The sequence below is a fragment of the Paenibacillus curdlanolyticus YK9 genome, from assembly GCF_000179615.1.
Taxonomy (GTDB): Bacteria; Bacillota; Bacilli; order Paenibacillales; family Paenibacillaceae; genus Paenibacillus_T; species Paenibacillus_T curdlanolyticus.
Window position 1 is genome coordinate 173,015 of record NZ_AEDD01000008.1, and the last position, 55,470, is coordinate 228,484.

Annotated in this window: 64 protein-coding genes (1 of these 64 running past the window's edge); 55 read left to right on the forward strand and 9 right to left on the reverse strand. The window is 51.3% G+C overall.

Going from position 1 to position 55,470, the window contains the following annotated elements:
• Together PAECUDRAFT_RS15555 and PAECUDRAFT_RS15560 are read left to right on the forward strand one after the other, a co-directional pair.
• On the forward strand, nt 1-583 hold the 3' portion of the coding sequence (locus PAECUDRAFT_RS15555) for a FecCD family ABC transporter permease (RefSeq protein ID WP_006039065.1). 455 nt of this gene lie to the left of the window's left edge; only the last 583 of its 1,038 coding nucleotides appear in the window; its start codon lies beyond the left edge, outside the window; its stop codon occupies nt 581-583.
• Between the two features lie 56 nt (nt 584-639).
• On the forward strand, nt 640-2,358 hold the full coding sequence (locus tag PAECUDRAFT_RS15560; RefSeq protein WP_006039066.1) for an ABC transporter ATP-binding protein: 1,719 nt from the start codon (nt 640-642) through the stop codon (nt 2,356-2,358).
• 644 nt (nt 2,359-3,002) lie between these two features.
• Here PAECUDRAFT_RS15560 and yhbH read toward each other — a convergent pair.
• Complete coding sequence (yhbH, locus tag PAECUDRAFT_RS15565) at nt 3,003-4,166, reverse strand: sporulation protein YhbH (RefSeq protein ID WP_006039067.1); 1,164 nt, start codon at nt 4,164-4,166, stop codon at nt 3,003-3,005.
• A 200-nt stretch (nt 4,167-4,366) separates the two neighbouring features.
• On the opposite strand from yhbH, the gene PAECUDRAFT_RS15570 reads away from it, so the two are divergent.
• Together PAECUDRAFT_RS15570 and PAECUDRAFT_RS15575 are read left to right on the forward strand one after the other, a co-directional pair.
• Complete coding sequence (locus PAECUDRAFT_RS15570; protein WP_006039068.1) at nt 4,367-4,762, forward strand: DUF423 domain-containing protein; 396 nt, start codon at nt 4,367-4,369, stop codon at nt 4,760-4,762.
• A gap of 156 nt (nt 4,763-4,918) precedes the next feature.
• On the forward strand, nt 4,919-6,811 hold the full coding sequence (locus tag PAECUDRAFT_RS15575) for a putative bifunctional diguanylate cyclase/phosphodiesterase (protein WP_006039069.1): 1,893 nt from the start codon (nt 4,919-4,921) through the stop codon (nt 6,809-6,811).
• 108 nt (nt 6,812-6,919) lie between these two features.
• Here PAECUDRAFT_RS15575 and PAECUDRAFT_RS15580 read toward each other — a convergent pair whose 3' ends face one another.
• A complete protein-coding gene (locus PAECUDRAFT_RS15580) occupies nt 6,920-7,471 on the reverse strand; it encodes a hypothetical protein (protein ID WP_006039070.1) in 552 nt (183 codons plus the stop codon).
• Between the two features lie 183 nt (nt 7,472-7,654).
• On the opposite strand from PAECUDRAFT_RS15580, the gene PAECUDRAFT_RS15585 reads away from it, so the two are divergent.
• On the forward strand, nt 7,655-7,960 hold the full coding sequence (locus PAECUDRAFT_RS15585; RefSeq protein WP_006039071.1) for a YunC family protein: 306 nt from the start codon (nt 7,655-7,657) through the stop codon (nt 7,958-7,960).
• A gap of 137 nt (nt 7,961-8,097) precedes the next feature.
• Here the strand turns inward: PAECUDRAFT_RS15585 and mtnA are convergent, their stop codons facing one another.
• The gene (gene mtnA / locus PAECUDRAFT_RS15590; protein WP_006039072.1) at nt 8,098-9,159 is read right to left on the reverse strand and encodes an S-methyl-5-thioribose-1-phosphate isomerase; all 1,062 of its coding nucleotides are present in this window, start codon (nt 9,157-9,159) and stop codon (nt 8,098-8,100) included.
• A 2-nt stretch (nt 9,160-9,161) separates the two neighbouring features.
• Nucleotides 9,162-10,373: an S-methyl-5-thioribose kinase gene (gene mtnK / locus PAECUDRAFT_RS15595; RefSeq protein WP_006039073.1), complete on the reverse strand. Its 1,212-nt coding sequence runs from the start codon at nt 10,371-10,373 to the stop codon at nt 9,162-9,164.
• Between the two features lie 220 nt (nt 10,374-10,593).
• Here mtnK and PAECUDRAFT_RS15600 point away from each other — a divergent pair, with 220 nt between their 5' ends.
• From PAECUDRAFT_RS15600 to sufB, 6 genes are all read left to right on the forward strand, one after another.
• Complete coding sequence (locus PAECUDRAFT_RS15600) at nt 10,594-11,178, forward strand: DUF1802 family protein (protein ID WP_006039074.1); 585 nt, start codon at nt 10,594-10,596, stop codon at nt 11,176-11,178.
• A 261-nt stretch (nt 11,179-11,439) separates the two neighbouring features.
• Nucleotides 11,440-12,219: a Fe-S cluster assembly ATPase SufC gene (sufC, locus tag PAECUDRAFT_RS15605; protein ID WP_006039075.1), complete on the forward strand. Its 780-nt coding sequence runs from the start codon at nt 11,440-11,442 to the stop codon at nt 12,217-12,219.
• 22 nt (nt 12,220-12,241) lie between these two features.
• The gene (sufD, locus tag PAECUDRAFT_RS15610; protein ID WP_006039076.1) at nt 12,242-13,549 is read left to right on the forward strand and encodes a Fe-S cluster assembly protein SufD; all 1,308 of its coding nucleotides are present in this window, start codon (nt 12,242-12,244) and stop codon (nt 13,547-13,549) included.
• Nucleotides 13,546-14,772, forward strand: a complete 1,227-nt coding sequence (locus tag PAECUDRAFT_RS15615) for a cysteine desulfurase (RefSeq protein ID WP_006039077.1) — start codon at nt 13,546-13,548, stop codon at nt 14,770-14,772. The genes sufD and PAECUDRAFT_RS15615 overlap by 4 nt, the downstream gene beginning before the upstream one ends.
• Nucleotides 14,759-15,187, forward strand: a complete 429-nt coding sequence (sufU, locus tag PAECUDRAFT_RS15620; RefSeq protein ID WP_006039078.1) for a Fe-S cluster assembly sulfur transfer protein SufU — start codon at nt 14,759-14,761, stop codon at nt 15,185-15,187. The genes PAECUDRAFT_RS15615 and sufU overlap by 14 nt, the downstream gene beginning before the upstream one ends.
• Before the next feature lie 70 nt (nt 15,188-15,257).
• Nucleotides 15,258-16,655: a Fe-S cluster assembly protein SufB gene (gene sufB / locus PAECUDRAFT_RS15625; RefSeq protein WP_006039079.1), complete on the forward strand. Its 1,398-nt coding sequence runs from the start codon at nt 15,258-15,260 to the stop codon at nt 16,653-16,655.
• Nucleotides 16,656-16,720: 65 nt separating this feature from the next.
• On the opposite strand, the gene PAECUDRAFT_RS15630 is transcribed toward sufB, so the two are convergent.
• The 3 genes from PAECUDRAFT_RS15630 to PAECUDRAFT_RS15640 all read right to left on the reverse strand — a co-directional run bounded on the left by PAECUDRAFT_RS15630 (nt 16,721) and on the right by PAECUDRAFT_RS15640 (nt 18,710).
• Nucleotides 16,721-17,761: a site-specific integrase gene (locus PAECUDRAFT_RS15630; RefSeq protein ID WP_006039080.1), complete on the reverse strand. Its 1,041-nt coding sequence runs from the start codon at nt 17,759-17,761 to the stop codon at nt 16,721-16,723.
• Between the two features lie 75 nt (nt 17,762-17,836).
• Nucleotides 17,837-18,298, reverse strand: coding sequence for an ImmA/IrrE family metallo-endopeptidase (locus tag PAECUDRAFT_RS15635; RefSeq protein ID WP_006039081.1), 462 nt, complete (start codon nt 18,296-18,298; stop codon nt 17,837-17,839).
• Between the two features lie 10 nt (nt 18,299-18,308).
• Nucleotides 18,309-18,710 (reverse strand): helix-turn-helix domain-containing protein, encoded by a 402-nt coding sequence (locus PAECUDRAFT_RS15640; protein WP_006039082.1) that lies wholly within the window; start codon nt 18,708-18,710, stop codon nt 18,309-18,311.
• Nucleotides 18,711-18,906: 196 nt separating this feature from the next.
• Between PAECUDRAFT_RS15640 and PAECUDRAFT_RS15645 the strand changes: the two genes are divergently transcribed.
• The 10 genes from PAECUDRAFT_RS15645 (at nt 18,907) to PAECUDRAFT_RS15695 (ending at nt 27,813) form a co-directional block, all read left to right on the forward strand.
• Nucleotides 18,907-19,110, forward strand: coding sequence for a hypothetical protein (locus PAECUDRAFT_RS15645; RefSeq protein ID WP_006039083.1), 204 nt, complete (start codon nt 18,907-18,909; stop codon nt 19,108-19,110).
• A 491-nt stretch (nt 19,111-19,601) separates the two neighbouring features.
• Complete coding sequence (locus tag PAECUDRAFT_RS15655; protein WP_006039086.1) at nt 19,602-19,898, forward strand: hypothetical protein; 297 nt, start codon at nt 19,602-19,604, stop codon at nt 19,896-19,898.
• A 22-nt stretch (nt 19,899-19,920) separates the two neighbouring features.
• Nucleotides 19,921-20,433, forward strand: coding sequence for a hypothetical protein (locus PAECUDRAFT_RS24795; RefSeq protein ID WP_006039087.1), 513 nt, complete (start codon nt 19,921-19,923; stop codon nt 20,431-20,433).
• A complete protein-coding gene (locus PAECUDRAFT_RS15665) occupies nt 20,430-21,617 on the forward strand; it encodes a DUF2800 domain-containing protein (protein WP_006039088.1) in 1,188 nt (395 codons plus the stop codon). Before PAECUDRAFT_RS24795 ends, PAECUDRAFT_RS15665 begins: the two co-directional genes overlap by 4 nt.
• An 89-nt stretch (nt 21,618-21,706) precedes the next feature.
• Nucleotides 21,707-22,480, forward strand: coding sequence for a DUF2815 family protein (locus PAECUDRAFT_RS15670; protein ID WP_040712921.1), 774 nt, complete (start codon nt 21,707-21,709; stop codon nt 22,478-22,480).
• Nucleotides 22,481-22,543: 63 nt separating this feature from the next.
• Nucleotides 22,544-24,505, forward strand: coding sequence for a DNA polymerase (locus PAECUDRAFT_RS15675; RefSeq protein WP_006039090.1), 1,962 nt, complete (start codon nt 22,544-22,546; stop codon nt 24,503-24,505).
• A 4-nt stretch (nt 24,506-24,509) separates the two neighbouring features.
• Nucleotides 24,510-25,040, forward strand: coding sequence for a hypothetical protein (locus PAECUDRAFT_RS15680; protein ID WP_006039091.1), 531 nt, complete (start codon nt 24,510-24,512; stop codon nt 25,038-25,040).
• A 1-nt stretch (nt 25,041) separates the two neighbouring features.
• Complete coding sequence (locus tag PAECUDRAFT_RS15685) at nt 25,042-25,410, forward strand: hypothetical protein (protein ID WP_006039092.1); 369 nt, start codon at nt 25,042-25,044, stop codon at nt 25,408-25,410.
• Nucleotides 25,411-25,423: 13 nt separating this feature from the next.
• Nucleotides 25,424-26,950, forward strand: a complete 1,527-nt coding sequence (locus PAECUDRAFT_RS15690) for a PcfJ domain-containing protein (protein WP_006039093.1) — start codon at nt 25,424-25,426, stop codon at nt 26,948-26,950.
• Nucleotides 26,947-27,813, forward strand: coding sequence for a DUF3102 domain-containing protein (locus tag PAECUDRAFT_RS15695; protein WP_006039094.1), 867 nt, complete (start codon nt 26,947-26,949; stop codon nt 27,811-27,813). Before PAECUDRAFT_RS15690 ends, PAECUDRAFT_RS15695 begins: the two co-directional genes overlap by 4 nt.
• A 46-nt stretch (nt 27,814-27,859) precedes the next feature.
• On the opposite strand, the gene PAECUDRAFT_RS15700 is transcribed toward PAECUDRAFT_RS15695, so the two are convergent.
• Entirely contained in the window at nt 27,860-28,216 is a 357-nt protein-coding gene (locus PAECUDRAFT_RS15700; protein WP_144266559.1) for a hypothetical protein, read from the reverse strand.
• Nucleotides 28,217-28,365: 149 nt separating this feature from the next.
• Here PAECUDRAFT_RS15700 and PAECUDRAFT_RS15705 point away from each other — a divergent pair, with 149 nt between their 5' ends.
• From PAECUDRAFT_RS15705 to PAECUDRAFT_RS15870, 34 genes are all read left to right on the forward strand, one after another.
• The gene (locus PAECUDRAFT_RS15705; protein WP_006039096.1) at nt 28,366-28,755 is read left to right on the forward strand and encodes a nucleoside triphosphate pyrophosphohydrolase family protein; all 390 of its coding nucleotides are present in this window, start codon (nt 28,366-28,368) and stop codon (nt 28,753-28,755) included.
• Nucleotides 28,752-29,030 carry a DUF7352 domain-containing protein gene (locus PAECUDRAFT_RS15710; protein ID WP_006039097.1) on the forward strand — a complete coding sequence of 93 codons (279 nt, stop codon included), beginning with the start codon at nt 28,752-28,754 and terminating at the stop codon, nt 29,028-29,030. Before PAECUDRAFT_RS15705 ends, PAECUDRAFT_RS15710 begins: the two co-directional genes overlap by 4 nt.
• Nucleotides 29,031-29,051: 21 nt before the next feature.
• Complete coding sequence (locus PAECUDRAFT_RS15715; RefSeq protein WP_006039098.1) at nt 29,052-31,475, forward strand: virulence-associated E family protein; 2,424 nt, start codon at nt 29,052-29,054, stop codon at nt 31,473-31,475.
• Nucleotides 31,476-31,719: 244 nt separating this feature from the next.
• Entirely contained in the window at nt 31,720-32,028 is a 309-nt protein-coding gene (locus tag PAECUDRAFT_RS15720; protein ID WP_006039099.1) for a PDDEXK family nuclease, read from the forward strand.
• Complete coding sequence (locus PAECUDRAFT_RS15725) at nt 32,013-33,416, forward strand: DEAD/DEAH box helicase (protein WP_006039100.1); 1,404 nt, start codon at nt 32,013-32,015, stop codon at nt 33,414-33,416. Before PAECUDRAFT_RS15720 ends, PAECUDRAFT_RS15725 begins: the two co-directional genes overlap by 16 nt.
• A gap of 12 nt (nt 33,417-33,428) precedes the next feature.
• The gene (locus PAECUDRAFT_RS15730) at nt 33,429-34,031 is read left to right on the forward strand and encodes an RNA polymerase sigma factor (protein ID WP_006039101.1); all 603 of its coding nucleotides are present in this window, start codon (nt 33,429-33,431) and stop codon (nt 34,029-34,031) included.
• Between the two features lie 434 nt (nt 34,032-34,465).
• On the forward strand, nt 34,466-34,867 hold the full coding sequence (locus tag PAECUDRAFT_RS15740; protein ID WP_006039103.1) for a hypothetical protein: 402 nt from the start codon (nt 34,466-34,468) through the stop codon (nt 34,865-34,867).
• 14 nt (nt 34,868-34,881) lie between these two features.
• Complete coding sequence (locus PAECUDRAFT_RS15745; protein WP_144266560.1) at nt 34,882-35,217, forward strand: hypothetical protein; 336 nt, start codon at nt 34,882-34,884, stop codon at nt 35,215-35,217.
• A gap of 54 nt (nt 35,218-35,271) precedes the next feature.
• The gene (locus tag PAECUDRAFT_RS15750) at nt 35,272-35,451 is read left to right on the forward strand and encodes a hypothetical protein (RefSeq protein ID WP_006039104.1); all 180 of its coding nucleotides are present in this window, start codon (nt 35,272-35,274) and stop codon (nt 35,449-35,451) included.
• A 59-nt stretch (nt 35,452-35,510) separates the two neighbouring features.
• A complete protein-coding gene (gene terS / locus PAECUDRAFT_RS15755; protein ID WP_006039105.1) occupies nt 35,511-36,230 on the forward strand; it encodes a phage terminase small subunit in 720 nt (239 codons plus the stop codon).
• A complete protein-coding gene (locus tag PAECUDRAFT_RS15760; RefSeq protein WP_006039106.1) occupies nt 36,223-37,542 on the forward strand; it encodes a terminase large subunit domain-containing protein in 1,320 nt (439 codons plus the stop codon). Before terS ends, PAECUDRAFT_RS15760 begins: the two co-directional genes overlap by 8 nt.
• A gap of 2 nt (nt 37,543-37,544) precedes the next feature.
• Nucleotides 37,545-39,044, forward strand: coding sequence for a hypothetical protein (locus PAECUDRAFT_RS15765; RefSeq protein WP_006039107.1), 1,500 nt, complete (start codon nt 37,545-37,547; stop codon nt 39,042-39,044).
• Entirely contained in the window at nt 39,041-40,708 is a 1,668-nt protein-coding gene (locus PAECUDRAFT_RS15770; RefSeq protein ID WP_006039108.1) for a minor capsid 2 protein, read from the forward strand. Before PAECUDRAFT_RS15765 ends, PAECUDRAFT_RS15770 begins: the two co-directional genes overlap by 4 nt.
• Before the next feature lie 10 nt (nt 40,709-40,718).
• Entirely contained in the window at nt 40,719-40,952 is a 234-nt protein-coding gene (locus PAECUDRAFT_RS15775) for a hypothetical protein (protein WP_006039109.1), read from the forward strand.
• Between the two features lie 141 nt (nt 40,953-41,093).
• Nucleotides 41,094-41,684, forward strand: coding sequence for a phage scaffolding protein (locus tag PAECUDRAFT_RS15780; protein ID WP_006039110.1), 591 nt, complete (start codon nt 41,094-41,096; stop codon nt 41,682-41,684).
• 16 nt (nt 41,685-41,700) lie between these two features.
• Nucleotides 41,701-42,576: a hypothetical protein gene (locus PAECUDRAFT_RS15785; RefSeq protein WP_006039111.1), complete on the forward strand. Its 876-nt coding sequence runs from the start codon at nt 41,701-41,703 to the stop codon at nt 42,574-42,576.
• 29 nt (nt 42,577-42,605) lie between these two features.
• Nucleotides 42,606-42,899, forward strand: a complete 294-nt coding sequence (locus PAECUDRAFT_RS15790; RefSeq protein WP_006039112.1) for a hypothetical protein — start codon at nt 42,606-42,608, stop codon at nt 42,897-42,899.
• Between the two features lie 4 nt (nt 42,900-42,903).
• Complete coding sequence (locus tag PAECUDRAFT_RS15795; RefSeq protein ID WP_006039113.1) at nt 42,904-43,269, forward strand: head-tail connector protein; 366 nt, start codon at nt 42,904-42,906, stop codon at nt 43,267-43,269.
• Complete coding sequence (locus PAECUDRAFT_RS15800) at nt 43,269-43,589, forward strand: hypothetical protein (RefSeq protein WP_006039114.1); 321 nt, start codon at nt 43,269-43,271, stop codon at nt 43,587-43,589. Before PAECUDRAFT_RS15795 ends, PAECUDRAFT_RS15800 begins: the two co-directional genes overlap by 1 nt.
• Nucleotides 43,590-43,988 (forward strand): hypothetical protein, encoded by a 399-nt coding sequence (locus tag PAECUDRAFT_RS15805; RefSeq protein WP_006039115.1) that lies wholly within the window; start codon nt 43,590-43,592, stop codon nt 43,986-43,988. It abuts the gene before it with no gap.
• Nucleotides 43,985-44,371: a phage tail terminator protein gene (locus PAECUDRAFT_RS15810; RefSeq protein WP_006039116.1), complete on the forward strand. Its 387-nt coding sequence runs from the start codon at nt 43,985-43,987 to the stop codon at nt 44,369-44,371. The genes PAECUDRAFT_RS15805 and PAECUDRAFT_RS15810 overlap by 4 nt, the downstream gene beginning before the upstream one ends.
• Nucleotides 44,372-44,380: 9 nt before the next feature.
• On the forward strand, nt 44,381-44,827 hold the full coding sequence (locus PAECUDRAFT_RS15815) for a phage tail tube protein (protein WP_006039117.1): 447 nt from the start codon (nt 44,381-44,383) through the stop codon (nt 44,825-44,827).
• A gap of 32 nt (nt 44,828-44,859) precedes the next feature.
• Nucleotides 44,860-45,177 (forward strand): hypothetical protein, encoded by a 318-nt coding sequence (locus PAECUDRAFT_RS15820; RefSeq protein WP_006039118.1) that lies wholly within the window; start codon nt 44,860-44,862, stop codon nt 45,175-45,177.
• The gene (locus PAECUDRAFT_RS15825; RefSeq protein ID WP_006039119.1) at nt 45,128-45,523 is read left to right on the forward strand and encodes a Gp15 family bacteriophage protein; all 396 of its coding nucleotides are present in this window, start codon (nt 45,128-45,130) and stop codon (nt 45,521-45,523) included. Before PAECUDRAFT_RS15820 ends, PAECUDRAFT_RS15825 begins: the two co-directional genes overlap by 50 nt.
• Nucleotides 45,510-48,071 carry a hypothetical protein gene (locus PAECUDRAFT_RS15830; RefSeq protein WP_006039120.1) on the forward strand — a complete coding sequence of 854 codons (2,562 nt, stop codon included), beginning with the start codon at nt 45,510-45,512 and terminating at the stop codon, nt 48,069-48,071. Before PAECUDRAFT_RS15825 ends, PAECUDRAFT_RS15830 begins: the two co-directional genes overlap by 14 nt.
• A 12-nt stretch (nt 48,072-48,083) precedes the next feature.
• Nucleotides 48,084-48,443 carry a DUF6711 family protein gene (locus PAECUDRAFT_RS15835; protein ID WP_006039121.1) on the forward strand — a complete coding sequence of 120 codons (360 nt, stop codon included), beginning with the start codon at nt 48,084-48,086 and terminating at the stop codon, nt 48,441-48,443.
• 3 nt (nt 48,444-48,446) lie between these two features.
• Nucleotides 48,447-50,435, forward strand: a complete 1,989-nt coding sequence (locus PAECUDRAFT_RS15840) for a polymer-forming cytoskeletal protein (RefSeq protein ID WP_006039122.1) — start codon at nt 48,447-48,449, stop codon at nt 50,433-50,435.
• Between the two features lie 57 nt (nt 50,436-50,492).
• Nucleotides 50,493-51,023 carry a hypothetical protein gene (locus PAECUDRAFT_RS24800; RefSeq protein WP_006039123.1) on the forward strand — a complete coding sequence of 177 codons (531 nt, stop codon included), beginning with the start codon at nt 50,493-50,495 and terminating at the stop codon, nt 51,021-51,023.
• Between the two features lie 59 nt (nt 51,024-51,082).
• Nucleotides 51,083-51,271 carry a hypothetical protein gene (locus PAECUDRAFT_RS15850; RefSeq protein ID WP_006039124.1) on the forward strand — a complete coding sequence of 63 codons (189 nt, stop codon included), beginning with the start codon at nt 51,083-51,085 and terminating at the stop codon, nt 51,269-51,271.
• Nucleotides 51,264-52,937: a hypothetical protein gene (locus tag PAECUDRAFT_RS15855; protein ID WP_006039125.1), complete on the forward strand. Its 1,674-nt coding sequence runs from the start codon at nt 51,264-51,266 to the stop codon at nt 52,935-52,937. Before PAECUDRAFT_RS15850 ends, PAECUDRAFT_RS15855 begins: the two co-directional genes overlap by 8 nt.
• Before the next feature lie 24 nt (nt 52,938-52,961).
• The gene (locus PAECUDRAFT_RS15860) at nt 52,962-53,210 is read left to right on the forward strand and encodes a hypothetical protein (RefSeq protein WP_006039126.1); all 249 of its coding nucleotides are present in this window, start codon (nt 52,962-52,964) and stop codon (nt 53,208-53,210) included.
• A 3-nt stretch (nt 53,211-53,213) separates the two neighbouring features.
• Nucleotides 53,214-53,360, forward strand: a complete 147-nt coding sequence (locus PAECUDRAFT_RS26140) for a hypothetical protein (RefSeq protein WP_006039127.1) — start codon at nt 53,214-53,216, stop codon at nt 53,358-53,360.
• Nucleotides 53,361-53,395: 35 nt separating this feature from the next.
• Complete coding sequence (locus PAECUDRAFT_RS15865) at nt 53,396-53,866, forward strand: phage holin family protein (protein WP_050794369.1); 471 nt, start codon at nt 53,396-53,398, stop codon at nt 53,864-53,866.
• Nucleotides 53,838-54,605 carry a M15 family metallopeptidase gene (locus PAECUDRAFT_RS15870; protein ID WP_006039129.1) on the forward strand — a complete coding sequence of 256 codons (768 nt, stop codon included), beginning with the start codon at nt 53,838-53,840 and terminating at the stop codon, nt 54,603-54,605. Before PAECUDRAFT_RS15865 ends, PAECUDRAFT_RS15870 begins: the two co-directional genes overlap by 29 nt.
• Here the strand turns inward: PAECUDRAFT_RS15870 and PAECUDRAFT_RS15875 are convergent.
• Nucleotides 54,602-55,012: a hypothetical protein gene (locus tag PAECUDRAFT_RS15875; protein ID WP_006039130.1), complete on the reverse strand. Its 411-nt coding sequence runs from the start codon at nt 55,010-55,012 to the stop codon at nt 54,602-54,604. The genes PAECUDRAFT_RS15870 and PAECUDRAFT_RS15875 overlap by 4 nt on opposite strands.
• Between the last annotated feature and the right edge of the window lie 458 nt (nt 55,013-55,470).

Genomic DNA, 55,470 nt, shown 5'->3' on the forward strand with positions numbered 1-55,470 from the left:
TAAGCGCAATGAGGGCATTTCGCCTACGAGCTTGATTTTGACAGGCATCGCGGTTGCAGCAGGCATCAGCTCGATTATGATTGTCATAACGCTTCGAATTAGCCCAGAGCAATATCAATTTGTTCAAACCTGGCTCATCGGCAGCGTTTGGGGGACGAACTGGAAGTTCGTGCTTGCGCTGCTCCCTTGGATTGTCTTATTGATTCCCTATACGATGATGCGGGCGAATGTGTTGAACATATTGAACTTGAGCGAGCAGACAGCAGCGGGGCTAGGGGCGCCGATTGAAAAATCGCGCAGAGTCCTTCTCGCGGTAGCGGTCGGCCTTGCGGGCTCATGCGTGTCCGTCAGCGGCGGCATCGGATTCGTCGGTTTAATCGGGCCGCATCTCGCAAGAAGGCTGGTTGGGCCGAAGCATCAGCTGCTGATCCCGACGGCCGCGCTCGTAGGCGCGCTGCTCACGATTGTAGCCGATACGATCGGCCGATCGATTTTGCCGAAACAGGAAATACCGATTGGCGTCGTGGTAGCTGTTATTGGCGCACCTTATTTCTTGTACTTGTTAGCGAGATCCAAAGCATAAATTGCGTTTTATGATCATGGATGTAACTGAAAGCCGAAGGGAGTTGGGATGACGGAATGCTTCAACGATTTTTTTCTTACTATCGACCGTATAAAGGTTTGTTTATGCTCGATTTTGGCTGTGCGGTGCTGGCGGGGCTCATCGAGCTCGGATTTCCGCTTGCCATTAACAAATTCGTAGATGATCTGCTGCCTAATCAGGAATGGGGCCTTATTTTGTGGGCATCCGCTGGCTTGCTGGCGTTGTACGTGCTCAATACGTTCCTGATGTACATCGTCAACTATTGGGGACATATGCTTGGCATTAATATTGAAACGGATATGAGGCGGAAGCTGTTCGAGCATATCCAGAAGCTGTCTTTCCGGTTTTTCGATAATACGAAGACGGGGCATCTCATGACGCGTTTGACGAATGATATGCTGCAAATCGGCGAGATGGCCCACCATGGTCCTGAGGATTTATTTATTGCGGTCATGACGCTTTCGGGCGCTTTCGTGCTTATGCTGTTTATTCACTGGAAGCTGGCGGTCATGACGTTTATCGTCGTTCCGCTCATCATTTGGATCGTTATTTATTTCAATGGCAAAATGACGAAGGCGGTTCACCAGCTATTCGGCGATATCGGTGATTTTAATGCTCGGGTGGAAGACAATGTCGGCGGCATTCGCGTTGTTCAAGCCTTTTCCAACGAGGAGCACGAGAAGGAGCAATTCGCTGTCAATAACGGCCGGTTCCGCTTATCCAAGCTGGTCTCGTACAAACTGATTGCGAAGAATAGCTCGATCAGCTACATGATGATGCGTTTCGTAACGCTGTTCGTCATGGTGTGCGGCACGTGGTTCGTCATTCAGGATGACCTGACTTATGGACAATTTATCGGTTTCTTGCTGCTCACGAACGTGTTTTTCCGCCCAATTGAGAAGATTAACGCGATTATCGAGAGCTATCCGCAAGGGATTGCCGGATTCAAACGGTATTTGGAGCTGCTAGACACAGAGCCGGATGTTCAGGATGCGCCGGATGCGATCGAATTAGGCGAGCTGCACAATACGATCCAGTTCCAAAATGTTTCGTTCGGCTATGACGATGACGCGCAAGTGCTGAGCGGCATTAACCTGACGATACGCAAAGGGGAAACCGTCGCCTTCGTCGGCCCTTCCGGAGCGGGCAAGTCGACGCTGTGCAGCCTGCTGCCGCGGTTTTATGAGGTAACGGAAGGGGCTGTACGCATAGACGGTACGGACATCCGCCACGTGAAGCTTCAATCGCTGCGCAGGCAGATCGGCATCGTACAGCAGGACGTATTCCTGTTCGCAGGTACGATTCGTGAAAATATTAGCTACGGCAAGCTGAATGCTTCAGAGGCCGAGCTGTGGGAAGCGGCGCGCCGCGCACGCTTGGATGAATTTATCAAACAGCAGCCGGATGGCATGGACACGGTTATCGGTGAGCGCGGGGTGAAGCTGTCCGGCGGACAGAAGCAGCGGCTTTCGATCGCACGGATGTTCTTGAAAAACCCGCCGATTCTTATTCTAGACGAAGCCACCTCGGCGCTGGATACCGAGACGGAGTGGATGATTCAGCAGTCGCTCGCTGAGCTGTCGGAAGGGCGCACCACGCTGGTTATTGCCCACCGATTGGCGACAATTAAAAATGCCGACCGGATTGTCGTCGTGACGCCGGACGGCATATCCGAGCAGGGCCGGCACCAAGAGCTGATCGCGGCAGGCGGCATCTACAGCCGACTGCACGAGGCGCAGTTCGGCGCCCTGTAAGGCTGCGCCGACCGCGCAAGATGGCGAATAGGGCATGGGAATATGCCCTATTGGCCTGCCGGCCGCGCGAGCCCGCGAATAGGGCATGAGAATATGCCCTATCGGCCTGCCGGCCGCGCGAGACCGCGAATAGGGCATGAGAATATGCCCTATCGGCCTGCCGGCCGCGCACAATAGAAACAATAGAGGATGTCCCAAAAGTCATTATCAATTGACTTTTGGGACAGCTTTTTTATCGCCGGATTGCCCTTAATAGACAAGATTTCTCTATCTCGATGCTATGTGGTTGCATTCTGTACAACGAAAAAGGCATGAACAGCCTGCCCTAAAGGTTCCCGTTGCAGTTCATGCAATGAGATACGGTCCAGAAGTGGCAAAATGTGCTCAAAACATAGAAAGCGTCTTTCCCGTTGCACAGGATACAATGACACCGCCTTACTCCCTCGCTCAAGCCAATATCATTGCATGAACTGCAATGAGCAGATTTCTCCATGCACCAACGCCAACTCAAACACAACGGATATCGCAGTCCGCATCCAAACGCGACATCCATGCAGTCCACTCGCAACCACACCGGCCAAACGCTTGCGGCGCAAAAACAAGGGGCGTCCCCCGCCATCGTGGCTTTAGGGACACCCCTGCGCTCAAACCGTCGCGCCCTCACGCTTGCGGAAGAACGATTTCAGCGCATTGTACACTTCTGTTTTCTCGCGAATCACATGGTACATAAAATTCGGAATGTTGATATGCTTATACGCCGACATGAGCGTGCTGGAGCGGTTGTATTGGTTCACTTCGCCGTAGCCGAACAGGTTGGCGCGCTTGAGCAATTCGCCGATGAGCTTGACGCAGCGTTCGTTGTCGCTGGTCAGATTATCGCCGTCGGAGAAGTGGAACGGATAAATGTTATACATATTCGGGGGATACCGGCTGTCGATAATTTCGATCGCTTTTAAGTAGGCGGAGGAGCATATCGTACCGCCGCTCTCGCCGCGGGTGAAAAACTCCTCCTCGGTCACTTCTTTCGCTTCGGTATGATGGGCGATGAAGACGATATCGACCTTCTCATATTGATGCCGGAGAAAGCGAGTCATCCAGAAGAAGAAACTGCGCGCGCAATATTTTTCGAATGATCCCATGGAACCTGATGTATCCATCATTGCGATAATGACAGCGTTGGATTGCGGCTTCACTATTTCTTCCCATGTTTTGTAGCGCAGGTCATCGGGAGAAATGTGATGAATGCCTGGCTGGCCGCTTGTCGCGTTGCGTCGCAAGTTTTCCATAATCGTCCGCTTTTTGTCGATGTTAGACATAATGCCCTTCTTGCGGATGTCGTTGAATCGAACTTCCGTCGTTTCAAGCTGGTCGCGGTCCTTTTGCTTCAAGAACGGCAGCTCCAGCTCCTCAAACAACATCGCTTCCAGCTCAGCTAGGCTGATTTCGGCTTCAATGACATCTTCGCCCGGCTGATCGCCGGCGCCTTCGCCTTTGCCGGGTCCTTGCGCCGCCTGCGGATCGACGCCGAGCACATCGCCAACCTGACTATCGCCATCGCCTTGGCCAACATGCTTGTTCTTGTTGAAATTGTAGACGATGCGATATTCATCCAAGCTTCGAATCGGCACCTTGATGACCTGCTTGCCGTCGGACATGACGATGCTTTCCTCTGAAACGAGGTCAGGCAGGTTCTGTTTGATCGCTTCCTTCACCTTTTCCTGGTGGCGAGCCTGGTCCTGATACCCTTTGCGGTGCAGCGACCAGTCCTCGCGAGACACGACGAACAGAGGATTTTCCAATGAACCCATGCCCGAACACCTCCCGTCTATGTTAGACCGATAACGTCGTTACGCTTCTCGATACAGCTTGTTACTAACTATATTCAAGGGGGATGGGGGTTATGTGAGATGAAGTCCGCCCACTTTCGACAATTGGTCATCGATGGGGCGTTGGAAAGGACCATGAGTATGCTATAATGGGTGCGGCATTTATTAGAAGGACGGAGAGGATGGTCACATTGACGAACAAATATGCCGCTTTTGGAGCGGTTCACGCCATGCTGGCGGTCATGCTTGGCGCATTCGGCGCACATGGTCTGAAGGATGTTCTGGATTCGGACATGCTCGACGTATTTGAGACAGGCGTTCGCTATCAAATGTATCACGCGCTAGCGCTGCTTGCCGTTGCGCTGCTTGCTGGCCGGGCGCATCGCCCACAGATGATCCAAAGAGGAGCAATGCTGCTTCATATCGGCATTTTCATTTTCTCCGGCAGCTTGTATGTACTTAGCCTTAGCGGAATCAAATGGCTTGGCGCCATTACGCCGCTCGGTGGCGTTGCTTTTATCGCTGGCTGGGCAATGATTGCTTGGACGCTTTGGCAAGGCAGGCACGAGAAGAATTAACCCATTTGTGAATTCAGTGATAAGATGTCAATATTAATGTCATTAATCTACAAATATCGACATTATATTAGCATTTTTTTCTATCCCTCAACGTTACGTTCGTTTATAATAGAACCAACAGTTGGTTCGCATTCGGACACAGGAGGGACGTTTTGGGTGACAGTTCTTAAAAAGATAGATTCGACGACTTGGCAGCATCGCGAACGCATCAGCGTCCCTATATTAATCAAGTTATACAAGACCGCGTGGTTGATGTCAGCATTACTGCTGGTGGGTTCTGCCCTGTCGGTCTTTTGGCTTGCAAACATGCCGTTAGCTTTGGGATTGGCTGGAAGCGGCATATGCATGTCGATCGTAGCAGCGACACAGCAAGCGATGGCAGCCGTTCGCACGCGTTCCTCTATCGCGTTAACGGGCATGCAGCATAATCCGCTTCCGTTTCTCGCACTGGATCGGACAGGCGCTATTATCCAGCTGAATGAAGCGGCTGCTGAAGCGCTCGGCTATGAGCGGCATTCCCATGCTTTGGTCGGGGAGCTGCTGGAGCGATACGTGGATTCGGGCGACCTTGCGCTGCTTGAGGCGAATAGGCGCAATGCGTATGAAGGGAAAATCGAGCAAGCAACGATTGGCGTCCGTTCTTTAACCGGTATGAGCATGTCATGGGATGTGCTGTTCGCTCCTGTAGGGATTCAAAGCGGAACGAGCGGCTGCGTCCTAATCGCGCAGGACATGAGCGAACGGAAGCGGCATGATGAGCGGGTGAAGCATATGGCCTTTTATGACGATATGACGGGGCTGCCGAACCGCCGCCTGTTCGTGGAACGGCTTGGCGAGATGCTGGCGGAGGTGCGAGAGCCTGATAGCATGCTGGCGGTTTGCTGCTTAGACATCGATCATTTCAAATTAATCAACGCGTCATACGGCCATGATTATGGCGATATGCTGCTGCTCCAGATGGCAGATCGATTGCTGAGAGGCTGCACGGATGTCGATTTTGTGTGTCGGATGGACGGGGACAAATTCGGCGTTATCCTTGCTGCGAAGAACAGCGAAGGTCAGATCGAAGCGGCAGTTCAATCGCTGCTAAGCGCATTGGAGGAGCCGTTTGAACTGCAAGGCATCCCGATTCAACTTACCGCAAGCGCAGGCTGGTCATCGAGTGCGCAGGAGCCGCTCTACCCGGACAAGCTGCTGCGCAATGCCAACCTGGCCTTGATCAAGGCCAAAGAAAACGGACGGAATGAGTGTTTGATTTATCGCGAAGAGTGGGACGAGGCTTCGTTAGAGCGGCTTCGCTTGCAGCATGATTTGCGGCGAGCGGTTGCCAATCGCGAGTTCGTGCTGCTCTATCAGCCGCAATATGATATGAACACAGGCGACATTGTTGGGGTAGAAGCGCTGCTTCGTTGGCATCATCCGCTGCGCGGGCTTGTTCAGCCGTCCAAATTCATTCCGCTGGCGGAGGAGAGCGGCGTTATCGTCCAGATTGGACAATGGGTGCTGGAGGAAGCATGCCGCCAGAACAAGTCGTGGCAAGATGCGGGGCTGGCGCCGATCCCGGTTTCCGTCAATCTGTCGATGCGTCAATTCTGGCAGCCTAATTTCACGGCAAGCGTCGAAGCTGTATTGACGAAGGTGGGGCTTGAGCCTCGCTACCTGGAGCTTGAAATTACAGAGTCGATGACGATGGATCCGGACAAGCTGACACAGAGCCTAAACGAATTGACCGCTTTAGGGATCAGCATTAGCATTGATGACTTCGGCACAGGCTATAGCTCGTTCCATTATTTGAAGCACTTCCCGGTGGATCGCCTGAAAATTGACCGATCCTTCGTGAGCGACATCGAGCAGGATCCTGGCGATGCAGAAATCGTAGCAGCTATTATTGCGATGGCGCATAACCTGAACATGCAAGTCATAGCGGAAGGCGTCGAGACGGCGCAGCAGGTGCAGTTTCTGAAGATGCATCTGTGCGATGAGATGCAAGGCTACTATGGAAGCCCGCCGGTGACGAGCGAGCGTATCGCCGAGATGCTGGTAGCTTAGTTGTTAAGAGCTTAAAAGCGTTAGCAAAAGAAGCCCCGATGTCCTTATGCGTTTTGCATGAGGTCATCGGGGCTTCTTTGTTTGTTTCGTCATGCTATATCGTTAGCCTTACATGGAGTAGTCATCAATTTCATTAAGCTTAAACGTATAGACTTGTTTCTCGTCGACATGGTAAACCGTCAGCATGGAACTTTCCTCATCCAGATTAATGATTCGGCCTGGAATGTTCAACGTAACGCCCATGCCCTTGTTTACTTTAAGGCGGATCAATTTGTTCTGCTTCATGCAGTCACGGAACTGCTCGGAAATAAGGGCCAGCGGGTTGCTCGAATCGGTTGTAGCTGCTGGTTTGGCAGATGCTTTGCTCGGTTGTCCGCTCGTATTCGCAGCCGCGGTTTTGTTCGATTTAACAGAGCTTGTGTTTACAGCAGGCTCTTTCTTCGTTGCGGCAGGCGTGGGAGCTGGCGAAGCTGCAGCCTGCTGCTGCAGCCGGTCTATTAATTGGCCTAGCTCGCTGCCGGACAGGATGCGAAAATCAGGGAACCCGCCCCCGTTTAATACATGCAACAGTTGCTCGAGCGCTTTGGCATTGGTTTCGCCTTCAACGAGTATCTCGACTTGGAATAAGTGGGTATTACGTCCTTCGCTCGTGCGGGTCATTTGGTTCCTCCGACCTTGAATAATGATGATACTAATATACCAGATTTACATGGTTACGGACAACCGAACATCCTACTTTAATCACAAAATTGTAAGCGATAACATCGAGAACCTGACAGCGATTGCCGCATATAGTGAGATAGTGGCAATATCGATAAGTGAAGGAGGGGAATCGGGAAGCTTATGATGCAAATGGTCCCCTATATTTTAGACAATGGAAAGACGGTTATTGGGGTTGAGGTGAAGCTGCCGAAAACGACGCTGCTTGTCTGGATGACCGATAAAGGGTATATCATGTGCGGCGCGCTGGATGTCGAGCTGCTCAACCGCGACTTGGCGGAACGCGGCATACTCGCAGGCCGTGCAGTTGGCGTACGGACGCTGGAGCAGCTGATGGAAGCGCCGCTGGAGTCCGTTACGACGCATGCCGAGCAGATTGGCATTCATGTTGGCATGAGCGGCAAGGATGCGCTTCTTCTTTTGTCCTGATGGTAGAAAAAAAGCCTCTATTGAACAGCATGCCTACGTGATAGGAGCGGCTCAATAGAGGCTTTGTTTCTTTTGCTCGAAACAAGTTTCTCTTCAATCGAAACTAGTTTCGATTCTATTCGAAGCAAGCTTCGAAATTACTCAAACAGTTTCTTTAAGTTCACGTTGAATGGAGGACGCACGATCCCTTTTTCCGTAATGATCGCTGTCACATACTCATTTGGCGTTACATCGAATGCCGGGTTAAATACTTTAACGCCTTGCGGAGCGGTGCGTTTGCCGAAGCCCTCTGTAATTTCCTCAGCATGGCGTTCCTCGATTGGAATCAAGTCGCCGCTAGGCGTATTCAGGTCGATGGTCGACAATGGGCAAGCGACGTAGAATGGGATGCCATGAGCTTTGGCAAGCACGGCTACGCTGTAGGTGCCGATTTTGTTGGCAACGTCGCCGTTCGCCGCTACGCGGTCGGTACCAACGATTACGGCGTTGATCCAGCCTTTGGACATGACCATGCCGGCCATGTTGTCGCAAATCAGCGTAACGTCCACGCCAGCTTGCTGCAGCTCGAAAGCAGTCAGGCGAGCGCCTTGCAGAACAGGACGCGTTTCATCGGCAAATACTTTGAGCGCGATGCCGCGTTCTTGGGCAAGGTAAAAGGGTGCAAGCGCTGTGCCGTACTTCGCTGTTGCAAGTCCGCCGGCATTACAGTGGGTCAAGACGCCCATGCCATCCTCGAACAGCTCGAGAGCGTGTACGCCGATGAGACGGCAAGTCTCTTCGTCTTCGCTTTGAATGGCGATCGCGTCATCGAGGAGCGCTTGCTTGCAGCCTTCAAGGGACAAGCCTTCCGCTGCGAGCTGTGCCGCGCGCGCTTTCATTCGATCGAGCGCCCAGAACAGGTTCACTGCTGTCGGACGCGAAGTTGCCAAGTAGTCAGCCGTTTCGTTGACCGTTTGCAGCCAAGCTTCGACGGAGCCTTCCGCATGACGGGAGCCGAGAACAACGCCGTAAGCAGCAGCGATGCCGATCGCAGGCGCGCCGCGTACAGCCAGATGCTTAATCGCATCCCATACGCTTTCGGAGGTTTCCAGCGGCAGGTAAAGCACTTCTTCGGGAAGCAGACGTTGGTCGAGCAAATCCAGATGCGTGCCAACCCAGATTACGGATTGCAGTCCAGCATATTCAGAAGCGGTAGTCATCTTTAAAATCCTTCTTTCTTTACGATATCGATTACATGTCCGATTGTTTCGGCTTGACGGTTGCCGCGAATGAGCGCCGTGCCTATTGCAAGTGCGAGGCGCTGTGCTTTCTCGCGTACCGTCTCGTCAGTAATAGCATCGATGTCAGCAACATGGGCGAGGCCATATACGCGGCGAACCATTTTGCACCCTGCGAATCCGATTGTGTCTTGGAGAAGTCGCTTCATATAAAAATCTTGATAGCCCGGAGCGGCGGAAGCGAGGCGATCGACAGACTGCTCGTTCCAAAGCGCGCGGAATTTGGTTTCGAATTGCGTCCAAATGCTCTCGATCATCGTGAGCAGGTTCGTACGGTATCGCGCGCGTGCATCAGCGTCGGAGCTCCAGTGCTCCTGTGCGGCGAAATTAAGCAGCAAGTTGCCGATTACGGCACCGATATCGAAGCCCATTGGGCCATAATAAGCAAATTCGGGATCAATCACTTTCGTTGACTCTGGCGTGATGAAAATGCTGCCTGTATGAAGATCGCCATGAAGCAATGCTTCTGCGCTTGTCAGGAATTTCTGACGGAGCAGGGCAACCTCGAATTGCAGCTCGCCATCTTGCCAGATCGCTTCGACCGCATCGCGGATCGGCGCAGGGATATTGTTTGTCTCCGCGTCTGTATAAGGATCGTCGAAGATGAGCTCTTCCGTTATTTTGCACAGCTCAGGATTAATGAAGTCGCGTACGAGCAGCTTCTTCTCCTGCTGGTTCATGCCCAAATCGGAAGTGAGGAACAACGTTCTAGCTAGGAAAGTTGAGATATGGTCCGCGAACAGCGGGTAGTCGATCGTGTCCATGAGGCCGCGGCGCATAATGACATGGCTGCTCAGATCCTCCATGACCGTCAGTGCGAGCGCTGCATCATAACGGTACACTTGCGGAACGAGGCCAGGCGCAAGTTTATTTTGCAAAATAAGCGATTCGCTCTCGATGCGCGCGCGATCAAGCGTAAGCGGCCACGATTCGCCGACAACCTTGGCATAAGGCAGCGCTTGTTTCATAATTAGGCTGCTTCCGCTAGCTGGGTCCGTGATGTGAAACACGAGGTTCAGGTTTCCGTCGCCGATTTCGCGGGATTTCAGGTCGGCCCCTTCCGGGAAAATGCCTTCAATTGTGCGCGCGATCTCGATCGCTTCTTGCTCGGTTAACGGACGGTACGTCGTAGTCAATGCAAGCCACCTCCGGTGCAAATTAAAATGTAACGCTATGAGTAAAGGAATCGAAGCCTGCGTAGGCTATCGATCGTATTACGTCAGACCCTAATTCATCTTTCCTAGTATACTGAAATATGTTTCGCGTTGGAATACCTTCTTGCTATAATGGAGAGCGGGTTATGCGGCTACCGCCGGCGCGGCGGTATGAATTGATTTGGTAAGGGGGATACATAAAATGGAAGAAACGTTGCAGCAGCCCGTTGCGTTGAAGGAATGGGCAGTCGCGGTTCAATCGCTAGCGGCAGGCGATCTTATTGTCATTATGCGCAAGGGCGGCATTATCGAGGAGACGCGTGATTTTCGTTTAATTCGTCCCAGTTTCTATCTTATGCCAGCTTTCGAGCATCAAAGGAGAGAGCTGCTGAAGGAGCCTTATCGCGACGGCATCGACCGTACGCTGGAGGGCTGGTCGAAGGAAGCGGAGACGATGACGCTTAGCGCATATGCTGAAGCGGTGGAGGATATAGAGGTTCATGATGGAGAGACGTTAAATCGGATCTTCGGCGAGCACATTTGGACGGAAACCTTCGCTGAGGAGCGGTTGAAGTGGAAAAAGAAAAATCCGCTGCATGTGCTTCTGCTTCGCGTCTACAAGCTGGACCAGCCTATAACTGTGCCTATGCGGCCAGCTTACAGCGGGTGCAAGTCGTGGGTTACGCTAGAGGATGGCGTGCCGGATACGACAGGGATGACGCCGGTTTTATCGGATGAAGCCTTTAATGAAGCAGTGAATCGTATTCGCTCGCTACTGCAAGGTTAGCTTTTCGCTAAAGTCGGGCTGGACAAGCTAATTTGGCCAGTTTCATCGAAGGTTCACAAGACATCCATGAAACGCTCATTGATTTGTAACAAAACTTATAATAAAATAATTATTGAGAATCAATGAGAATCAAATGGGCTTTGTAAGTTGTGTGGCAAGCGTTACAGTTGCATCATTCAGCCTGCTCCGGCAGCATATGCGTCTAGTGAGTGGACGCCCACAACTAGCAGATATATTTATATTTTGGAAGGAGCGGCACATATGTCGACACAATTCGTTATCGACGGTCTGAAAGCGTCTGTCGAAGGTAAGGAAATTTTGAAGGGTATCAACTTGGAAATTAAGGGTGGCGAGATCCACGCGATCATGGGACCAAACGGTACGGGTAAAAGTACGCTTGCGTCCGCACTGATGGGCCATCCGAAGTATGAAGTAACGGGCGGCACGGCGCTGCTTGACGGCGAAGACATCCTTGAGATGGGCGTTGACGAGCGCGCGCTGGCGGGCATGTTCCTCGCTATGCAATACCCGAGCGAAATTACGGGCGTTACGAACTCCGACTTCCTGCGCAGCGCGATTAACGCGCGTCGCGGCGAAGGCAACGAGATCAGCCTGATCAAGTTCATCCGCCAAATGGAAGGCAAAATGAAAGAGCTCGAGATGAACACGGAATTTGCACATCGTTATCTTAACGAAGGCTTCTCCGGCGGCGAGAAAAAACGGAACGAAATTTTGCAAATGATGCTGCTTGATCCGAAAATCGTTATCCTTGATGAAATCGATTCGGGTCTTGACATCGACGCGTTGCGCATCGTATCGAACGGCGTGAACGCAATGCGTTCGGAAGATCGCGGCTTCCTCGTCATTACACACTACCAACGTCTGTTGAACTACATCAAACCAGATTTCGTACACGTTATGATGCAAGGTCGCATCGTTAAATCCGGCGGTCCTGAGCTGGCTGAGCGTCTGGAGAACGAAGGTTATGATTGGGTGAAAGAAGAACTGGGCATCGTGGACGAAACGGTCGGCCAGGCTTAATCGGAGAAGGGGGCAATCGAGCATGAGCATTCAATTATCGACTCCCGTTAGCCGGCAAGCAGCCGAGGCGTTGTCGCGAAGCAAGGGAGAGCCGGAATGGTTGACAGCGCAACGCGCTAACGCGGCGGAACTGGCGGAAACGCTGGAGTTGCCGAAAGTGGAGAAAACAAGAATCGATCGCTGGAATCTGTCGGCGTTCGGTCAATATAAAGCAGCACAACCGGTTGGTCAATTGACGGAGCTGCCGGAGGACATTCAAGCGCTCACTGCGCAAGCGGAAGCGGGACTTATCGTACAGCGAGGTTCAGGCGCAGTTTATGGCAAACTGTCCGAAGAGCTGAAAGCTAAAGGCGTTATTTTCACCGATTTGGAAACAGCGGCGCGTGAGCACAGCAATCTGGTGCAGCCTTACTTGCACAGCGTAGTTCCGAATAACGAAGACAAACTGACGGCATTGCATGGGGCATTGTGGAATGGCGGGGTATTCGTTTATGTTCCGAAAAACGTTGAAGTTGAAGTTCCGCTGCAGGCGGTACTGTTCAACGATGACGCAGAAGCGGCGTTCGCGCCTCATATTCTGATCGTAGCAGAAACGCATAGCCGCGTGACGTATGTTGATAATGTTGTAACAACGGGCAGCGCAGCTGACGCTTCCTCGGTTCATCATTCGATCGTCGAGGTTGTAGCGAAAGCCGGCGCCCAAGTTAACTTTGCTTCTATTCATAATATGAGCGGCGGCATTGTAGATCTGTCGATCCGTCGCGCAGCGCTCGATAACGATGCGCGCGTAGAGTGGGTTATCGGTGATCTGAACGATGGCAATACGCTGTCGGACACGAAATCGGTGCTCAACGGCAAAGGATCATCCTCTGATTCCAAAGTCATCAGCATTGGCTCGAACGACCAGAAAATGTCCTTGACGACGCAAGCGGTTCACTTCGGCCGCAGCTCCGATAGTCAGATGATTACGCGTGCTGTTATGCGTGACGCAGCTACGGCTATCATTAACGGTATTACGAAAATCGAGAAGGGCGCAACCAAAGCGAATGGCGAGCAAACGGAAAAAGTACTCATGCTCAGCCCAAAATCGCGCGGCGACGCCAATCCGATTCTGCTGATCGACGAAGACGATGTTACTGCAGGCCACGCAGCGAGCGTTGGCCAAGTTAACCCGGAGCAAGTGTACTATCTCATGTCCCGGGGCATTGCCAAGAAGGACGCGGAACGGCTCATTATTTACGGTTTCTTGGCGCCAGTCGTATCGGAAATTCCGATCGATGCCGTCCGTGAGCAGCTGCAGCGTCTGCTCGAAAGGAAGCTGGAAGCATGAATGTAAATGCGATTCGGGAGCAGTTTCCGATTCTGCATCAAGAAGTGAACGGGCATCCGCTCGTATACTTGGACAGCGCGGCGACTTCACAGAAGCCGCGTTCCGTCATTGATGCGGTGAAACGCTACTACGAATGGGACAATGCGAACGTACACCGCGGCGTGCATACGTTGGGCTCGCGTGCAACGGATGCTTATGAAGGAGCTCGCTCCAAGGTAGCAGCATTTTTGAATGCAGCTAGCGAAGAAGAGATCGTCTTCACGCGCGGCACGACGACGGCGCTCAATCTGGTGGCTGGCAGCTATGCTCGTTCGGTATGCGGCGAAGGCGACGAAATCGTCATTACGCCAATGGAGCATCACAGCAATCTCATTCCGTGGCAGCAAGCGGCGAAAGCAACCGGCGCAACGTTGAAATATATTCCGCTTCAGCCTGATGGCACGATTTCGTTGGCAGATGTCGAAGCTACGGTGACGGAACGGACGAAAGTCGTTGCAGTCACTTACGCTTCCAACGTGCTCGGCGTCATTAATCCGGTGAAGCAAATCGCAGAAATCGCACATCGCAATGGTGCCGTTATGGTTATCGATGGCGCGCAAAGTACGCCGCACATGAAGGTGGACGTGCAGGAACTCGATTGTGATTTCTACGCTTTCTCGGCGCACAAGATGTGCGGTCCTACCGGCGTAGGCGCATTGTACGGCAAGAAAGCCATCCTTAATCGGATGGAGCCCATCGAATTCGGCGGCGAAATGATCGACTTCGTCGACTTGTATGAATCGACGTGGAAGGACGCGCCTTCCCGATTCGAGGGCGGTACGCCTATAATTGCGGGCGCGGTTGGCCTTGCAGCCGCAATCGACTTTTTGCAAGAAATCGGCCTTGAGCATATTCATCAGCATGAGCAGCATTTGGCGGCATATGCCTATGAACAGCTATCGGCTATTGAAGGCGTTACGATCTATGGACCGAAGGAAGGCCGCGTAGGTCTCGTAACGTTCAATCTGGACGATGTTCATCCGCATGACGTGGCCACGGCGCTTGATTCTGAGGGCGTTGCCGTACGGGCAGGCCATCACTGCTGCCAGCCGCTTATGCGTTGGTTGAATGTGAGTGCAACGGCACGGGCAAGCTTCTATCTGTACAATACCGAGGCAGATGTAGACCGACTCGTCGGTTCACTGCATCGGACAAAGGAGTTTTTCGGCCATGCAATTGGATGATTTGTATCGCAGAGTCATCATGGACCATTACAAGAACCCGAGAAACCGCGGTACGATGGACAATGATTCGGTAACGATCAACTTGAACAATCCGACCTGCGGCGATCGTATTGCGCTTCAGCTTCAGGTAGAGGACGGCAAGGTTACCGATGCGAAGTTCAGCGGCGAAGGCTGCTCGATCAGTTTGTCGTCGGCTTCCATGATGACAGAAGCAGTTAAAGGTAGAACCTATGAGGAAGCGCTTGAGCTCGCTGAACGTTTCTCTTCGCTGATGAAGGGAGCGCCAGTGGAGTTCGAGGAGCTGGAGGACATCGAGGCATTGTCGGGCGTTAACAAGTTCCCGGCTCGAATCAAATGTGCGACACTCGCTTGGAACGCGCTTCGCAAAGGGATTGAACATCAGCAGCAATCATAAGCTATCCGCGCGCTCGATTACGGATCGGGTATTCCTATACAGACAAAATCATAGAGGAGGCGTGACTGCCATGGCAAAGAAAATGCCGGAAATGGAAGAGTATAAGTATGGTTTTCGCGACGAGCACAAGGCGGTATTCCAATCCGGTAAAGGATTGACGCCAGAAATCGTTCGTACGATTTCCGAAATGAAAGGCGAGCCGGAATTCATGTTGAATTTCCGCCTCAAATCGCTTGAGCAGTTCAACAAAATGCCAATGCCGCAATGGGGCGGCAATATGGATGATCTTGATTTTAACGATATCCAGTACTACGTGAAGCCTTCTGAGAAGCAAGGTAAAACGTGGGAAGAGGTACCGGCAGAGATCAAGGAAACGTTCGATAAGCTCGGTATTCCTGAAGCGGAGCAGAAGTTCCTTGCAGGCGTCTCGGCACAGTACGAGTCCGAGGTTGTTTACCACAGCATGCAGGAGGATCTCGAGAAGCAAGGCGTTATCTTTACGGATACGGACACGGCGCTTCGCGAGCATCCAGAGCTGTTCCAAGAGTACTTCGGTACGGTAATTCCGCCAGCGGATAACAAATTCGCGGCGCTTAACAGTGCGGTATGGTCCGGCGGCAGCTTCATTTATGTTCCAAAAGGCGTGAAGTGCGAAATTCCGCTTCAAGCATACTTCCGCATCAACTCGGAAAACATGGGACAATTCGAGCGTACGCTGATCATTGCTGACGAAGACAGCTTCGTACATTACGTAGAAGGCTGTACAGCTCCTGTCTACAGCACGAACTCGCTGCACAGCGCAGTTGTTGAAATCATCGTTAAGAAGAACGCTCGCGTTCGTTATACGACGATCCAAAACTGGGCGCCAAACATCTACAACCTCGTTACCAAACGTGCGGTTGCAGAAGAAAATGCAACGATGGAGTGGGTTGACGGCAACATCGGCTCCAAGCTGACGATGAAATATCCAGCTGTCGTGCTCAAAGGCCGCGGCGCGAAAGGCATGGTCTTGTCGATCGCTGTAGCAGGCAAAGGCCAGCATCAGGATGCAGGCGCAAAAATGATTCACTTGGCGCCAGATACGACGTCGACGATCGTGTCGAAATCGATCTCCAAGCACGGCGGTAAAGTAACGTACCGTGGTTTGGCATCGTTCGGACGCAACTCCGAAGGCTCCAAAGCGAACATCAAGTGCGATACGCTCATCCTCGATAATGAGTCGACGTCCGACACGATTCCGTACAACGAGATCATGAACGACAATATCACGCTTGAGCATGAAGCAACGGTATCCAAGGTTTCTGAGGATCAGCTGTTCTACCTGATGAGCCGCGGCTTGTCCGAGGCAGAAGCAACGCAGATGATCGTCATGGGCTTCATTGAGCCGTTCACGAAAGAGCTTCCGATGGAGTACGCTGTCGAAATGAACCGTCTCATCAAGTTCGAGATGGAAGGCTCGATCGGTTAAAGGGAAGTCAAGCGGGGTAAGGGATTAGCGGTATATTATCGGCTCATGATACCGAAATGATACCGCTAATCGAATACAGACATTGCTTCGTGTTTTCTTTCATTGTAAAGATGTCCGTACGTGTTAGCGGTTTGCTTAATGTCATCGTGGCGCATGAGTTCTTTCACAAGGTAGATGTCCACACCTTTGTTGATTAAATACGAAGCGTAGCTATGTCGTAGATCGTGAATGCGTAGTTCGGGGAAAACACGTTTGAAATGCTTTGAGAAATGCGAATAATGGTAGGGACCAAGACCTCCAAAAACATATAGTTTATCGTGGAATCCGTATATTTTTTCAGCGGATTCCTTTTTCATTTTCAATAGCATTTCTTTTATAAATGAGGGAAACGGGACATAACCAAATGAACCAGCAGTTTTTGGGGTAGTACAAGTTCGGGTTGTGATATCCAGTGTCTTATTAACATGCAATTGGCTGACATCCAGATCGATGTCTTCCCACGCTAAACCCATTGCTTCACCTATGCGAAGGCCAGTGTAAAAAAGCAGACGTGCAAGCTCCTCATAATAGAGATGTTTAAGCTCCGTTACGCGATCTTCAAAGGGCTCCCTTTTAATAAAATTAATGCGAGGGCGAATTCTTTGAATTGATCCAGCTGCAAGTGTCGGGTCAACTTTTAAACCGAAAAACTTGATGGCGTGATGGATCAATATCTTGAAATTGCTGTAAACTGTTCGTGCACTATTCATTGATGTAAAATTATTTTCTAGTTCTGATTTAAATTCAACAGATTGCTGGGTGCTAACGTCTTTTGCTTTGGTTTGACCAAATCTTGGCTTAATATGCAAGTTATATTCATTTGTCCTCCTTCGTATTGTTTTTGGTTTTAATTTTTTGTGCTTAATGTTGTGCTTAAATACATCATCAATCGTTGCTTCGCTTGAAAACTGATTTGCGACCTCGATTAGAAAGTTAGCTTCTGCTAATTTCGCTTCACTTTGCTTCTTAAATCCCCTTCGAAGTCCCTGTTTACTCCGACCATAAATATCCTTGTAACGCACTTTAAAATAGTAAGTCTTTCGAGCCTCATCTTTATAAACTGGCAATTCACTACCTCCATTTAGAACATATGTTCTGTTTTTGTGTATAGTAAACAGCCTTGCGGCTGGAAAGCGCGAAGGTTAGAAATTAATATAGGAGTCATCATCTTTCCAGAAGCTTCGCTTAGTCGGTTTCTTGAGGTGAGCTACCTCTTCAGGTACACCGCATCGGCTTGCAGCTTCATAGATTGTCATCCCTTCGAGCAGAAGCTTGTCTGGTATAAGTAGTTCGACCGCAAACTGGTTAGCTTCCCGTTCGATTTTATCGATAGATTGCAGAGTATTTCGTTTCAAGAATGGGGTGTTTACGTTCCGGTGCTGGAATGCATGACCAAGTTCATGAGCGCAAGTATATTTCTGGTCATGCTCATCCAGATCTTCGTTGATGTGGATCATTGGGATACGTTTGTAAGTGTTGAAGTATCCCATCATTCCGCCTAGGGGTTCGAACAGGACGATGATGTTTTTCTGAGATGCGATTTTGAAAGGATTGTTCGTTCCATATTTGCGGACGATCTGATTGACAAGCTGCTTAATCGCCATCAGGTCCCCCTTATTTATTCTTGTTGGGATTGAATTTCTTTTTGGCCACTTGCTTTGCAAGCCGCAGGGAGTTTTCAAGGGAGATTTTCATTAGCTCTTTTGTCTCATCGTCCATTGGCTCGCCGTGGAAGGCCAGAGCTTCATTGGTTTCGAGTTCACCGATCATTCTTGCTAAGTCTTCAGCGATGTCACGCTCTTCTTTAGCAGACAGTTCAGGCTTGTTCAAGGACTCTGCTTTAATTCCTAAAATTGCGCATATTTTTAAAACGTTATCTATAGATGCGTTTGCTAAGTCTCTCTCAATCATAGATCTGATTGTCGTATATGCTACACCTGATGCTTTGGATAAGCTCATTACGTTGAAACCTTTCTCCTCGATAATCTTAGAAAGGTATTCGCCTCGACTTAACACAATATATTCCTCCTATAATTCGTTACGTTTATTCGTAACTACTTCCTCATAGTATTACACTTTTCACTCAAAGTAAACAAATATGTACGCTGTGTCGTAAAAATATTCCCCTTTTCAGTTGACTTGTTACTTTATGTCGTATATATTGAATTCGAGAGTTACGACAACTCGTAACTCTTAGAGGGGGTGAATGCAAATGTTTCCGAATTTGACTGCTGAGTTAGCGCGCAAGGGATTAAAGCAGAAAGACATCATCCCTGTTTTGAACACGAACCGTCCAGCCACAGTTTCTGCAAAGCTAAATGGGAAAGCTCCGTTATGGATTGACGAGGCGTTTAAAATCCAGTCGGAATTTTTCCCAGACTTGCCACTGGATTATCTGTTCAAAACGGAAAGGTGAGGATGTATTCAATAGAAAGCGAGGATTATCGGTATGAAACATTATTACGACTCGAAAGATGTTCAACGCCTCTTATGTTGTGGAACGGTAAGAACCGCGCAAATGCGGATACAGTTCATGAATGAGGAACTTAAAGCTCAAGGATTCTGGGTTGAAAAGGGCAAAATTCCCGTTAAGTTTTTTCACGAGAAATATCCGTACATCTCCCAGAGTGAAGCTTAGAGTAATAGAGATGCTGGCCTCTAAAGGCGACACGATAAGTACACATGAAGGCTGGGGGGTGGTGAAAAGAGATGTCTATCACAGGTTGGGTTTGGATGCAGTTAACGCTGCAAGAGCGGATCGGCATTATGGAGTTTGCTTCTGATCAGAATGCATTGAAATGGAAAACAGCTCGATCGGGGTAGGAGCCGATGAGCTGAATATAAAAAAAATAAGAGTTGCCGCCATTATAGCATACGGCGGCTGGATTGAAAATGGAGGAGTATTTCTTGGTAAAAAATCAAGTGCGCGATCTTGAGGCTGATCTAGCGCTATGCGAGGCAGCTACGCAAGGGCCATGGGTAACTACAAATAATTCGAATTATGATTTGCTGATTAAAGGTGAAGGACGCGTTCTAGGTTTTTTAGTATCGGCTGAGGATCAGACATTCGTCATAGCAGCCCGCGAAGGCTGGCCGTATGCGATCCGACTTGCACAGCAAATGGAACGTGAAATCGATCGGCTCCAAAACGAATTGCAAATTTATCAAGAGTGTGAACGCAGACAACGCGGTCCATGGGACTAATACATTATTTCTGGAGGTTACTATGAACAATTTAATTCCAATTCAAATTATGCTCCAAGCTGCAAATGCGGCTGATGCTCGTAAGCTTGTTCACGAATTGGCTGGAACGATGGGCGGGGAGGCTGTATCTGCTTCGATGCCATTAAACGCACCAGTACCTTCTCACCAATCAGCCGGGTTTGAACATCAGTACGGTACGCCAAACACTGCACCAATTGGACAAGCTCCAGTCAGCACTGCGCCTTCCACTCCATTAGGAGCCTCGCCGAGTACGCCGGTACCTGTAGCCCCGGTTGGCACAGCGTCGCTTGCACCAGCACCTGTAGCCCCATTTGGCGCTGTTCCGACAGCCCTCCCGACTAGTTACACAATGGAGCAGCTAGCGGTTGCGGCGACTCCACTGATGGATGCAGGTCGGCAAGCAGAGGTTGTTCAGCTCCTACAGAGTTTCGGAGCACAGGCGCTAACCCAGTTGCCAAAGGAGCGCTACGGTGAGTTTGCAACGGCGCTGCGAGCGATGGGGGCCCAGATATGAGTCAGATCGTTCATGCTGAGCGAGCGCACGCCCTGCTGTCTGCCAGCGGGGCACACCGCTGGCTCCATTGCACGCCCAGTGCACGATTGGAAGCAACATTGCCAGATACAACGAGTGAAGCGGCGTCGCGTGGGACATTGGCACATGAGCTCGCGGAGTTGAAGCTTCGGAGAGCACTAGGTCTAGAACAAATGACTGGTCAGAAGTATGCTGCAGCCGTACGTAAATTCAAAGCTAATGAGCTTTATGAGCCGGATATGGATGCGAACACAGATGCTTACGTGGATTTCATTCAAGGCATTGTTCATTCATTCCAAACGCCGCCTTACATTGCAGTTGAGCGTCGTGTTGACATTAGTGCCTACGTTCCGGAGGCTTTCGGTACATCGGACTGCATCATCATCGGCGGGAAGCAGCTGTACATCATCGATTATAAGAACGGTCAAGGGGTTCCGGTACCTGCGCAGGAGAATCCTCAGATGATGCTTTACGCTCTCGGCGCGTTACAGGCTTACTCGCTCTTATACGCTATCGAGACAGTGCATGTGGCTATCGTTCAACCGAAAGTATGGGACGAGCCAAGCGAGTGGTCGCTAACGGCAGCGGAGCTGCTGGCTTGGGGCGAGTCGATTAAGCCGATCGCAGCACGGGCATTTGCTGGCGAGGGTGAATATGCACCAGGCGAGCATTGCGGTTTTTGCCGCGCCCGCAGTACGTGCCGAGCGCGTGTTGAAGGGCTGCTGTCCATCGAAGATAAGGCGTCACTGAAACCGCCAATGATTGGATGGGACGAGGTAGCTGACATCCTTCGGCGTGGTGACGGTCTGGTCAAATGGTATAGCTCGCTTAAAGAAGCTGCTCTAGCCGAGGTTTTGAAAGGCGGAGACGTTCCTGGCTGGAAGGCGGTAGAAGGCCGCGGCTCACGGCAGTTTGCCGATATAGATGCGGCTTTCATTCACATGGAGAGATACGGTATAGACGGGGCGCTATTGTATGAACGTAAGCCAATTACCGCTGCGGCAGCAGAGAAGCTATTTGATAGTAAGAAAATGTACAAACAAGTCTTAGAAGACACGGGGCATGTAGTGAAGCAGTCCGGAGCCCCGACGTTAGCGCCGGCAGAAGATCTGCGTCCTTCAATCAACAACCAAGTTACCGCAGAGCAGGCGTTCGGAGGGCAATAGTGATGGGCGATATCGCAGATTACCATATTGAGCAAATGACATCCGGGCGCTGGTCAAGCGGCAAATATAATTCAGGGGGAAAACCACAAATGACAAACGAACAAGCGACAAACGTAACTACTGGCGAGGTAAGACTGAGCTTTGTACATCTATTTCAACCGCATGCGAATCAACCGGGGCAAGAGCCGAAATACAGCACAACGATTCTGATTCCCAAATCTGACACGGCGACAATGGCGCGCATTCATGCTGCAATTGCTGCTGCAATCGAGAAAGGCGTAGCTGGCACATGGAGCGGTGCACGTCCTCCTCAGCCGAAAACTCCGATTTGGGACGGTGATGGTGTGCGCCAGAACGGCGAACCATTCGGCCCTGAGTGCAAAGGTCATTGGGTTCTGACAGCAAGCAGCAAGCAGCAGCAAGCTATCGTTGCGCCGGACATGAGTCCGATCATCGATCAAACGCGAGTTTATAGCGGTGTGTATGCGCGGGCCAATATTAATTTCTTCCCGTTCAGCAACAGCGGAAACCGCGGCATCGGCGCCGGCCTTGGTCCTGTTCAAATTCTTCGCGATGGTGAGCCTCTTGGTGGTCGGATCTCGGCTGAACAGGCTTTCGGCGGCGCACCGTCGGGCGTTGGCTACCAGCAGCCGTCGCATCAGCCGCCACAAGGATGGGCACAATCAGCGCCGCCGCAACAATACGGCCAGCCTGCTGCTTCACAAGGCTACGGGGCACCTGCTCCTAGCTACGGACAACAACCTGCAGCGCCTCCTTATGGGCAACCGGCAGCTCCGGTAGGGCAACCGCAGATCGATCCTATTACGGGCAAGCCGATGACTGGCGGCGTATGGGGCATCTAGTTTGATTTTGATAGAGAGGTTTTCTTAAGGGGCCTCTCTTTCTTTTTGCCCAAAGGAGGAGTCATGCGAACTTTAAATATTGATATCGAGACATATAGCAGCATCGACATTAAGAAGGCGGGAGCCTACAAATACGCCCAGTCACCTGATTTTCAGATCCTCATGTTCGCCTACAGCTGGGACGGCGGACCTGTACAGATCGTTGATTTGGCACAAGGAGAGTATCTGCCTCAGGAGATAGTCGAAGCGCTCGCAGATCCTGCAGTGGTTAAGCACGCATATAACGCTGCTTTTGAGTGGTACTGCTTGAACCGCTTCTTCTATAGCCCAATCGAGCAATGGCGCTGCACACAGGTTCATGGCTTATATTGCGGCTATACGGCTGGACTAGGCGCTGTCGGAGAAGCGTTAGGCATCCCTCAGGATAAGCGGAAGCTTGGCACCGGAGGCTCGTTAATCCGGACGTTCTGCATTCCGTGCAAACCGACGAGAACGAATGGCATGCGGACGAGAACGTTACCACATCATGAGCCTGAGAAGTGGAAGCTTTTCAAGGAGTATTGCGTTGGTGACGTTGTAGCTGAGATGGAGATCCAACGCCGGCTTTCCGCGTTCCCGGTACCGGACCAGGAATGGCAGCTCTGGCATTTGGATCAGCGCATTAATGCGCGTGGCCTATTCTGCGATCTGCAGATGGTCGAAGGGGCGTTGGCCGTGGACGAGCAGGTGACTTCGGAGCTCCGCGCCGAGGCAATTTCATTGACGGGGCTGGATAACCCGAAAAGCGTCCAACAGCTGAGCAAATGGCTAGCGGAAGAGACCGGCGAAGAGGTTGAGAATCTGCAAAAAGGGACCGTCTCCAAGTTGATTGACAAGCTGGACGAAGGCAAGGCGCGGCGCGTTCTGGAGATACGGCAGGAGCTCTCCAAGACGAGTACCAAGAAATATGCCGCGATGCAGACGGCTGCCGGCAGCGATCAGCGAGTACGCGGTTTGCTTCAGTTTTACGGCGCAAACCGAACGGGGCGCTGGGCGGGGCGGTTGGTTCAGATCCAGAACCTGCCCCGAAATTATCTTTCTACCTTAGAGTACGCCCGGCAGCTCGTTGTTGAGCGTAAGGTTGAAATGTTGAAGTTCGTTTACGGCAACGTGCCGGACACGCTCTCGCAATTGATCCGGACGGCGTTTGTGGTACCGGCAGGTAAGCAGCTTGGAGTAGCTGACTTCAGCGCAATCGAGGCGCGCGTTATTGCTTGGCTAGCTGGCGAGCAATGGCGGCTGGACGTTTTCGCAACGCACGGCAAAATTTACGAAGCGTCAGCTTCGCAGATGTTTGGCGTACCAATCGAACAGATCGGCAAGGGTAGCGATCTTAGGCAAAAGGGCAAGGTCGCAGAATTGGCACTTGGTTATCAAGGTGGAAAAGGTGCACTGATTGCAATGGGGGCGCTTGATCAAGGGCTAACGGAAGCGGAACTGCCGGAGATCGTTACGCGTTGGCGCAATGCTAACCGACGTATCGTTGATCTGTGGTACAGCATGGAGGCGGCGGCGATTGAGGTCATGGAGACGGGGCAGCCGGTCGGTGTACGTGGTCTGATCTTTGCTCGCGAAAGCCATCACGCTACGAAACAGGACTTCTTCACAATTACGTTGCCGAGTGGACGGAAGCTCTTTTATGCGAAGCCGTTTCTGCGAGAGAACGATTTTGGCAAGCCTGCGCTTCACTATTGGGGTATGGACCAGACAAGCAAGAAGTGGACGGTGCTTAATACCTACGGCGGCAAGCTCGTCGAGAACTGCGTTCAAGCGATCGCACGGGATTGCCTAGCCGTTACACTGATGCGGCTAGATCATGTAGGCTACCCAATTGTGCTGCATGTCCATGACGAGGTGGGGGCGGAGCTGAGTAGCGCCGACGAGCTGGATCGGATGCTGGAGATCATGGCGCAGCCGATCCAGTGGGCGCCGGGGCTACCACTTAAGGGTGATGGGTTCGTTACAAACTTCTATATGAAGGACTGATTCGATGAGTCATTACTTTTATATAACGCCAGAAGAGTATGCCAAGGCAGCTGAGCTTGGGATATCAGCGACAATGTTAGACCGAAGGGTGCGGCAGCAATTGTGGTCGAAACAGAAAGCAATGACTACGCCGCCGCGAGTGCATAAGCCGCGAGGACATTACAGCGAATGGGCTGAGACGGCTAAGCGAAATGGGATTTGTTATAAGACGTTCATGGTCCGCATTCGGAATGGATATTCAGCTGAGAAGGCAGCGACTCAGCCGCTTCAGACGATAGAGGACCTTAAGCAGAACGCGTTGCGAGCGACTGAGTTTATTCGAGTATATCCAGAGAGCGCGTTGCGGCTTGCTGAACAGAACGGGATTCCGTATCACACATTCCATCGTCGCGTGAAGAAATCGAAATGGCCGATAGAACGAGCAGCAACCGAGCCGCTATGGACAAGGCAGCAAATGGGTCGATTTGGAGCTCAGCGTCTTCGGGATCGTGAAGGTGACTGGGCAGCACAGATATTTGGGAAGCGGAGGGGTTAGCATGAAAGCTCTTAATAAACTTCGAATGGAAATGGATGCGGCGCAGGGTAACGCTTATGTACAAGTGATTGGGAAGTTCCTGATTGATCATCTGGAGGCTACTCCAAGTCATGCAGAGCAACTGTGTGCAGCAGATAAGTCGATTGTAAAGAGTCTCGATGCAATGAAAGCCGAGGCAAAAAAGAAGCAGTCGGGTGGCGTAGCCATGCTTACCGATGCAGAGGGATTCGCTGTTGTGCTTAAGTACTACGGTATTGACGCGGATCCGACGATGCCTCTAAGCCAAAAGGTTACTGTGGCCCCAGCGGACACAGTAACGCAAGTGTCGCCAACATCAGAATTCGATGTCAAGCTTGATGACTTCTTATAAGGAGGGGCTAGCATTGGGTTTTCATGATCATTTTCCAATCGACATAAGCTCCGAGATACAGTCGTACATTACTGACGATGTGATGGACTGGAGTCGGTATCTATTTACGCACCGTGAAGGAAGACGGCAGTATGGCTTTTGTACTCACTGCAAGCAAGAGCATTTGACGGAGGGGCTAAAGCACGGTGTATCAGTGGAATGTCCGCATTGTCGTAGCGCGGTAAGGGTAAAAGCCAGCGGCCGAGGCAGAAAAGCGATGGTTGATTCTGTCTACCTGTTATGGTACGAGAAGTCACTCATAGACCCAATGGCGATTGTTGCTCGAGGCTTTTATGCAGTAAGGGATTACACGAAAGATTATCGAAAAACCGAAACGCTTATTAAACCTGTCGCGCTGTATCTGTTCGAATGGGGTAAAAGTGGGCTGATGGCGCGCAGGAATTGTTGGGGTGGATCGGTAAAATGGGTGCATTGTAAGAAAGTCTATTCTGAAGCTGTTCGTAGCATGAAGTATACCCCTAGCTACTACAGCGCAGCATCGATTAAGTCAGCTGTACGGGGGACACCTTTTCAATACTGTACTTGGGAAAAATATAAAAAAGCCGATTTCGTTGAGGTATTTGACCTGGCGGCACGGTACCCATGCATTGAGTTTCTTACTAAGTATGGCCTTGGTCATCTCGTTACATCGAAACTTGAAGGGCAGGCAACTTACAGTGCCATTAATTGGCGAGGTAAGACGCCGGAGAAGGTTCTTCGTTTAAGTAAGTCAGATATGAAGGCAATGAAAGCTTCGAAAGTATCGGTTGGGGCGTTGACTTTACGATGCTTCCAGCTTTCTAGGAAGGATGGATCCAACTATACCTGGGAAGAAGCTTCAACAATGTCCGATCTTCTGTCTGATTATAATGCATCTGAGTTATTAAACCTTGGGATCCACGCCCCAATATTAGTAATTAAAAGATATTTTTTAAAACAGATTAAACGCGTCAAAAGCAGGTATCGTTCTGGTGGGGACGTTCTTATTTCTTGGCGAGACTATCTTAGGGAATGTAGAGAGCTCGGTAAGGATTTGACGAAAGAGGCTGTTCTGTTCCCTAATGATCTCCACCGCGCTCACCAGGAATCTTCTCAAAAGACCAAGCTAAAACGCGATTCTGAGGTTATCAAGGGGATACTCCAAAGGGCAGCAGAACTTCAGCCTTATCACTTTGAACATGAGGGCTTATCTTTGCGACCGTGCGCTACAAATGAAGAGCTATTTGCAGAAGGGAAGACCCTAAAACATTGCGTAGGTGGTTATGCGCCTAAATATGCTCGAGGCGCCTGCGATATCTTCTTAATAAGGCTGATTGACTCTCCAGACGCTCCGTTTTACACAATGGAAGTCATCGATGGAAAGGTGATTCAATGTCGCGGCTTTGGTAACAAAGGCATGACTCCAGCAGTACGAGAATTCGTTGACGCATTTATCGAGAAAAAACTAAAGAAGAAAATAGAGCGCCTTAGAATAACGGCACAGCAGGAGGTTGCTATATGACCCAAATTATTGATAGGACGCCGCAGCTCATCGCAGCGGAGATTCGAAGTATCGATAGCCAGACACGCGAAATTGTGTTGCGCGGCGCCATCGAAATTGGTAAGCGGTTGAATGAGGCAAAGGCACTCGTAAACCACGGTGAGTGGGGCGTTTGGTTGTCCGAAAACGTCAGTTATAGTCAGTCCACTGCAAATAACTTCATGAAGGTTGCAGTCGAATACGGTTCAAATTTCCAAGCGGTTGAGAATTTGAGTTATACGCAAGCTGTTGCCTTATTGGCAGTCCCTTCAGAAGAGCGTGAACAGTTTGCGGAAGACATCAACGCTGTCGAGCTGTCGACTCGGGAGTTGCAAGCAGCAGTAAAAGCGCGTCAGGATGCTGAGAAGCAGGCAAAGAAGCTCGAATCAGAACTGAAAAAAGCCCAAAAGCAGGCTGAGACAGAGCGTAAGGAACGTGAGTTGCTTCAAGAGCGAGTATCCCAGTTGAACATTGAGCTTGCAGAGGCGAAGATTGCCGGTGATACAGAGACTGCACAAAGGGTGCAGGACGAACTGTTCGAAGCCCAGCAAGCGGTGAAGCGACTCGAGGATGAACTGAAGGCGAAGCCGATCGAGACAACAGCTATCGTGGAGAAGATCCCGCCGGAGGTAGAGGCGGAATTGGCCGAGCTCCGGAAAAAAGTTGCGCAGCCGAGCAGCGCTGCGACGATTAAGTTTAAGCTCCAGTTTGATGCAATAGTCGAAGGCTTTAAAGGTCTGCTTGCGACGTTAGGTGAGATCGAAGCAGGGGAGCCGGAACAGCGCGAGAAATACATCGGCGCTGCTCGCGGGTTGGTCGGTAAGATGTCTGCGCATTTTGAATAGGTGAGTATGTTGTGAAATGCTGCCTTTGTAACATCAAGGCTATAATTCAATCCGCAGACTTATCGAGCTTCATGGTTGTAATGTAATCGATAATGCTAAACGAGGTGTCCCCATCCTTTATTGCTTCACGTACACGCTGTTCGACCTGCATGTTTATAATGCATTCGATTGCGTGCGATACGCTCCGCATGCTCGAATCGACATTATATTTAACGGCGAAATTGGTGTCAGACGAGTCCTTGGAAACCTCGACAAGCAGTTCCGACTGCTTGTCAAGACTTTTAAAAATGGCTTCGTTACAGGTTGCCAAACTGCGGAGTAAGTTAGTAATTTCCATAAGACTGCTGGCAATGTCGACAAAAGGGTCTTTAGGGATGTGTTGCGCCTTGCTTGCCGTTGTCAATGAGATCACGCTCCTTTGATGATTCTGTTCGACGTCCATTTGCCATTATCCTGTTATTGTATGTAATTTTTGGGACGGTCATTTCCCTGCAGCTGCGATGCTGATCATAAGGAGAACATTGGCTACTAAATTCAAAGGGAGGAATTTTTTTGGAAAATCCATATATGGCTCGCGCCGCATTACCTGGTATGCGTGAGCTGCTAGCACCGCGGATAACGATACCTCGATTGGTTGATGCTGCTCACCGAAACGCTATTGATAAAGGTTGGTATGATGAGCCGCGAGCTTTTGGTGAATCTATTGCACTTATGCACAGCGAGCTCTCAGAGGCGCTGGAGGATTACCGGGACGGTAAAGGCTTCACTGAAATTTGGTTTGAGGGAGATAAGCCGTGTGGCATTCCAACAGAATTGGCTGACACGATAATTCGGATATTTGACCTTTGCGGTCATTTGGAGATAGATCTGGAGGCGGCTATCCTTCAGAAGATGGCTTATAACGCTACACGGCCGCACAGACACGGGGGTAAGACTTTATGAGTGTTATTTACAAATATCCTGTGTACCCGAGCCTTACGACACAAACCATTGAGGTTCCGTCTTCAAGCAAGATCATATCGGCTGTTGTTCAGAATGGGGATATCGTCGTGTATGCCTTAGTCCCAGGTGAGGAAGCAAGCCCAAATTGGAATGTAATAAAGCGGATAGTGGTCGTGGGTACAGGCTGGCAATTCCATGCGGACGATAAAACGCGCTTCATTAGTACTGTTCAATCCGGATCACTCGTTTGGCATGTGTTCGAATTGACTGATTAACCTGAAAGGTGGCCTGGCGCCGTGCAATTCAATAGACAATTAACAATCTCTGCCGCCGGCAGCAGGAAGGCGACACACTGGCCCGCGCAATCGATCTGGTGGTCCGAGCTCGTCGAGCGGCTGCGCACGGCGGTCCGTGGCACCGAAACATTAGCGGAATATCTGGCAATGCCGAAGTCAAAGCAAGATGACTTGAAGGACGTCGGCGGCTTCGTCGCCGGTGAGCTTATTGGTGGGCGCCGGAAGACGTCCGCGGTTGTAGGCCGTGACGTCATAACGCTTGATCTTGACGCCTTACCAGCAGGCAGCACATCTGACGTGCAGCGCCGTCTCGATGGACTTGGCTGCGCGTATGCGGTGTACAGTACTCGGAAGCATGAGGAGGCGCGACCGCGGCTGCGCGTTCTGATTCCTCTTAATCGAACGGTTACGGCAGATGAGTACGAGCCGCTTGCACGTAAGCTAGCGCAGATCATCGGTATAGATTTGTGCGACCCAACAACGTTCCAAGCAACACGGCTCATGTACTGGCCAAGCTGCAGTGCTGATAGCCAGTATGTGTTCACCTTTGGCGACAAGCCATTTGTGGATGCTGAGGGTCTTCTTGGAATGTACACGGACTGGCGTAACGTCTCAGAGTGGCCGCAGGTTCCCGGTGCGCAGCAGGTACATGTTCGCATGGCAGCTAAGCAGGGGGATCCTGCAGTGAAGGATGGTATCGTCGGCGCATTCTGCCGTCAGTATGACGTGCTTGCTGCAATGGAGAAGTTCCTGCCGGGGCTCTATGCCTCGACGGACGACGGGACGGGGCGCTTCACTTATGTGGGTGCCAGCACATCCGGTGGTGCTGTTATTTATGATAACGGCGCATTCCTCTATTCACACCATGCTACGGATCCGTGCGGTGGTCGGCTAGTGAATGCTTTTGATCTGGTCCGGCTGCACCGCTTCGGGGATGCAGACGACGAGGCCGCTGCAGGGACGCCGACGAATCGGCTTCCATCGTTCACGGCTATGGTTGCATTCGCGCTGCAGGATGGCGGTGTTGCTACGGCGATTAACCAAGAGCGCTATGATAAGGCAGCTGCAGCGTTTGGAGCGCCGGTAGCCGATCTAGTGGCAGGAGATCCGGATTGGATCAAAAAGCTTGAAATCAGTACAACCACTGGCAGGCCAGCTAAGACGACGGACAACATACTTGTTATTCTCGAGCACGATCCGATGATTCGGGGAAAGCTCGCGTACGACGAGTTCGCTGTGAGGGGGCTGACGCTAGGCGCGCTGCCTTGGGATCAACGCCCCGAACGCCGGCAGTGGACCGATATTGACGATGCAGGACTGAGGCATTACCTTGAGCGATCGTACGGCATTACAGGTAAGGAAAAGATTCTTGATGCCGTAGCGCTCTGTGCGCATAAGCATACATTTAATGAGGTTCAGGAATGGCTTAAGAGTCTTCAATGGGACGGAGTTCGCCGTTTGGACCTGTTGCTGACTGATTACCTAGGGGCTGCGGATTCCACGTACACAAGAGCGGTGAGTCGTAAGGCTGTTGTCGCAGGAGTTGCGAGGGCCATGGCTCCAGGTTGTAAATATGATCAGATGCCCATCCTTGCGGGACCACAGGGGCTCGGGAAGAGTACGTTTCTGCGATTGCTGGGGCGAAGCTGGTATTCGGATAGCTTAACGACGTTTGAAGGCAAGGAAGCAAGCGAGCTCATACAGGGGATATGGCTTAATGAGGTCGGTGAGCTCAACGGCTTCAGTAAGTCGGAGACGGGAGCGATCAAGCAGTTCCTTAGTCGGACGGAGGATATTTACCGAGAGCCATACGGGCGCCGTACGAAGGCTTACCCACGAAGAGGGGTATTCTGGGGAACCACGAATGATAGTGAATTCTTAAAGGATGCAACGGGGAATCGTCGCTTCTGGCCGGTCGACGTAGGCGTTCAGCAGCCGACAAAGAGCGTATTCGGCCTATTGGAAGAAGAGGTTCCGCAAATTTATGCGGAGGCTTATATGTACTGGCAGCTGGGAGAGCCATTGTATTTGACGGGCGAAGCGGAAGAACAAGCACAAGCGCAGCAGGAGATCCACCGCGAAAGCAACGCTAAGGAGGGCGTCATTCGTGAGTTTGTGGAGCGACTGGTTCCAACGGATTGGGATAAACGTACGTTGGCTGAGCGCCGTATGTACTGGTCAGGGGAATTCGGCCGGGCGGAGGGCGAAGCCATTGAACGGAGTCGCGTGTGCGCTGCCGAGGTGTGGTGCGAATGTTACGGGAGCGATCTTAAGTTTATGAAGCGATACGACGCAATGGAGATAAACGGTATTTTATCGAGACTTCAGGGGTGGAAACGATACGGGAGCTCATTCAGATTTGGGCCGTATGGGCAACAAAAAGGGTTCGTGAAGTCGTCAACTTTGTCTGTCAACTTTCAGTGAGTTTGTCAACTTTCTCTGTCAACCTTGTCGACTTTCATTTTTTAGAAAGTTGACGGGTAAGTTGACAGGCTAAACCCTTGATATATAAGGCTTTTAGGTACTTTGTATACTTTGTCAACTTTCTATCTATTAAAAATAATAAATAGAGAGAATAGAGAGTATAGTGCCCGCCTAATACGCCTAATGCGCCTATACGCATACACGTATAGGAAAATCGTTCGGAAAGTTGACAGGAGGATTGAGCATGCGAGAGCGTGACATAGAGACATATTTGCGGGAGAAGGTACGGGCAGCTGGCGGAAAGGCGTATAAGTGGACGAGCCCCGGCAATGCAGGGGTGCCGGATCGGATTGTGATGTTGCCCGGAGGACGTGTTGCGTTCGTTGAGCTAAAAGCGCCGGGCAAGAAGGCGACGCCGTTACAGGTTAACCAGCAAAGAACAATTTCAAACCTAGGGTTGCCCGTTACGGTGATCGATAGTAAAGCAGGAGCCGATGCGTTCATCAGCCGTATGCAAGCTGCAGGAGGGCTGCCGACATGGCCGGAGCAATAGCACGGGCAAACGGTATAGCGAAACCCAAGACGCAATTTATTCCACACGCATACCAGCGATACTGCATAAATCGTTTACTTGCCGATGAGGCATTGGGCTTGTTTCTGGATCTCGGGCTAGGGAAGACGGTCATTACGTTGACGGCGGTAAACGATCTAAAATACAACCGATTCGCTATTACCAAAACGCTGGTTGTTGCACCGAAGAAGGTTGCAGAAGCGACATGGACGACCGAGGCGGCTAAGTGGGAACACTTGAAGCATTTGAGGATCGTGCCGGTATTGGGAGATAAGAACAAGCGGATCCGGGCACTGAATACACCAGCAGATATTTACGTAATCAACCGTGATAATGTGGTTTGGTTGACTGAATATTACCGCAACGCATGGCCGTTTGACCTTGTTGTACTGGACGAGCTCAGCAGCTTCAAGAATCACGCCGCCAAGCGGACGAAAGCATTGAGCTGGGTAAGGCCCCATATGAAGCGCATCGTTGGCCTGACCGGTACACCGGCGCCGAACGGGTTGCTTGATTTATGGGCGCAGATTTTTCTGCTTGATCAAGGACAGCGACTAGAGAAAAACATAACGGGCTACCGTACAAAGTATTTCGAGCATAATTATCACGGTTTCGGCTACACGGCGAAACCTGGTGCCGACGAGGTTATCCAACAAAAAATTCAAGATATTTGCATCAGCATGAAGGCGGAGGACTATCTGGATTTGCCGGATGCGATCCCGAATGTTATTCCAATCGTGTTAGACGATAAGGCGCAGAAGCTTTACGACAAGTTAGAAAAGGATCTGCTGCTACAGGTCGAAGGCACAGAGATTACCGCAACGAGTGCAGCAGTGTTAACAGGAAAGCTGTTACAGCTTTGCAATGGTGCCTTGTATGACGGTGATCGGCAAGTACATGAGATCCACGATAATAAGATCGAGGCGTTTATGGAGCTTATTGAACAATTGAACGGTAAGTCCGCACTTGTGTTTTATAGCTATCAGCACGATTTAGCCCGAATCAAGTCCGCGCTATCCAAATCAGGTTTACGGATCAGAGAGCTATCGACGCCGCAGGACCAGTTAGACTGGAATGCAGGTGAGGTCGATATCCTTCTGGCCCATCCCGCTAGCGCAGCCTACGGGCTTAATCTTCAGGATGGGGGTAACCACGTCGTGTGGTTTGGCTTGAACTGGAGCCTGGAGCTGTATCAGCAGGCGAATGGCCGCTTGCATCGCCAAGGTCAAAAGCAAAAGGTTATTCTGCATCACCTTGTTGTGCAGGGCGGAGCTGACGAAGACGTGATGGCTGCACTTGAGGGTAAGGCTGCAATGCAGGATAAGCTGTTGGAAGCACTTAAAGCAAGGATCGAGAGAGTGGCAACATGAGGAGGGAAATAGATGGACGAAACAGCGGTAATCGAACAACTGAGCAACTATAAGCGAATCGTAGCTCGCATCAAGGTACTCGAAAATTATTCAATTGGCGCTGGCATTACGGTCAGCCGTTTGAATCAGGATGACCAACTGATGGAACTGCACCGTAAGCTGCGCGGTATGCCGACATACATGTATCTTTCGAAGCGCGAGCAGGAGCTAGAGACGACGGCGCATGCGTATTTGGACAAATACCCATCCGGCATACGATCGCAGCTTAGAGCCATTCCAGCGCAGGGCTGCGATGCGGACGATGACAAGGCGTTGCGTGAGCTACGAGCGAAGATCGAGAAGGTTATCGAAGCGCGCACTGGCAGCAAAGACGGCTATGAAGCAGTTATCGAAAGGTTGAGCGAGCTGCAGGATCTTCAGGCACAGCGCGACCAGATTGATGCGGCACTTGAAGCATTGGAGAGTTATAAGCCCGATTATGCGAAGTTGCTGCGTTTGCGGTATGTCGAAGGTGTACCTGTACAGGAAGCTGCTGCAGAAATGAAGATTGCAGAGCGGACTTTCAGATCATGGAGGACTAAAGCGTTAGAGGAATTTGAGAGGCTTGCCGTTTAAGTGCCGAAAACGAGCCGAAATTATGCCGTAAATGAGCCGTTTTTGTCAGGAAATCCGTGTTATTATGCTAGTATGAAATAATTGTATACGAGACAGAAGCCGTCCATTGGGCGGCTTCTTTGCATGTAAAGGAGGCACCAGCATGACGCCGGAAGCCTATAAGAAATATCAACTTGAACGTGAGCAGCCGAAGCAGCCCGATCACTGCAAAGGCTGTATATGGGGGCGCTGGACGGGGGCGAAGCAAGTTTGTAGCGTGCCGCGTTGCTTCAAGGGGAAATCCCAAGCGTTTAGGAATTTGAGTCGAGCGCAATATGCATGAATTATGGGCGGGTGTGTAGTAGACAGCATTCGACATTATCTCTTATGGACTATTCTGTAATAACGTGTAATACTTACTCTAACATTGCAGATTATTGGTAGGAGGTTGTCGAATGCAATATTCAGAATTTATCCAACATATCCAACATAGCACTCCTGAAGATTGGATTATTAACGACGAATTTGGAACATATGTTTATAAAGATAACCTTTCTATCACGATAAAAAGAGAGGAAGTAGACTTCTCAGATAGTGGCCGGTTCTATGAAGAATGGACGGAGAGATTCCCAGATAAAAAAGCATACAAACAAAGATTCTTACTTTGCTATAATCAAACAATTGTGGAAGATTTCTATACTGTAGCTGTTGATGGATTTAGATCAAATATTCCATATCCCAAGTTACCTGAGATGACTATAACAGAGGCGCAGTTTAAGATTGGGCAGATAATCAATTCAATTGGCGGCCATAGTTTTGAAGAGTACATCAAACGTGCCGGTATTTCGGTACAGTAACCACCAGTAAAATTATGATTGAGGTGATATCTCTGTCAGATCACATGGAAGCGTGGATAGCGAGAGATGAAGTCATCGATTGTTATGAGTTGGTGAAAGAATGGAATTTATGGATACAGCACGACCATATTGGGACAACAAAAATAACGGTTCGGGTAGAAAAAAGGTTTGATGGAAGATATTATTTCACAACAAGCCATGCATATAAAGGCTCTGAGCAAGCAGGCCCTTACGTCTCGTCTGATAATTCGGCAGATTCTATCGAAGATGTAATGAGAAAAGCAAAACGTCAATTGTTTAGTTTCTTTGATAAGAATGATAAAAATGCAAAATGGGTTGAACTCGAATAACGAAAAGCACCTTAACGGGTGCTTTTTTATTTTGCCTGAAAGGAGCTGAATGTGATGGCAAGGAGAATCGATAAGCTCCCGGGTGGGAAGTACGCCGTATGGTCCACAATTGTTGATGGCTATATTCTGGAGGACGTTACGCCGGAAGAGATAATCGATTATTACAGTGGAGAAGAGCGAGAACGTATCGTCGAATCTGTGAATCGGCAGATTGCGAGATTGGAAAACGAATAAGTGGAGCATAGGCTCCATGCAGCAAAACAACACAACGCCGGAGGTGGTGAGCGTGAAGCATGGCAGAGACGCATAAGCTGGCCGAGCAGGATTATCAAGCAGGCTTGAAATATCGGGAGATCGCTGAGAAGCATGGCGTCACTTTGAACACGGTTAAGAGCTGGAAGCAGCGTCATGGCTGGGAGCGTAATAAGGGTGCACCCTCTGTCGAAGGTGTGCACACAAAGCGCGGGGGTGCACCCAAGGGGAATAAGAACGCCGTGGGGAACAACGGAGGGGCGCCAGCGCGCAACAGCAATGCTGTAACACATGGCCTGTTCCAGAAGTATCTGCCGGCCGAGTCGCTGGAGATCATGGGCCAGCTTCAGGAACGCAGCCCGATCGATATCGTTTGGGACAACATCATGATCCAGTACACGGCCATCATTCGGGCGCAGCAGATCATGTACGTTAAGGATCGCGACGACAAGACGGTTGAGCGCATCGAGGAGAAAAGCGGCAATGTGTTCGGCGAGAAGTGGGAAGTGCAGCAGGCGTGGGACAAGCAGGCAACCTTCCTGCAGGCTCAGAGCCGGGCCATGTCAACGCTCCAGAGTCTCATCAAGCAATATGACGAGCTGCTGAAGACGGATCTCGCGACAGAGGAGCAGCGTGCGCGTATCGAGGTGCTGAAATCCAAGGTGCCGAATAAGGATGGCGTCGATCCGAACGCGCAGATTACCGCGCTTGCCGAGTTGATTAACAACCCAGCTTCGGAAAGGGTGCTGAGCGATGATTGAGTATGCACCCCTTACGGCTAAGCAGGCCGAGTATATTGCCCGTTCAAAGGATAGCTGGCTGAACGTTGCGGAAGGTGGCAAGCGTGCAGGTAAGAACATCATCAACCTGATTGCATACGCGATGTGCTTGGAGATCCATCCGGACAAGCTGCATTTGGTGGCCGGCGTGTCGCTCGGTGCAGCGAAGATGAATGCGGTTGACTCGAACGGCTTCGGCTTACAGCATCTGTTTGCGGGCCGCTGCCGAGAGGGTGAATACAAGAACCGCGATGCGCTGTATATCCAGACGGCTACAGGTGAGAAGGTCGTAATTATCGCAGGCGGGGGAAAGGCGAACGACGCGGCGCGGATCAAAGGTAACTCCTATGGCACGGTGTACATTACCGAGGTAAACGAGTGTCATCAATCGTTCGTGCAAGAGGCATTTGACCGGACGCTGGCAAGCTCCAAGCGGCAGCTGTTCTTCGACCTCAATCCGAAGCCGCCGTCACACTGGTTCTATCGCGATGTGCTCGACTATCAGGACGAGCTGCTGAAGCGCGGAGAGAATTCGGGATACAATTACGCGCACTTCACTGTTATGGGGAATCTGAGCATACCGGACGATAGGCTACGGGCTGTGCTTTCGACGTACGACAAGGGCAGCTTGTGGTACCAGGCGGATATCCTCGGCAAGCGCACAGCGGCGACAGGCCGGATATATACGGGCTATACGAGCAAGGATGTCGTCGTGACGAGGTCGGATATCAAGGACTACCGCTTCATCGAGTTCAGTATTGGAATCGACATCGGCGGCACGGATGCTACGGTTGCCACGCTCACGGGCATGACAGCGAAGTATGAGAACGTTGTGCTGCTGGACGGCTATTACCACAAGCAGGGCAAGGAGAGCGGCTTTACGCACGATCGGTACGCGAAGGAAGTCGTGAATAAGATAGTCGAGTGGTCGGAGACGTATCCGGCCTTTTTGTCGTGTGCTCATATCTTCGCCGAGAGCGCGGATAAGCTGTTCCGGCAGGCGCTGGCCAACGAGCTGCGGCGCCGCGGCATCAACATACAGGTGGTGGCCGCTTATAAGAAAGAGGGCATCGTGGATCGGATAAGACTGACGAACATCCTGATCAATCAGGGCCGCTACAAAGTCATGAAGCATATGGCGAAGTGGACCGAGGCGTTGGAGAATGCGACGTGGGACGAGAAGGAGCGGCAGGCGGGCGAATGGGTGCGGACAGATGACGGCAGCTACCCGGTAGACTGCTTGGACAGCTCGGAGTACGCGGTGCAGCCGTTCAAGCGCAGATTGGAGGTATAGAAATGGGGTGGTTAAAGAACATGGTCATGAAGATGCTGCGGATCAACCCGGCGCCGGAAAACCGAATCATCACGATTACGGAGCCGTTGAGCTATCAGACGAATGTGCTGCGGAATCGGTTATGGTATCGCGGGGATGCGTCGGAGCTGGATCAGTTTTACAAGCAGACGGCGGTGGACGCGGTGAGCCGTTCGCGCTTCTGGGCGGCGGTGCCGTCGGCGGAGCTCAGCATTCGGAAGATCCACTCCGGGTTGCCGGCCATGATCGCGGACAAGCTGTCCGACATCGTCATTGCTGATATGGACGGTATCGAGCTGCAGACGGAAGCGGTGAAGCTGCAGTGGGACGAGATTGCCGAGGACAATTGCTTTCCGGAGCTGCTGGGATCCGCGATCACGGACACGCTGGTAGTTGGAGATGGGGCGTTCAAGCTCACAGTGGATACAGCGGTAACACCGTATCCGATCATCGAGTTCTATTCTGGCGACCAGGTCGAGTACAAGCGGCAGCGCGGCCGGCTGCAGGAGGTCATCTTCTATACTGATTACCGGCAGCGCGATAAGGACTATCGGCTCGTTGAAACGTTCGGGCGCGGCTATATCAGGTATCAGCTTCTCGATGCTTACGGCAAAGAGGTGTCGCTCGCTACGGTACCGGAGACGGCGGAGCTGGCAGACACGGCGTACAACGGCGATTGGATCATGGCCGTACCGCTCATGTTTTTCAGTTCGCCGAAGTGGAAGGGCCGAGGCAAGTCGATCTATGACGGGGGCAAGGCAGACAGCTTCGATGCTTTGGACGAGGTTGTCAGCCAGTGGATGGATGCGATCCGCGACGGCCGGGTTCAGAAGTACATTCCGGAGGATCTTATCCCACGTAATCCAGAGACCGGCGCGCTTATGCGGCCGAATCCGTTTGACAATCGTTTCATCAAGATCGGCTCCACGCTCGCGGAGGACGCCAAGAGCCAGATTAGCATGGTGCAGCCGCAGATTCTGTATCAAGCGTTTGTTGAGTCTTATGCCAGCGCGCTCGACATGTGCTTGCAGGGGATCGTTAGCCCGGCGACGTTGGGAATCGACCTGAAGAAGACGGATAACGCCGAGGCGCAGCGCGAGAAGGAGAAGGCTACGTTATACACGCGCGGCAAGATCATTGAGCGGCTAAATGAAGTCATCCCGCAGGTCGTGGCAACGGCGCTTATGGTGTTGGACACATTGAATGGCCGTGCTGTCGGCTCGTACGAGCCGAGCGTTAAGTTTGGGGAGTATGCATCGCCTTCATTCGATGCCGTCGTCGAGACGGTTGGCAAGGCGCGGACGTTCGGCGTGATGAGTTTGGAGCGCGCCGTTGAAGAGATGTATGGCGATACCTGGACGGACGAGGAAAAGGCCGCCGAGGTTGCCCGTTTAAAAGAGGAGCAGGGCGGCGGTATAGACGAGCCGGCCATTAACCGAGACAAGCCGCCGAGCGAAGATGATCCGCCGGAAGATGACGAATGAAGAAGCGCTACGGCATCCGGCAAATCTTCGCACAGATGGAGCTCGACCTGGTGAAGTCGATGAAGCGGAACCTTGCTGCGCATGAGGCGGAGGAGGAACGGCTTGGATTCGAATGGATACAATGGCAAGCCCGCAAGTTGGCAAGCTTGAAGCAGTTTCAGAAGGAAAATCGTCAGATCGTCGAGCAGGCAGCACCGGACGTTGAAGATGAGGTTAAGCGGACGATCGGCGGCTCATTCCGCCGCGGCGCCAAGAGCGTGGCAGACGCGGCCAAGCGGCTATGGAGTCGGTTTGGCTTCGGGAAACGTGAGGACTTGTCCCGCCCTGCTTCTCATGAGGATAATGACGAAAACTTCTTCAAGGTTAACAAGCCGCGGGTCGATGCTCTTACGGCAGAAGCGCAAGGGCAGCTCCGCGATGCGAGGCATGCCATGCTGCGGAAGATGGACGATGTCTACCGGCAGACGATCTACAAAGCGCAGGTGTACCACAACGCGGGAGCGGCGTCGTTAAGCAAGGCAGTCGACATGGCGACAAAGGAGTTTCTGGATAAAGGCATTGACTGCATAACTTACTCGGATGGCCGCAAGGTCAATGTCGCCTCTTATGCGGAGATGGCGCTGCGGACAGCGGCGCAGCGAGCCGTGTTTACCGGTGAAGGCGCCAAGCGAAACGCACTGGGCATCCGAACGGTCGCTGTCTCGTCGCATAGCAACTGCTCGCCCACCTGTCTGCCGTGGCAAGGTAAGGTCTATATCGACGACGTATACAGCGGAGGCACAGCAGCTGATGGGCCATACCCGTTGCTCAGCACGGCGATGGCTGGAGGGCTGTTCCACCCGAACTGCCGGCACAACATGTCGACGTACATTCCGGGTGTAAGCAAGCTGCCGGAGCCGGTCGATGATAGCGAGGCTTTGGCTAATTACAAGGCGGAGCAGCGGCAGCGCTATATGGAGCGTCAGATTCGGCGTTACAAGCGGCGCGAGGCGGGTGCTGCAGATCCGGATAATCAGGCTGCAGCTTCAGCAAAGGTTAAGGAGTGGCAGGGGCGGCTTCGAGGACACTTGGCTGAGCATGAGGATTTGCGGAGGGATAGTAAACGGGAACAAACCAAGTTGCCGCCTATTACCTTGATGGATATCATGGAGCAGAGAACCTTATCCGATCAAAAGCAATTTGATCGTTACAAGTTGATCTACAAGGACAAGCTCGGTGCTGAATCTCTAGCAGATTTCCAACGTATAAAGTACAATGATAGTAATCGTTGGGAACAAATTAAGGCTGAACGTCAACAGACGCTTAACGCCTTAGATTATGAAGAAGCAATGTTCGGGCAGTTTGGGAATAAGGAAGTCCGCGAGTGGTACATTGCTCACGACAAGAACATCGTCAATTTAATCGATAGAGAAAAGCCTTTGAAGGATCAAGCGCTGCATGCGCATTCGCTACGGAATAAATACCGTTCGGAGGCGAGATTGATGATGGATGATCGCGAGGAAGCCGAGAAACTAAATCAGAATAATCCGCACATTGAGTTTGACGCATTGGTCAAGAGCAAAATGGAGCGGAAGAACCTGACGATGGAACAAGCTTATCAAGATATCATTGATACGGCCGGTAAAACAAATAAAGCTGTAAACAAGAAATTAGGCTTGGAATGAGGTGCGAAACATGTTCGAGTACAACATTTGCACGAAAGCGGATGATGAGATATTCAACAGGCAATGTCTCGCTTTGGAAAAGCACATCCCTGGATTGATCAAGCGCGATCTGCTTGTCGATGTTGATGACAGTCAAACTCAACATTATGAGCTAGAAGGCGGGGCTGTTACAGTCCACAACGATCGATATGTTGATGCTGTTTATGTTAAAGCGGAGACGGATATCGAAAAATATTTCACATGAGGCACTCACGCAATACGCGAGGGTGCTTTTTTCATGGGCTCCGGTTGAGACTGCCGGGGCCTATTGCTCGTTGGCCGGAGCATAGCGGCCTACTCCCATAGCTGGAGAGCAGCTATAAAAATCTATGGAGGTTGATGGAGTATGGATTGGTTGAAAGAATTGTTGAAGAAGCTGGGCGTCGAGGAATCCAAGCTGGATGGCGCAGTCGGCGATATCGGTAAGGAGTTGCCGAAGCACTTCATTCCAAAATCGCAGTATAACGAAGCTATCGAAGCCAAGAAGAAGGCCGAGAAGGATGTTGTAGATCGCGATACGCAAATCGCGGAGCTTGGCAAGACGGCAGGCACGTCGGAGGAGCTGAAGAAGCAGATCGATGCACTTACGGCGGCGAACAAAGAAGCTGCGGACAAGTATGCTGCCGATCTGAAGGAGCTTACACTCTCCAATGCGATCAAGGCATCGCTGACTGGCAAGGTGCACGACGAGGCGCTGGTGGCTGGGCTGTTCGATCGCTCCAAGCTCGTCATTGACGGCGAAAAGATCGTTGGTTTGGACGAGCAGCTTAAAGTGCTGCAAGAGTCTAAAGCGTTCCTGTTCAAACCAGAGGGGAACGGCGGCGGGAATGGTAGTCAGGGCGGTTCAGGCTTCCGCGTCGGCGGTGCTGGCGGCGGAACCGGCGGGCAAGCGGGGAATGAACAGCTCGCCGCAATTTTCGGAGTTACACAACAATAATAGGAGTGATTAAACGATGCCTTACAATTACGTAGATTCGTTTCAAACGGTTCTTCAACAAAAATACGCGCTTGAACTAACTTCGTCGGCACTGACAACGCAAAATGCGCTTTGGATGGGAGCAAAGACGATTAAGCTTCCGCGCTTGGATGTAGCTGGCTATAAAGACCATAGCCGCACAGGCGGATGGAACCGCCAAGCCATCGCGAATGATTACGAGTTGAAGGTGCTTGAACATGACCGTGATGTAGAATTCTACGTCGACGCTATGGATGTGGACGAAACGAATCAGACGGTAGGCGCGGCAAACGTGACGAACGTATTTGAAACGGAGCAGGCGATTCCTGAGCTCGACAAGTACCGCTATAGCAAGCTGCATGCGGAATTTACAGCGCATGGTGGAACAGCGGATACAACTGCCCTGACTGCAGCGAACGTGTTGATCGTTTACGACAACCTCATGGAGAAAATGGACGAGGCAGGCGTACCGGAGAGCGGACGTGTTCTGTACGTAACGCCAAGCGTTAAAAAGCTGCTAAAGAATGCAGAAGAAGTGCAGCGGTTCATCAGTGTCCAAACGAACAATGGCACGATCGATCGCGCTGTTCGCAAGTTGGATGACGTTACGCTTGTTTCCGTTCCTTCTGATCGTATGAAGACGGTCTATGACTTCACGGATGGCGCAGTGCCGGGCGTTGGCGCTAAGCAGATCAATATGATTTTGGTGCATCCGTCGGCAGTGCTGGCACCAGTCAAGCACAGTGCAATTTATCTGTGGGAGCCAGGTTCGCATACGGGCGGCGACGGCTATCTCTACCAAAATCGCCGGTATACGGACCTGTTCGTCATTGCGCGTAAGGTCGCTGGTGTTCAAATTAACAAGCAGGCTTAAGAATCCAGTTTAAGAGAGGAGAATGAACGATGCTGTACGCAGTTAATGGGAACAAGCAACTTAAAATTGACGAGGCGGACAAAGCAGCCTATTTAAAGCTCGGCTATGACATCGCAGAAGAGAATGGTGGAGTGCTGGAGACGATCGAGACATCTCCGGCCAAAACAGTGACGTATGCCGAGCATAAGAAGGCGCTGGATCGTATCGAGGAGCTTGAAGCGCAGCTTAGCGGTACAGGCGACGAGGCGGCGAAGGAAATCGCTAGCTTGAAGGCAAAGCTTGCCGAGGCCAACAAAAAGCTAAAAGAAGTAACGGGAACGTAATCGTATGGCCTATGCAACGGCGGATGATTACGCGCTGTACGGCAACGGGAGCATCCCTGCTGCTGAATTAGACCAGGCACTTAGCCAATCCAGTGATCAAATTGATAGTTTAACATATAGCCGAATCGTGGCGCGGGGGTTCGTTAACCTCACGTCTTTTCAGCAGCTAAATGTTCGGAAAGCAGTTTGCCAGCAGGCGGACTTTGCCTATCAATACGGCGATTACCTGAACACGCCGCTCGCGGGCTACAGCGCAGGCAGCATATCGCTATCATTTAAGTCTGTCGTAGGAGCTGGCGGCGTCCAAACGACGGAAGCTGTATTCGGGCTGCTACGAACAACGGGATTGGCGAACAGGGGGATTTGCTGATGAAGCTGCCATTCCCGCGTTGGATTTTGAAAACGCCTGTGCAAGTCTATCAAACTGAATTGTCAGAGGATGGTGAGCCTGTCGAGGAGTTAATCTTCGATGGGCTTTGCTGTTATGAGGACAAGTCGCGGCAGGTGATGAATGCGCAGCGTCAGCTAGTGCAACTCTCCGGCAAATTAATCTGCGAAGGAGATATCAATCCAGATAAGGCGATCGAGGGCTTTGTCCGAATCGGTGCGGAGCGGAAGACGATCTATCGAGCGGCGCGCCCACGCAATCCGGATGGATCGGTATTCTCGACGGAACTGGAGCTGAGCTAAATGGGGAAGGTCAAGGCTAAGGTGAAGATGAATCAGCATGCTCTAAACCGAATCAGCGGGGCGGCGACAGAGGCGTTACAGCAGACGCTTAGCGGCTCCAAGCACAGCATTCTGAACGAGATCATGGCTGCTGAGGTCGTACCGAAGCAGACGGGCGAGCTGGAGCGCAGCGCCTTCGTCGATGATTCACAGGCAAAGCGAGGACAATTATCTGTCGTCTATGACACGCCCTATGCTCGTCGTCTCTACTGGCACCCTGAGTACAATTTCCGCCGCGACAAGAACCGCAATGCACAGGGGCTCTGGTTGGAGGCGTGGGCGAAAGGTAAGAAGGAAAATGTCATCAAGCGCGTGTTCTCGTCTCTATGGAAGAAGCTTGCGGGAGGATTTATCAAATGATGCTGGCAGATATTCGCGATTGGCTGAAAACGCAAGTCAGCTGCCCAAGCTGGTATATCGGCAAGCTGGATGGCAAGAAGCCGGAATGCATTGGCGTGTATGGCCTGCCCGGCGGACAGCAGTACCTTGCGATCGGTGGGCTTGCCAATACGTCCTACGCCTCGAAGCTCGTCTCCATCCTGGTCCATTGGGGCCGCAATGCAGATACAGCCGAGCATAAGGCACAGGAGCTCTACGATGCCCTATTCGGCCAACAGCCGGAGATTGCAGGTAAGCGCGTCATCATGTTCGATATGCGTTCGCCTGCGCCAGTGAGTGTTGGAACCGATGATGAGGGCATCTACGAGTATGTAATCGAAATGACAATTTTTTATGAGAGGTAGGGGATCGGATTGGCGAACACAGGTGTTTTTCCTGTTCACAATAATATCTTCAAAATCGGAATCAACGGCCGCGCTTCTGTGGCGCCTGCTGACATGGCCACAATCAAGGATCTGGAAAACTTTGCCCCATCGATCGATGGCAATACCGAAGAATGGTACGCGATGGATCAGGCGGGATGGGTACGCCGGGCAGTTACGGGCAAGGCGCTGACTATCAGCTTTAGCGGTAAGCGGCACTACGGCGATCCGGGCAACGACTACATTGCCGGGCTGATGCTTGGCACAGGCCAAGAGGTCGAGACGGTACTGGAGTGGACGATGCCGAGCGGCGCGAAATTGAAGATGGATTGCGTCATCAACGTAACGACGCCAGCGGGCGGCGATAGCACTAATATTGACGGTCTGGAGTTCGAACTGCTGAGCGACGGCAAGCCGACATTCACACCAGGGCCGTAACTGCGGTCACCATAACCAAGGAGGAATAATCAATGTCCAAAACTATTAATCTATCGGATAAATTCAGCAAGGAGCAACCATCAATTCAAATTGGCAATACGGTGTATCCCGTTAATGCCGGCATTCAAGCTGTGTTGGCATTTCAGGAAGCAGCGACGGGGGGCTTGAATGGTATTCTCGGCGCTTTGAAGGTGGCGCTAGGCGACCAAGCCTACGACGAAATCGGCGTTGAGAATTTGAGCTTTGCGAATATCCAAGTTCTTTCCACGGGCATTTTGGCTGCGCAGACGGGCATTTCGTATGACGAAGCAGCAGCCCGATTTCGCCGGGCAGGGCAGGTCGGCCAATAGTTGGTACGATTTGCACGATGATTGGTCGTTGATTGAGGCGAGCATTGCCAAGCAATACGGCATTCGTATTCGTCAGCACGGCGAAATGCCCTGGGAGGAGTTTGTCACGCTCGTCGCCGGGCTTATGCCGGATACACCGCTGGGTAGCGTCGTTGGCATCCGAGCTGAGACGGACCCCAAGACGATCAAATCGTTTACGGCTGACCAACGGCGTATTCATCGCGAGTGGCGTCAGCGCAACGCCGAACTTAAGCTTGATGATCCCGCGCAGCTCGAACAGGCGATGAAGAATCTAGAAGCAGTTATGGCTCGGATGTTTGGAGGTGAGGGAGGTGTCAGCAGGTAGCGCGGGGGATATAATCCTCGATCTCGGGCTTAACTTCGGTGAGTTCAACCGGCAGCTTAGTGGGATCGCGGGCATAGCAGGCGGATTAGTAAGTAAAGCATTCATGGGCCTCGGCGGGGTAATCGCCGGGGCCTTTGCTGTGCATGGGATTGTCCAATTTGGGCGCGAAGCAATCAACCTCGCCTCCGATCTGGCCGAGGTGCAGAACGTGGTTAATGTCACATTCGGTAGCATGGCTGCCGACATTGATGCTTTTTCTAAGAGTGCGTTGGAGTCCTATGGTCTGGGGGAGCTATCAGCCAAACGTTATGCATCGACGATGGGGGCTATGCTCAAATCATCGGGATTAGCTGGCGAGTCTGTAAAAAAGCTGTCGCTTAACATGACCACTCTGTCTGCGGACATGGCATCGTTCTATAACCTTTCGACCGATATGGCCTTTGACAAGATCAGGTCGGGTATCGCGGGTGAGACTGAGCCGTTGATGCAATTGGGTATCAATATGAACGTTGCGAACCTAGAGGCGTACGCGCTATCTCAAGGCATTACAAAGAGCTGGCAGGCGATGAGTCAGGCTGAACAGGTCCTGCTCCGCTACAACTACTTGCTTAGTGTAACGGGGGATGCCCAAGGTGACTTTGCCCGCAACGGGCAGAGCTGGGCCAACCAGACGCGCGTGCTGACTGAACAGTGGAAAATCTTTCAGGGCACCATGGGCGCGGGCTTCATTAACATTCTAACGCCAGTTGTTAAAGGGCTGAACTGGCTGATTGCCAAGCTGCAGATAGCGGCACAGTACTTCAAAGCATTTACGGAGCTTATCTTTGGCAATGCGATGGGTAACTCCCTGAGCGGTTTAACCGCGTCCACTGAGGCTGCGGCTACGGGAATGGGCGATGTAGGGACGGCAGCAGGCGGCGCGGGCAAGAAGATCAGGAAGGCAGGCAAGGAAGTCAAAGGGGCTCTGGCCGGCTTTGACCAGCTCAATACGTTGGCGATCAGCACAGCGGACGCGATGGACGACGCGGGCGATAGTGCGGGCGGCGTAGCTGATATGGGCATTGGCGGAATGGACTTCGGGAGTATGGGCCCGATCACTCCAACGATTGATACTGATACCATCACATCGCAGGTGCAGGGCTTCATTAACAACGTTAAGTCGATGATCGGCGGACTAGCATCCGTCTTTGCCCCGATCGGCACCACGCTGTATAACGCATTTGTGCCGGTATTAACGGAAGCATGGGGCAAGATCGCGCCGGTGCTGGCGCAATGGAAGACGCAAATAGGCATTGTCTTTGCTGACATTATTTCGCTTGGTGAGCCGTTGAAAAACTGGATTATGACTGGCCTTATTCCATTTTGGCAAACATCACTCGAAGTGCTTGGTACAGTCGTGAGCGGCCAACTCGATTCCTTGCTGATGGTGTTCACAACGTTTTGGGTAAGCGTATTTCCAATCCTCCAAAACTTTGTGACCGAGGGCTTGCCTGTCATGACGAGTTTTATGACCGGCGTGATCGAGATCTATGGAAAATTGTTTGAAACAGTGAAACAGATTTTTGATGACATTTGGAGCGACGCGGTCGATCCGGCCATGAAGCTGGTTTCCAAGATCATTACAGATACGCTCAATATCATTTATGATTTTTGGAACACATGGGGCACGAAAATCGTTAGTGGCCTGAAGAGCTCGCTCGATAGTGTCAAATCACTTTGGGGCAGCCTTTGGGAAAAATTCTTGAAACCAATTGTTCAGGGACTGTTAAACGAGTTGAGCTGGCTTTGGGAAAAGCATCTGAAAGGTTTGATAACGGAAGTTACGAATTTTGTCGGTAAATTGCTGACAGCTGCATCGGATATTTACACCAAATTCGTCGCGCCGATCATCAAGTATTTAATCGACAATTTAGGGCCGACGTTTGCTAACTTCGTAACTGCAGCAGGGGATGTTATCGGAACGTTTCTCGGGACAGTTATGGATATAGCTGCAGGGATCATTAAAGCGCTTGGCGGTATTGTCGACTTCATTGCTGGCACGTTGACGGGGGATTGGAAAAAGGCTTGGGGCGGAATCAAGACATTTATGCAGGGCATTGCGGATGCAATCGTAGGAATCATGAAAGGCGCCGTTAACCAGGTCATTGACGCATTCAACTTTATGATCAGGCAGTTGAACACGATCAGCATTGATATGCCTGATTGGGTACCTGGCGTGGGTGGGGAGTCATTCGGGGTCAGTATCCCAGAAATCCCTAAGCTGGCGAAAGGCGGCTTGGCTTATGGCCCGACGCTTGCTATGGTCGGGGATAACAGAGGCGCTTCGGTCGATCCGGAGGTTGTCAGTCCGCTGTCCAAGCTGCAGGATATGATCGGGTCTAATAATGCGCCTGTAGTCGATGCGCTGCAGGAAGTGAAGCGGCTGCTGCAGATCATCGCGGCGAAGGACCCTACGTTCAAGGTGGGGGAAACGGAATTCGGGCGTGCGGCGGCGCGCGCCATTAACAGTGCACAACGGCAATCACAGAGCCCATTACTGTCACTGTAGAGAGGTGAGAGCATGCAGTTAAAAATTAACGGTCTTCCGATCGCGGAATATCCTTCACAATTCACAGTCACAACGCTTGACCTCGATGATGCCGAATCGTCTGTCCGGACAGCAGATGGACATCTTAATCGAGATAGGATTGCTATAAAGCGCCAGATAGAAATGTCATGGGGGCTGGTTACTTGGGCGAAAACTTCCGCGATTTTAAAAGCGATGGAACCTGCTTTTTTTGAAATGACATACCCCGATCCCCGGGCTGGCGATTACGTCACAAAAACGTTTTACGCAGGGAATAAACCCGCGCTGGTTGCTGTCGCCAAGGGGAGTGAAATACTGTGGAGTGGATTAAAAGTAACGCTAACGGAGCAATAGCCTATGTATCCAATATCTAATGTATTTGCAGGCTACCTTCGTCGAAGGGATCGTGAATTTGTTGTTCGCGCTGCGGTCGGTGGCGAGATATACGAGAGCGCCGACATCGTAGAGTTCGAGGTGGAAAATAGTTTAACGCTCGGCGAACAGTTCGAAATCGGCACGGCATGCCTGTCGAAGCTGACCATTACGCTGCGCTTACAGGGCGACGTACCTTCCAATGCGCGGATCGTCCCATTCCTAGCGCTTAACACGGCGGGATTGACGTGGATGGATGCTGTCTTTCCATGGGAGGATGCGAATATCGCGTGGGAGGGCGGCCCTACCGATTGGCTGCCGCTGGGCGAGTTTTACGTGGACAGCCGCGAGCGGACAGGTGATGTGTGGAAGTTTACTTGTTACGACAAGCTCGTTTGGGCCGATACGCCGTACCTGTCTTCGCTCTCTTACCCAACATCTATGCAGGCGGTATGGGATGAGATATGCGGGCAGCTCGGGTACAGCTACGATAGCAGCGTTGTGATCAATCCCGCGTACCAATTACAGGCTGGTCCGGTCGGCTACAGTATGCGTCAAGTGATGGGCTATATCGCCGCGGCCAATGCGGCCAGTGTGTTCGCGGGTAAGGACGGGGTGCTCCGCTTTAAACGGTTCAGCGCGGCAGCAGCTCCGGTGTTCGATATGACCACAGCGGATTATGTGCGAGTGAAGGAGACAAATCCGGTCCGGACGTTTTCGCGCGTGGTCGTCACCTATGATACCGAGGACAAGCTGACCTATGAGGCGGGCGTGGGCGACGAAGCGAGTACGCTTTACGTCGAGATCCCGTTCGCGACGCAGGCGATGACGGACGCGCTACATGCCACGCTGGACGGCTTCAGCTATATGCCGATCGATATGGACGCGCGGGGCTTCCCACAGCTCGATCAGGGCGACGTCTTCAGCTTCGAGCAATATGTTGGCCACAGCTGGGAAGGTACGCTTACGCCATGGCAGGATACGCTCACGCCGTGGAACGGAATCGTCGTTTACCAGACGATTATTCTGCACCAAGTCATGAGCTTTAAGGGCGGCTTGAAGATGCGGATCGAGGCGCGATCCACGTCCGACCAGCAATCCGAGTTTCCAGTCGAGGGCAGCTTGACCAAACGGGTGAATCAGATTAGCCAGTCCGCCGTTAAGTACGACAAGCCCTATTATGGCGTGACGAACTCGCGCACATCAGGAATCGTCGTACAGCGCGAGGATGGCAAGAGCAAGCTGACGCTTAACAGCGATGTGATGGACTGGCAGGTCGATGGTAGCAGCGCGCTTCATTATGATGCGATAGCCAACCGGCTAAAGTTTACGGGCACACTCGAAGGTGTGGATGGGAAGTTCTCCGGCACGGTCGAAGGTGGTCGGTTTATCGGCGGCGAGATTCAGATCGGCAGCAGCTTTTCGGTCAACAATGCGGGCCATATGCGCGCGGTCGGCGCGGAGTTCTCCGGCGACATTTCCGCTTCGGTTATTACGGGCGGGGCGATTAACGGTACGACGATTACTGGCTCGTTGATTCAAACATCAACGGCCTATCCTCGCGCGGCGATGAGCAGCACAGACAGAATGTTCTCAGTGTGGGCCTCTGCAAGTAATAGTATCCACATGAAATCGTACGGGTTCCCGGCTGCGGGCGCTAGTCTTGATTTTGTGGACGGCAGTCAGAATGCAAGTATTTCTCTCGGAGGATCGTCCGGCTTGTATTTCTATGGAAGCGACGGGCTTACTTTTGAAGCAGACAATATCCGTTTAAGTGGGTACAATGCCGTATACGTAATAGACTGGGCTCAGTTAAAGAATGCACAAACAGATGTTTCGATGGCAAGTGAACTATCGCTTAAAGCGAATCTGTCAGAAGCAGGGTATAATCTTACTTTCGATTCAACCTCCAGAAATTTGAAGATGTATAGTAAATCCGGCGTACTCCTAGCACAGGTAAATATTCCAAAATAATTCTTTCGTTGTGAGACTGCCTCGCCGATAATAGATATAACGAAGGGAGCGAGAGCTTTGAAGAAGTTTATATCTGGAGTTATCGTTGGGGCTGTCTTGTTTGCTGGAGGATCAGTTTTTGCTGATAGTGTTGGTTTGGTAGGGAAAAAGGTATCGGGAACATATACCATCGAGAGAGATGGAAAAAAAGTAGCCGATGCCGCTATTATTGATGGATCCGCATATGCTCCGGTAAGAGCTGTAGCCCAAGCGGCTGGCACGAGCTTAAAGGTGGAGGGCAAAAAGATAATCATGGGTACTGAAACGACATCTGTTGAAGTTGAAATTAGTAGAATTAATTTGGAGATAAGTAATGTTCAGAAAGCCATCGAAAACAAACAGGGCGGGATTAAGCTTTACGAGACTGACATCATCCCGCGAGCTGAGCAGATGGCGAAAAACACAGTCGGTACTGATCAGGAAGCACAGTATGCTGAATGGTTAGCAAAAAGGCAGACTGAGCTCGCAAACCTCAAGCAGGAGCTAGCAGACCTGGAGGCTGAGCTGGCTGATCTTAACAAGCAGCTCGCAGCGCTTCAAGCCAAATAGTTTATTCCGAAGTCCCGCCATCGCGGGGCTTTTTATTTTGGGAAAAGGAGAGGATTCCTTTGGCACAAGTACAGCCGGTCATTAAATGCGAGCTGGATCCGACAAGGCCGGTACCGGAGATATGCGCGGTCATTATGGCCGTGATCCCTTATCATCCCGGACAAGAAGACGAAATCCTGCTCGGCGTGCAGGAGGCTATTCAGCGCCGTAGGGATGCGCTAGCGAAAGGAGCTAACAAAGATGACTAATCGATACCTCACCCTGCTCGGGCCGAGCAGGATTAGCGATACGTACAACGATATCAATTTAGCGTTCGACGGCATACAGGGTGATTTCGACAACCATGTGGCCAATAACAGCGGAGCGCACGGGGCAACATCGGCAGCTACGGCTAACCGTCTAATGCAGCGGGATGCTCAGGGCAGGGCAAAGGTAGCGGCGCCGAATGCATCCGATGACATTGCCCGCAAGGCGGAGGTCGATGCTGCAATTACTGCAGCGGCGATGGATGCTTCAAGCAAGATGGCCAGCGTGCATGCCGATCTCGATGCACATACTGGCAATGCTGACATTCATACGAGCGCAGTTGAGAAAACCAAGCTGGCGGGCATTGCAGCCGGTGCCGAGGTTAACCAGAACGCATTTTCGAAAATCGGCGTGACAGGCCAACCCGACATTGTCGCTGGTAGCAAGACTGATACCGTATCAATTAAAGGCGGTACGGGCATCACGGTATCGACGAACGCCACCTCGAAAGAAGTCACGATTACTGCAACCGGCACATCAACGCCGGGTGCGCATGCTGCCAGCCACATCACTGGCGGTTCGGATGTTATTCCGGACGCTGTATCTGGTGGAGCATCCGGACTTTTTAGCGGGGTCGATAAAGCCAAGCTGGACGGCATGGCATCCGGTCCTGACTCCACGACGGATGTCATGATTGGTGATCGTACAGCGAATCCGGCTTTGGTGCCAACTGGGCTTACAGGCAAGCTGACGCAATGGCTGTCGTGGTTTACGAACCGGATTAAGGCGATTACCGGTATGACCAATTGGTGGGACGATCCGCCAGCAACGTTATCGTCGCTGAATACAAATAAGGCGCCGCTGAATTCCCCAGCGCTGACAGGTACGCCTACAACTCCTACAGCAGCTGTAGGAACCAGCACGACGCAGATTGCCTCGGCTCAATTGGTTAAAGCATCGGTTGATGCACATGTAGCGGCTGCCGATCCTCATACCCAGTACGCTCCAAAAGCCTCTCCCTCATTCACGGGAGTTGTATCGTCGCAATCAACAGCGACGCTAGGCTCTAACGCAGGGGACACCGTGGAATTGAGAAAAGAGATAGGATCAGTCAACGGTAATGTATCAGGGCTCATAACGAGGATTCGCCGTGCTATTGCCGGGACTGGATGGGTTAATGCCGATGTTGATATATTGCGTCGAACGGATTCAACGGATCAGCAGCGAATCTCATTTCGCGGGGACGGTGGTATGTCCATCGTCGGTACGGCTGGTGGCACATTGGATTTGGAGAATAACCACCTTCACGTTAAAAACGGTAATATTTACGTCATGGGAGTGGAGCAAGCCAGAACAAAGGTCAACAACGGTGCATTGGAGTTTTGGGACGGTACACAGTACAAGGGGGCGGGAGGATTGAAGAACGTTCAGCGAGGTTATACGAATTTAACTTGGTCCAGTGGCGTGGTAGTTGGGAATATCACGGTCTCGGCGGTCAATTTAAGTAAGTCTTTTGTTAATGCTACGTTTACTGCTCCTGGCGGCAGTGGTTCTCCAACTATGACAGCAAGGATGACGAGTACTACCAATTTGGAAATTCAAGTTATGCAGTATGCATCGTCAGCAGGAAACATTAACATAGCATGGGAAGTAGTGGAGTTCTTCTAATATAGGATATAGGAGGGGTACGGAATGTTTAAATACGCGCAAATTGAAAGCAATGGAAGATGCTTCACCGTTTCGTATTTATCTGGAGAAGCCGATTCAGAATCAATGCTGCTTCTGAACAGCGAAGATGACGTGCGGGTGGGCGATGTGTGGGATGGAGAGACGTGGATTCGTCCTGAACCTGTTCCTTCGGAGCCTGAGAACGTTAGTTTGGCAGAACGGATTGCGTTACTGGAATCAGCGCTAGATGAACTTCTATTGGGGGGTATGTAATCGGTGGCTAACTATCTGGCACAGCGTATCATTGATGGCGCTTATACGTACGATTATGTAGCATCCAAGAGGCCTGACCTGTTGCCTGGCATTGATGCCTACCTGACTGATAAAGGTCAGGCTGATTTAATTACAAGCGGCTCCGCATAATGCGGGGCCTTTTAATTTGGGAGGGAGACAAAGCGATGATCAAAGAATACGCTTCTACAATTTATACAGCAGCGGTAGGTTCGAGCGGTAAGGAGGCGGCGGCCGGAGGCATTGTAGCTGCGGCGGGCATCGTTATTAGCGACTTGTTAGGAGGCTGGGACAAAGCTTTACAGGTATTGCTTTGGCTGATGGTGTTTGATTATGTAACCGGCGTATTGGGTGCATTTAAAACAAAGACTGTCAATAGCGATGTAATGTTTTGGGGCGGTGTCCGCAAGGCAACGCTCCTGTTTGTTGTTGGTCTGGCGACGCTGCTTGACGATTGGTTACAGCCCGGCGCACCCATCTTCAGGACGGCTGCTATTTACTTTTACATTGGTCGGGAGGCTCTGTCCTTAGTCGAGAACACGGGAGTGTTGGGTGTCCCGTGGCCGACCGCCATTAAAGACAAGCTGGAGCAGCTGGGAGGGAACAACGATGCTAACATTGGATCAGGTAAAAAATAAATCAGCTGCACGGCTCATTGGGCTGCATCCGGTCGTTCAGCAGGCGACTGTGCGGTTGATCGAGCTAGCTTATCAGGCAGGCGTGCCGATCGTCATCACTCAAGGTCTGCGTACATTTGCCGAGCAGGATGCACTATACGCGCAAGGACGTACCAAGCCCGGTCAAATCGTTACCAATGCGCGCGGCGGCTATAGTAACCATAATTTCGGCGTGGCAATCGATTTCGCGCTGCTGATGCCGGATGGCCGCAGCGTCACATGGGACATGACACGTGATGGAGACGGTGACAAGCGGGCAGACTGGGCAGAGGTCGCCGATATTGCCAAGCGCTTGGGATTTTCATGGGGCGGCGATTGGACGAGTTTTAAGGACTATCCCCATTTTGATATGACATTCGGCTTATCGACTGCCGATTTCCGCGCGGGCAAACAGCCGTCACAGGCAGCGCAGGCGGCTGCTCTAGCCATTATCAACAAGGAGGGGGAAGATAGAATGAATGCACAGGATAAAGCGGCAATTGAGGCGTTGCAAGCGGCTGTTGCCAAGCAAGAGAAGACAATCGAGGCGCAGGCGGCGAGAATCAAAACATTGGAAGAATACCGCAGCATGCCTGCACCTGAATGGGCCAAGTCCACTGTAGCCGCTGCGGTAAAAGCGAAGCTGATTGATACACCTAATGGCGGAAGTTACGATTTTTATAGATTACTTACAATACTTCAAAGAAAAAAATTGATTTAGCCCTTCCTCGTTTCTAGGATTTTATCAATAATTTCAACTATTAATTGATAGTTTTCGAGTTTACTTTTAGTGCTTCTATAATAATACGAAATGTAAAAGAGAAGTATTGCTAGTAGAGTCGTTAGTCCAAAAGTAAATACGAGATATGCGTTAGCATTCGCCTGGATGTTTCGCGAGTAGAAATTATTTATTAATGCTACAACAAGAGTGATCCAGCCTAAAAACGCCGTTACCCAAACTGCAAAAAGCGCAGGTTGCTTCAGTTTTTCCATTGATGATTTATAATAGGACTTTAAAGCCCACAGCTCATCATCATCCCATACGTTATAGCGTTCTCGAAGCTTTTTTGTTTTTGATATTGCTTTCTTTTCCCCGTTAGTTGTGGGCCACGATAGTTTTTGAAACATGGTATATATCATTCTCCTTAATTTTGGAATGATAATATTATCGGATACATTGTAGATAGGGATTACATTTTGAAACCCGCCAGCAGAAGCCTGGCGGGTGTTGTCATTTTATGAATTTAGTAATTCCTTAACCGATAGTGTTTTCTTCTTACCATAATGTCGCTTCTCCAGTACATGGATCGCAGCGACAAGCGCTTTACAGTCCTCGTATGACCAACAATGAGTTAACCTTTTAAAGCCACCGTTGCCTTCCTTCCATTCAACACGCAACTGATTTAAGCACTCATCCAAATGAGACCGAATAGCAATTATGACTCGACGCACACAATCACCTCTTGCCTTTATTGCGCTTTATTAGAGTAAATATAGTTACGGACAATGCTGCAACTGTAATGAGTACGGTTAACGTTAACATAGTGTCCCCTCCATTGAAAAATAGGATGGCGAAGTTTATAATT

Coding starts and splice junctions, on each gene's coding strand:
- PAECUDRAFT_RS15560 (WP_006039066.1), top strand. CDS start 640: ATGCTTCAACGATTTTTTTCTTACTATCGACCGTATAAAGGTTTGTTT.
- yhbH (WP_006039067.1), bottom strand. CDS start 4,166: ATGGGTTCATTGGAAAATCCTCTGTTCGTCGTGTCTCGCGAGGACTGG.
- PAECUDRAFT_RS15570 (WP_006039068.1), top strand. CDS start 4,367: ATGGTCACATTGACGAACAAATATGCCGCTTTTGGAGCGGTTCACGCC.
- PAECUDRAFT_RS15580 (WP_006039070.1), bottom strand. CDS start 7,471: ATGACCCGCACGAGCGAAGGACGTAATACCCACTTATTCCAAGTCGAG.
- PAECUDRAFT_RS15585 (WP_006039071.1), top strand. CDS start 7,655: ATGATGCAAATGGTCCCCTATATTTTAGACAATGGAAAGACGGTTATT.
- mtnA (WP_006039072.1), bottom strand. CDS start 9,159: ATGACTACCGCTTCTGAATATGCTGGACTGCAATCCGTAATCTGGGTT.
- PAECUDRAFT_RS15600 (WP_006039074.1), top strand. CDS start 10,594: ATGGAAGAAACGTTGCAGCAGCCCGTTGCGTTGAAGGAATGGGCAGTC.
- sufC (WP_006039075.1), top strand. CDS start 11,440: ATGTCGACACAATTCGTTATCGACGGTCTGAAAGCGTCTGTCGAAGGT.
- sufD (WP_006039076.1), top strand. CDS start 12,242: ATGAGCATTCAATTATCGACTCCCGTTAGCCGGCAAGCAGCCGAGGCG.
- PAECUDRAFT_RS15615 (WP_006039077.1), top strand. CDS start 13,546: ATGAATGTAAATGCGATTCGGGAGCAGTTTCCGATTCTGCATCAAGAA.
- sufU (WP_006039078.1), top strand. CDS start 14,759: ATGCAATTGGATGATTTGTATCGCAGAGTCATCATGGACCATTACAAG.
- sufB (WP_006039079.1), top strand. CDS start 15,258: ATGGCAAAGAAAATGCCGGAAATGGAAGAGTATAAGTATGGTTTTCGC.
- PAECUDRAFT_RS15635 (WP_006039081.1), bottom strand. CDS start 18,298: ATGGCGATTAAGCAGCTTGTCAATCAGATCGTCCGCAAATATGGAACG.
- PAECUDRAFT_RS15645 (WP_006039083.1), top strand. CDS start 18,907: ATGTTTCCGAATTTGACTGCTGAGTTAGCGCGCAAGGGATTAAAGCAG.
- PAECUDRAFT_RS24795 (WP_006039087.1), top strand. CDS start 19,921: ATGAACAATTTAATTCCAATTCAAATTATGCTCCAAGCTGCAAATGCG.
- PAECUDRAFT_RS15665 (WP_006039088.1), top strand. CDS start 20,430: ATGAGTCAGATCGTTCATGCTGAGCGAGCGCACGCCCTGCTGTCTGCC.
- PAECUDRAFT_RS15670 (WP_040712921.1), top strand. CDS start 21,707: ATGACAAACGAACAAGCGACAAACGTAACTACTGGCGAGGTAAGACTG.
- PAECUDRAFT_RS15675 (WP_006039090.1), top strand. CDS start 22,544: ATGCGAACTTTAAATATTGATATCGAGACATATAGCAGCATCGACATT.
- PAECUDRAFT_RS15680 (WP_006039091.1), top strand. CDS start 24,510: ATGAGTCATTACTTTTATATAACGCCAGAAGAGTATGCCAAGGCAGCT.
- PAECUDRAFT_RS15685 (WP_006039092.1), top strand. CDS start 25,042: ATGAAAGCTCTTAATAAACTTCGAATGGAAATGGATGCGGCGCAGGGT.
- PAECUDRAFT_RS15695 (WP_006039094.1), top strand. CDS start 26,947: ATGACCCAAATTATTGATAGGACGCCGCAGCTCATCGCAGCGGAGATT.
- PAECUDRAFT_RS15710 (WP_006039097.1), top strand. CDS start 28,752: ATGAGTGTTATTTACAAATATCCTGTGTACCCGAGCCTTACGACACAA.
- PAECUDRAFT_RS15720 (WP_006039099.1), top strand. CDS start 31,720: ATGCGAGAGCGTGACATAGAGACATATTTGCGGGAGAAGGTACGGGCA.
- PAECUDRAFT_RS15725 (WP_006039100.1), top strand. CDS start 32,013: ATGGCCGGAGCAATAGCACGGGCAAACGGTATAGCGAAACCCAAGACG.
- PAECUDRAFT_RS15730 (WP_006039101.1), top strand. CDS start 33,429: ATGGACGAAACAGCGGTAATCGAACAACTGAGCAACTATAAGCGAATC.
- PAECUDRAFT_RS15740 (WP_006039103.1), top strand. CDS start 34,466: ATGCAATATTCAGAATTTATCCAACATATCCAACATAGCACTCCTGAA.
- PAECUDRAFT_RS15745 (WP_144266560.1), top strand. CDS start 34,882: ATGATTGAGGTGATATCTCTGTCAGATCACATGGAAGCGTGGATAGCG.
- PAECUDRAFT_RS15750 (WP_006039104.1), top strand. CDS start 35,272: ATGGCAAGGAGAATCGATAAGCTCCCGGGTGGGAAGTACGCCGTATGG.
- terS (WP_006039105.1), top strand. CDS start 35,511: ATGGCAGAGACGCATAAGCTGGCCGAGCAGGATTATCAAGCAGGCTTG.
- PAECUDRAFT_RS15760 (WP_006039106.1), top strand. CDS start 36,223: ATGATTGAGTATGCACCCCTTACGGCTAAGCAGGCCGAGTATATTGCC.
- PAECUDRAFT_RS15765 (WP_006039107.1), top strand. CDS start 37,545: ATGGGGTGGTTAAAGAACATGGTCATGAAGATGCTGCGGATCAACCCG.
- PAECUDRAFT_RS15770 (WP_006039108.1), top strand. CDS start 39,041: ATGAAGAAGCGCTACGGCATCCGGCAAATCTTCGCACAGATGGAGCTC.
- PAECUDRAFT_RS15775 (WP_006039109.1), top strand. CDS start 40,719: ATGTTCGAGTACAACATTTGCACGAAAGCGGATGATGAGATATTCAAC.
- PAECUDRAFT_RS15780 (WP_006039110.1), top strand. CDS start 41,094: ATGGATTGGTTGAAAGAATTGTTGAAGAAGCTGGGCGTCGAGGAATCC.
- PAECUDRAFT_RS15785 (WP_006039111.1), top strand. CDS start 41,701: ATGCCTTACAATTACGTAGATTCGTTTCAAACGGTTCTTCAACAAAAA.
- PAECUDRAFT_RS15790 (WP_006039112.1), top strand. CDS start 42,606: ATGCTGTACGCAGTTAATGGGAACAAGCAACTTAAAATTGACGAGGCG.
- PAECUDRAFT_RS15795 (WP_006039113.1), top strand. CDS start 42,904: ATGGCCTATGCAACGGCGGATGATTACGCGCTGTACGGCAACGGGAGC.
- PAECUDRAFT_RS15800 (WP_006039114.1), top strand. CDS start 43,269: ATGAAGCTGCCATTCCCGCGTTGGATTTTGAAAACGCCTGTGCAAGTC.
- PAECUDRAFT_RS15805 (WP_006039115.1), top strand. CDS start 43,590: ATGGGGAAGGTCAAGGCTAAGGTGAAGATGAATCAGCATGCTCTAAAC.
- PAECUDRAFT_RS15810 (WP_006039116.1), top strand. CDS start 43,985: ATGATGCTGGCAGATATTCGCGATTGGCTGAAAACGCAAGTCAGCTGC.
- PAECUDRAFT_RS15820 (WP_006039118.1), top strand. CDS start 44,860: ATGTCCAAAACTATTAATCTATCGGATAAATTCAGCAAGGAGCAACCA.
- PAECUDRAFT_RS15825 (WP_006039119.1), top strand. CDS start 45,128: ATGACGAAGCAGCAGCCCGATTTCGCCGGGCAGGGCAGGTCGGCCAAT.
- PAECUDRAFT_RS15835 (WP_006039121.1), top strand. CDS start 48,084: ATGCAGTTAAAAATTAACGGTCTTCCGATCGCGGAATATCCTTCACAA.
- PAECUDRAFT_RS15840 (WP_006039122.1), top strand. CDS start 48,447: ATGTATCCAATATCTAATGTATTTGCAGGCTACCTTCGTCGAAGGGAT.
- PAECUDRAFT_RS15855 (WP_006039125.1), top strand. CDS start 51,264: ATGACTAATCGATACCTCACCCTGCTCGGGCCGAGCAGGATTAGCGAT.
- PAECUDRAFT_RS15860 (WP_006039126.1), top strand. CDS start 52,962: ATGTTTAAATACGCGCAAATTGAAAGCAATGGAAGATGCTTCACCGTT.
- PAECUDRAFT_RS15865 (WP_050794369.1), top strand. CDS start 53,396: ATGATCAAAGAATACGCTTCTACAATTTATACAGCAGCGGTAGGTTCG.
- PAECUDRAFT_RS15870 (WP_006039129.1), top strand. CDS start 53,838: ATGCTAACATTGGATCAGGTAAAAAATAAATCAGCTGCACGGCTCATT.
- PAECUDRAFT_RS15875 (WP_006039130.1), bottom strand. CDS start 55,012: ATGTTTCAAAAACTATCGTGGCCCACAACTAACGGGGAAAAGAAAGCA.